This window comes from Limimaricola soesokkakensis (genome assembly GCF_900172345.1).
Classification (GTDB): domain Bacteria; phylum Pseudomonadota; class Alphaproteobacteria; order Rhodobacterales; family Rhodobacteraceae; genus Limimaricola; species Limimaricola soesokkakensis.
In genome coordinates this window covers 109,188-164,556 of the sequence record NZ_FWFY01000007.1, presented here as the reverse complement: position 1 = coordinate 164,556, position 55,369 = coordinate 109,188, and the positions used below count along the sequence as shown (strand labels likewise).

Here is a 55,369-nt window from a genome sequence, read left to right as displayed (position 1 = left end):
GCATCGGCGGCCACGCCCTTCACCTCGGCGCCGCGCGGCCGGATGGTCGAGAAGTCGTAGCCGATGCCGCCGCCCTGCTGCATGGTCAGCGCCGCTTCCTTGAGCATGTCGAAGATGCCCGACATCGAATCCGGCACGGTGCCCATGACGAAGCAGTTGAACAGCGTCACGGCGCGGGCGGTACCGGCGCCGGCGGTGATCCGGCCGGCGGGCAGGTAGCGAAAGTTCTCGAGCGCGCCGTAGAACTTCTCTTCCCAATGCGCCGGGTCCTTCTCGGGGGCCGCCAGCGCCCGGGCGATGCGGCGCCAGCTATCCTCGACGCTGTTATCGATCGGCGTGCCGTCGCTCTGCTTGAAGCGATATTTCATGTCCCAGATCTGTTCGGCGATCGGCGCGGAAAAACGGGTCATGAGGGCGGTCCTTCGGCTTTGAACTTATTGGAAATGCATGAGGGACTCAGGTCCCGACGGTCACCGTCGATATAGTGTATCATAGCACGTTCCAAGCTACAGATTGTGTTTGACACAGCCTTATCCACAAGAAATTGCGATTTTATCACAACACGAAATCGCGACTTGCGGCCCCCTTCCCCGGCTTCTAAGTCCTTCATCATGCTGCATCTCATCAAGCTCTCGGTCGGGACCGAAGACGTCTCGGACCTCGCGGCCTGGCAGGCCGACCGGCGCGGACAGGGCCCCGACGGGCTGCCACGCCACGTCACCCGCATGTGGCCCAAGCGTGCCGAGGAGGTGCTCGACGGCGGATCGATCTACTGGGTGATCAAGGGCGTGATCCTGTGCCGCCAGCGGGTGATCCGCTTCGACGAGGTGGATCGCGGCGACGGCATCCGCCGCTGCGCCATCGTCTGCGAGCCGGGGCTGGTGCGGGTCGCGGCGACGCCCAAGCGCGCTTTCCAAGGCTGGCGCTACCTTGCCGCCGGCGACGCGCCGCGCGATCTCGCGCCCGGGCGCGAGGCCGAGGAACCGTTGCCGCCCGCGCTACAGGCGGCGCTGGCCGAAATCGGCGTCCTTTAAAGGCCGAGCTTGTCCTCGAGCGCGTCGAGCGTAGCGCGATGCGCCTCAGACCATTCGGCCGTGCTCGAGCGGAACAGCGTCGCTTGGCTCGAATGTATCATCCCGTCGGACAGGATCTTGAGCCCGTTGGCGCGCAGCGTCTCGCCGGTCGAGGTGATATCCGAGATCGCCTCGGCGGTTTCGTTGCGGACCACGCCCTCGGTCGCACCCTGGCTGTCGACCAGCTGGTAGTCGGCGACGCCGTGCTCACGTAGGAATTCCCGGGTGAGCCGGTGATACTTGGTGGCGATGCGCAGCCGGAAGCCATGGTCACGCCGGAAGGCCGCGGCCACCGCGTCGAGATCGTCGAGCGTGTCGACATCGACCCAGCCCTGCGGCACGGCGATCACGAGATCGGCCCCGCCGAAGCCCATCTGCGCCAGTTCGCGCAGGCGCAGGTCCCAGCCCGCCACCTTCTCGCGCACCAGATCCGATCCGGTGACACCGAGATGCAGCCGGCCGGCGGCCAGCTCGCGCGGGATCTCGCCCGCCGACAGGAGCGCCAGCTCGACACCGTCGATGCCCTCGACCACGCCCGCGTATTCGCGGTCGTTGCCGCGCTTGCGCAGGGTCAGGCCGCGCGCGCCGAACCAGTCGAAGGTCTTTTCCATCAGCCGCCCCTTGGACGGCACGCCGAGACGGATCGTCATGCCCGGCCCTCCCTGATCTGCACCGCCAGCTCGGGCCGGATCACGCCGCCCACGGCGGGCACGGCACGGCCCCGCCCGAGATGCCGGGTCAGCGCGTCGTAGCGCCCGCCGGTGGCCACCGGCGGCAGGTCGGCGCGGGTGGGGGATTGGAAGCCGAAGACGAAGCCATCGTAATATTCGAGCGTGGTGCGGCCGAAGCTGCCCTCAAAGGGCAGTGCGTCCACGTCGATGCCGCGCGCCGACATGGCGTCGAGACGGCGGGTCAGCCCGGTCACCGCGTCGCCGATGGCCGGCATGTCCACGGCGATGTCGCGCAGCGCCGACAGCACGTTGGGCGCGGTCTCGCGGAGGTCGAGGATCATGTCGACCAGCGCCATCTCCTCCTCGGAGAGCGGCCGCGTGTCGGCCTCCGCGCGCAGCGTGGCGAGGCGCGCCTCGACCTCGCGCCGGCTGCGAAGACCGAGCGCCGGCCCGGCACCCTCGAAGGGGTCGGCGGCGGCCAACAGCGCCTTCTTGTGGGCAGGTAGCGGCGTGCGCGCGCCATAACGGTCGAGCAGCGCCCGGAACCGGCGCGGCCGCCAGACATGGCGCAGCAGCGCGCCCTTGCGGGCCTCGGATGTCTTCAGGCCGCGGACCGCCGCCATCAGGATGCCGATATCGCCGGTGGCGGGCCGAAGTTCGAGCCCCTCGAGCGCCCCCGAAATGGTCGCAAAAACCTCGGCATCGGCCTGCGCCGGCTCTCCGCCGAAGATCTCGAAGCCCACCTGCAGGAATTCGATCGGCCGCGCCGGATCGGTTTCCTGACGCCGGAACACCTCGCCCGCATAGCTGTAGCGGGCCGGATCGCCGCCCTCATCCATATGCGCGCGCACAACCGGGACGGTGAAGTCCGGGCGCAGCATCATTTCTCCGCGCAGCGGGTCGGCGGTGACGTAGGCGCGGGCGCGGATGTCCTCGCCATAGAGGTCGAGCAGCACGTCGGCGGGCTGCAGGATCGAGGTGTCGACCGGCTGCGCGCCCAAGCCCTCGAAGATGGCCGAGAGCCGCGCCGCCTCGGCGCGGGCCTCCGGCCCCATGGGTCCGGGCATCATGATGATTGGCTTTCGATCATCGCGCGAACCCGCTCGACCAGCTCGTCGCGCGGCACCTCGATCTGGGAGGGGCGGTCCTTCCACTCCTCGAGCGTGGCCTCCTTGGCAATCTGCGCGCCGAGGATCAGGTCCTTGACCTGCACCACGCCGCGCTCCTTCTCGTCAGCCCCCTCGATCACCGCGACCGGGCTGCCGCGCCGGTCGGCGTATTTCATCTGGTTGCCGAAGTTCTTCGGGTTGCCGAGATAGACCTCGGCGCGGATGCCGGCGGCGCGCAACTCGGAGGCCATCGCCTGGTAATCGGCCATGCGGTCGCGATCCATGACGGTGACAACGACCGGTCCCTGCGCCTCCGCCTCGCCGCGCCCCTTGGCAGCCAGCGCCGCGAGCAGCCGGTCGACGCCGATCGAGACGCCGGTGGCAGGCACGGCCTGCCCGGTGAAGCGCTTGACCAGATCGTCGTAGCGCCCGCCCCCCGCGACCGAGCCGAACTGGCGCGGCCGGCCCTTCTCGTCGAGGATCTCGAAGGTCAGCTCGGCCTCGAAGACCGGGCCGGTATAGTAGCCAAGGCCCCGCACGACCGAGGGGTCAACTATTACGCGGTCAGGTCCCATACCCTGAGCCGCCAGTAGCCCCGCCATTTCACGCAACTCAGCAACACCACTTTCGCCAGTATTCGAACCTTCAACAAGTTTCTCGAGATGCTCTAGTATCTCGTCGTTCCACCTACGAACATCATCTACGGAAACCGCAGGATCGTTGGCATCAGGCCCATCGATTGCAAAACTTGCAAACAATGCATCCCATTTCTCTTCGAAAGAAACGTCAGGCAATCCAACTTTGGCGGACAGCCGATCTACGACTTGCTGCTTGGCTTCGACGAAGCCCATCACGACCTCGGCTTGCTCGGCACCGAGCCCGGCACCCTTGGTAAAGTCGCCGGATTCGTCCTTGCGGCCCTCGCCCAAGAGCGCCCGCACGCCCTCCGTGCCCAGACGGTCGAGCTTGTCGATGGCGCGCAGCACGATGCCGCGCTCATGCCCGAACTTCTCGGGATCGGACGGATCCAGAACGCCCGCCACTTCCATCACGCCGTTGAGGACCTTGCGGTTGTTGACGCGCACGATGTAGTCGCCGCGCGAAATGCCGACGGCTTCCAGCGTGTCCGCGAGCATGGCGCAGATCTCGGCATCGGCGGCCACCGAAGGCGCGCCCACCGTATCGGCGTCGCACTGGTAGAATTGGCGGAACCGGCCCGGACCGGGCTTCTCGTTGCGCCAGACCGGACCCATCGCGTAGCGGCGATAGGGGGTCGGCAGGTCGTTGCGGTGCTGGGCATAGACCCGCGCCAGCGGCGCGGTCAGGTCGTAGCGCAGCGCCAGCCAGTCGCCGGGCTTGTCGCCTTCGGCGTCCTCCTGCCAAGCGAAGACGCCCTCGTTCGGGCGATCGACATCGGGGAGGAACTTGCCCAGCGCCTCGACCGTCTCGACGCCGCTCGTTTCCAGCGCCTCGAATCCGTAGCGATGATAGACCTCGGCGATCCGGCGCAGCATCGCGGCGCGCGCGGTGACCTCGGCGCCGAAATAGTCACGGAACCCCTTCGGCGTCTCGGCGCGGGGGCGGCGGATCTTGTCCTTGGCCATGGATCGGCATCCTTTCGGGAGCGGAGTCGCGCGCGGGCTTAGCGCGGGCCGCTCGCGGGGGCAACCTTCGGGCTTGAAACCCACGCGCCACTGATGTGTTTAGAGGGCATGACCGACCAGATCGACATCGAAGAGCGGCTGAGCCACCTGATCCGCACGGTCGAGGACCTGTCCGACGTGGTGGCGCGGCAGGAGCGCGACATCGACGCCCTTACCCGGCGCATGCGTATGCTGGGCGAGCGTCTGGCCGAAGCGGAGGCCGAGGCCGACAGCGGCGTCACCATCGGCAACGAGCGCCCGCCGCATTACTGAGGCTCAGCCCTCGACCCCCATCGCTAGTGCGCGTCCGTCATGCAGCAGCATGTCGGCATGGCGCCCGCTCGCGCCGAAGGCGGCATAGGCGGTGAGGAAGGTCGTGTTGCGTGCCAACCGGGCGGTTGCGCGGCCGCAGGGCTGTCCCCTCGGCACGCCGCAGATCTGTCGCTTCACCTCCTCATAGGCGGGCACGACCGGGCTGTGCGAGATCCCTGCGCCGTAAGAGGTGGCCTCGAGCGTTCCGACATTGCCGAACAGCGCCAGGGCCGCCGTGAATTGCCGTACGCAGCCATCGGCGAAGCCAGTCACGTATTGCGTGCGCTGCGCGGTCGATGTCGCGGCTGTGTCGTAGAGGGTGAAGCCCGCCTCGGTGGCCACCGGGGTGCCCAGCGCCGAAGCCGACAAGCCGCACACCTTTGCCATCTGCCCGAACGGCAGCGCCGTGCCGGGCGCAACCTCCCGGGTATCGGGTCCGGGGGTCGAGAGCGTGGCGCTGCCACCGCCGACCCCGGCCTCGCAGGCGGCGAGCAAGGTCAGGGCGCAGAACACGATGGCAGGGCGCATGGGTGATCTCCGGTTGGGCCTTGCCCGGTTCTAGCGCGCCGCTCCCCCGCGTCCATCGCGCGGGCGGGAGCCCGCTCAGACCTCCTCGACCTCGATCACCCCCGGCAGCGAGCGAAGCGCGCCCTTGATCTGTGGCGTCACCGGCCAGTCGGCGCCGCAGTCGATCTCGACTTCGCCGGGAAGCCCCTCGCCCATCAGGCAGATGCTGATCGGCCCGCGCGCGATGCGCTGGCCCTTCGGCACCTCGCGCCCGGCCCGTTCCAGCACATTGGCCAGCATGGTGATCGCGTCGGGCTGTTCGAGGAACACGCGCAGTCCCGAGCCACCCGCATCCGCGACCACCCCCTCGATCGGCGCGACCGAGCGGCCCAGAAGCTTGAGCTGGTCGCTCTCCATCGTCGCCTCGACCTGCACCACCACCTGTGAGCCGGTCTCCAGATGCTCGCGCGCCGCCTCCAGCGTGTCGGAGAACATCGTCACCTCGAACTGCCCCGTCGGGTCCGACAGCTGCACGAAGGCAAAGCGGTTGCCGCGCGCCGATTTGCGCTCCTGCCGCCCGGCCACGGTACCGGCCATCTTGCCGACGAAGGCGCCGCGCGCGCCTGCCTGCTCGAGCACCTCGTCCAGCGTCATCACCCCTTTGCGCTTCAATGGCGCGAGGTAGTCGTCGAGCGGGTGACCCGAGAGATAGAAGCCGACGGCCTTGAACTCCTCGGCCAGCCGCTCGGCAGGCAACCAGTCGGTGACCTGCGGCATCCGCGGCTCGGGCAGATCGTCGCCCGCCTCGCCGAAGAGGGAGACCTGCGCGCTGGCCTTCTGTTCATGGATCGCGGCCGAATAGGCGACCAGTGCGTCGAGCCCCGAGAACACCCGCCGCCGGTTGCGGTCGAGCGCGTCGAAGGCCCCGGCACGGGCCAGCATTTCCAATGGCCGTTTGCCCACTTTCTTGAGATCGACGCGGCGCGCGAGGTCGTAGAGCGTGGCAAATTGCTTTTCGCCCCGGCCCTCGACGATCAGCCGCATCGCCTCAACGCCCACGTTCTTGAGCGCGCCCAGCGCGTAGACCAGCTTGCCGTCCTTCACGTCGAAGGTAGCTTGGGAGCGGTTCACGCAAGGCGGGGTCCATTCGAGCGACAGGCCCTTGCGGACCTCCTGGAAGTAGATCGCGAGCTTGTCCGTGAGATGGATGTCGCAGTTCATGACACCGGCCATGAACTCCACCGGATGGTTCGCCTTGAGCCAGGCGGTCTGGTAGCTGACCACGGCGTAGGCTGCGGCGTGCGACTTGTTGAAGCCGTAATTGGCGAACTTCTCGAGAAGGTCGAAGACCTCCATCGCCTTCTTCTTGTCGACCCCGTTCTTCATCGCCCCTTCGACGAATTTAGGGCGCTCCTTGGCCATCTCCTCGGCGATCTTCTTGCCCATGGCGCGGCGCAAGAGGTCGGCGCCACCAAGGCTGTAGCCCGCCATGACCTGCGCGATCTGCATCACCTGTTCCTGGTAGACGATGATGCCCTGCGTCTCGGCAAGGATGTAGTCGATGCTGGGATGGATCGAGGTGATCTCGCGCTGGCCGTTCTTGACCTCGCAATAGACCGGGATGTTCTCCATCGGGCCGGGGCGATAGAGCGCCACCAGCGCAACGATGTCCTCGATGCAGGTGGGCTTCATGCGCTTGAGCGCATCCATCATGCCCGAGGATTCCACCTGGAACACCGCCACCGTCTTGGCGCGCGAATAGAGTTCATAGGTCTTTTCGTCGTCGAGTGGGATCAGGTTGATCTGGTTCTCCGCCCCCTCGGGCGGGGTGTAGAGTTCGGTCCCGTCGGCCGCCACATGCAATGGCCGGCCCGATTTCAGGATCAGATCCATCGCGTTCTGGATCACCGTCAGCGTCTTGAGGCCGAGGAAGTCGAACTTCACCAGACCCGCCTGCTCGACCCATTTCATGTTGAACTGGGTCGCGGGCATATCCGAGCGCGGATCGCGGTAGAGCGGCACCAGCGCGTCGAGCGGCCGGTCGCCGATCACCACGCCGGCGGCGTGGGTCGAGGCGTTGCGGTAGAGCCCTTCGACCTGCTGCGCATAGGTCAGCAGGCGGTTCACCACCTCCTCGTTCTTGGCCTCCTCGCGCAGACGCGGCTCGTCGGCCAAAGCCTTCTCGATCGAGACCGGCTTGACCCCCTCGACCGGGATCATCTTCGACAGCCGGTCGACTTGGCCGTAGGGCATCTGCAGCACTCGGCCCACGTCGCGCACGGCGGCCTTGGACAGAAGCGCGCCGAAGGTGATGATCTGCCCTACCTTCTCGCGGCCGTATTTCTCCTGCACGTAGCGGATCACCTCCTCCCGGCGATCCATGCAGAAGTCGATGTCGAAGTCGGGCATCGAGACCCGCTCGGGGTTGAGGAAGCGCTCGAACAGCAGCGAGTAGCGCAGCGGGTCGAGGTCGGTGATGGTCAGCGCGTAGGCCACGAGAGAGCCCGCACCCGAGCCCCGGCCCGGGCCCACGGGGATGTCGTGATCCTTGGCCCACTTGATGAAGTCGGCCACGATCAGGAAGTAGCCGGGAAATCCCATCCCCTCGATGATGCCCAGCTCGAATTCGAGCCGCTGCTCGTATTCCTCGACGCTCACCGCATGCGGGATCACTGCGAGGCGGGCCTTGAGCCCCTCCTGCGCCTGACGCCGCAGTTCCACCACCTCGTCATCGGCGAATTTCGGCAGGATCGGCGCGCGCTTGTAGGTCTTGAAGGCGCAGCGCTTCGCGATCTCGACCGTGTTCTCCAGCGCCTCGGGCAGATCGGCGAACAGCGTCGCCATCTCCTGAGGGCTTTTGAAATAGTGCTGCGCGGTAAGCCTGCGACGCGGCTCCTGCTGGTCGACATAGGCGCCCTGCGCGATGCAGATCAGCGCGTCATGCGCCTCGTAGATCTCCGGTTTCGGAAAATACACGTCGTTGGTCGCGACCAGCGGCAGATCCATCGCGTAAGCCATCTCGACATGGCCGCGCTCCGACAGCTTCTCGGCCTCGGGCAGCCCGTCCTCGCCCGGATGCCTTTGTAGCTCGACATAGAGCCTGTCTGGGAAGGCCGCCTTCAGCCGCCCCATCAGCGCCTCGGCCTTGGGCCTCTGGCCCTGCCGCAAGAGCCGACCGACCGGCCCGTCGGGGCCGCCCGACAGGCAGATCAGCCCGCCCGACAGCGCCTCGATCTCCTCGATCGATACCTGCGGAAGCTGCCCGTCGCTCTTGAGGTAGAGACAGGAGTTCAGCTTCATCAGGTTCATGTAGCCGGCCTCGCTCTGCGCCAGCAGAACGATCGGCGCGGGCAGCTCGGGACGCTTGCCCGGCTCGGGCGGCAGATAGCACAGGTCGACCTGGCAGCCGACGATCGGCTGCACCCCGGATTTTGCCGCCGTCTCGGAGAATTCGAGTGCCGCGAACATGTTATTGGTGTCGGTGATCGCCACGGCGGGCATCTCCGCCTTGGCGGCGAGCCCCGGCAGCTTCTTCACGGGGATCGCGCCTTCGAGCAGCGAATGCTCGGTGTGAACGCGCAGATGTATGAATCGGGGATTGGCCATGCCGCAGTTCTATCCCGACGGGGCGGGCGCGGGAAGCGCACGCCGCCCCTGCCCCCCGGTCAGTCCGAAAGTTGTGATGCGAGATCCACGAGCTTCCGAGAGCCGGTGAGATCGGCGGCCGCCTGCGTGGCCCGGATCGCCTTGCCATCGGCACTCTCCACCGCCATCAGCTCCAGAAATACGGCGCGGCGCGCGCCGTCCGGGGCGTCGACCCGCGCCATCACGAGGTCGCCGCCGGGGATCGCTACGAAATAACACACTGTGCCGACGGCTTCGCCAATGCTGCCGGTCCGCTCCAAGCCCAGATGATCAGTGATGAGCAGCCGTGGATATCGGCTCGTCAGCGGTAACTCCGATGGCATCGGGCGGCGATTACGTGACGAGGATGGCGACTTGGCTCGGGCGATCCATGGGCGGCCTCCTTTGGGACCCATCTTTCGGGCGAGCGCGCAACCCTCGACTCGCGTTCCGCAACGGCAGATACGAGACACTTGCCAAGCGCGGCCCGCATCGGGTTTCATGTTGTTCGACATGAGGGTGTCCCGGTCTACGCCGCATCGACCGGGTAGGATCACCCAAAGGCACATGGTAAGGCGGCGGATCTAGCGATGACCGAGATCGCGTTTCTTCTCAACGGAGAGACGGTACGCGCAGGCGGAGCGCCGACGCGCAGCCTGCTCGATTACCTTCGTGAACAACGGGGCCTGACCGGCACCAAGGAGGGATGCAACGAGGGCGATTGCGGCGCCTGCACGGTGATCGTCACCGACTCCGAAGGGGGGCTGCGCGCGCTCAACGCCTGCATCCTGTTCCTGCCGCAGCTTCAGGGCCGTGCCGTGCGCACGGTCGAGGGGCTGGCCGAGGGCGGTGCGCTGCATCCTGTCCAGCAGGCCATGGTCGAGCATCATGGCAGCCAGTGCGGCTTCTGCACGCCGGGCTTCGTGATGGCGATGGCGGCCGCCCATGCGCAGGGCCGCACCGATCACGACGACCAGCTTGCGGGCAATCTGTGCCGCTGCACCGGCTACGCGCCGATCATCCGCGCGGCCGAGGCCGCCGAAGGCACCGCCCTGCCCGCGTGGATCGCAAGCGACCGCGAGAAGCTCGCGACGCTCACCGCCGCGCAGGTCGCGGGCGACGCCGCCCGGAGCGCCGACGCTGCCAGCGGCCCGGCGGGCGGTTGTGTGCCCTACGAGCCCGAGGCGGGGCGAGGCAGCGATACGACGTTGACCGAAGCGCCCGGCTTCATCCCCGAGAGCGCCGACGAACTGGCCGCATGGTATCTCGACCACCCCGAGGCGACGCTGATCGCGGGCGCCACCGATGTCGGGCTTTGGGTCACCAAGGGGCTGCGCGCCCTGCCGGAGACGGCGTTCCTCAACCGTTGCGAGGATCTGAAGCGCATCGAGATCAAGGATGGCCGCATCCGCTTCGGTGCGGGTGTGACGATGACGCGAGTCATGGAAACGCTCGCCGCGCCCTACCCCTCCTATGCCGAGATGGTGCGCCGCTACGGCTCGGTGCAGGTGCGCAATGCCGCCACGATCGGCGGCAGCCTCGCCAATGGCTCGCCAATCGGCGACAACGCCCCTGCGCTGATCGCGCTGGGCGCCACGATCCACCTCCGCCGCGGCGACGACCGCCGCGAGCTGCCGCTCGAGGATTTCTTCATCGACTACGGCAAGCAGGACCGCCAGCCCGGCGAGTTCGTCGAGGCGGTGAGCCTGCCCGAAACGCGCAAAAGTTTCCGCGTCTACAAGATCTCCAAGCGCTTCGACCAGGACATCTCCGCCGTCTGCGCCGCTTTCGACGCGACCGTCGAGAACGGAGTGGTTACCGCGATCCGCACCGGCTTCGGTGGCATGGCCGCGACGCCCAAGCGCGCCCCGGCCTTCGAGGCCGCGCTCACCGGCAAGCCATGGAACATGGAGAGCGTCGAGGCGGCGCTACCCGCTCTCGCCGAGGACTTTACCCCGCTCACCGACATGCGCGCCTCGGCCCAATATCGGCTGGAGGCGGCGCAGGGCCTCGTGCGGCGCTACTTCGCCGAAGCGTCGGGCCAGCGAACCAACGTTCTGGAGGTGCGGGCATGAGCGTCGGCAAACCCCTCCCGCATGACAGCGCGGTGCTGCACGTCACCGGACAGGCGCGCTACATCGACGATATCCCCGCCCCCGCCCACGCGCTGCACCTCGCCTTCGGCCTGTCGCGCATCGCGCGCGGGCGGATCGTGTCGATGAATCTCGACAAGGTGCGCGCCGCCCCCGGTGTCGCCATGGTGCTGACGGCCGCGGATCTCGACCGGCCCGCCGATTGCTCGCCCAGCGCGCATGACGAGCCGCTCCTGTCGGACGGCACCGTGCATTACCTCGGCCAGCAGCTCTTCCTCGTCGCCGCCGACAGCCATCTCGCCGCGCGCAAGGCCGCTAGGCTGGCAGAGGTCGAATACGAGGAAGAGAAGCCGATCCTCACCGTGGAGCAGGCGCTCGCCGCCAATTCGCGCTTCGAGGACGGGCCGCGCATCTGGTCCAAGGGCGACGCCGAGGCCGCCATCGCGAACGCCCCCCGCAAGCTCAAGGGCCGGATCGAGATGGGCGGCCAGGAGCACTTCTATCTCGAAGGCATGGCCGCGATGGCCCAGCCGCAGGAGGACGGGGTCACGATCCACTCCTCGACCCAGCACCCGACCGAGATCCAGCATAAGGTAGCCGACGCGCTCGGCCTGCCGATGTCGGCGGTGAAGGTCGAGTGTCGCCGCATGGGCGGCGGCTTCGGCGGCAAGGAAAGCCAGGGCAACGCGCTCGCCGTGGCCTGCGCGATCATGGCCTCGAAAACGGGCCGCGCCTGCCGGATGCGCTACGACCGCGACGACGACATGACCATCACCGGCAAACGGCATGATTTCCGCGTCGATTACGAGGTGGGCTACGACGAGAGCGGCCGGGTTCTGGGCATCGACTTCACCCATTACACCCGCTGCGGCTGGTCGCTCGACCTGTCGCTGCCGGTGGCCGACCGGGCGATGCTGCATTCCGACAACGCATATCTGCTGGATGCGGTGCGGATCACCTCTCACCGGCTCAAGACCAACACCCAATCTGCCACCGCATTCCGCGGCTTTGGCGGACCGCAGGGCGTGCTCGGCATCGAGCGGGTGATGGACGAGGTGGCGCATGAGCTGGGCATCGACCCGGTCGAGGTACGGCAGCGCAACTACTACCGCGCGGCCTCCGAGCTGAACGAGGCGCCGCAGCACCACGACGACCCGGCCCCCGCCCTGCCCGCCGATGGCGACACCGACCTCGCCTCGCGCGGGGCCCAGGCGCAACTCCCGGCGGGCGACGCCCGGCCGGAAGAGGGCCGCAACACCACGCCCTACGGCATGGAGGTCACCGATTTCATCCTGCACGAGATGACCGAGCGGCTGCTGGCGACCTCGGATTACAAGGCCCGCCGCGAGGCCATCGCGCAGTGGAACGCCGAAAACCCGATCCTCAAGCGCGGCATCGCCTTTTCGCCGGTGAAGTTCGGCATCTCCTTCACGCTGACCCACCTGAACCAGGCTGGTGCGCTGGTGCATGTCTACCAGGATGGTTCGATTCACCTGAACCATGGCGGCACCGAGATGGGACAGGGCCTGTTCCGCAAGGTGGCGCAGGTCGCCGCTTCGCGCTTCGGCGTCTCGCCCGAGCGGGTGCGGATCACCGCGACCGATACCCACAAGGTGCCCAACACCTCGGCCACCGCCGCCTCTTCCGGATCGGATCTGAACGGCATGGCGGCGAAGGCCGCCTGCGACACGATCCGGACCCGGATCGCCGAGTTCCTCGCCGGGCTGCATCAATGCAGCGCCTCGGAGGTGCGCTTCGCCGACGACCAGGTCCATGTCGGCGGCGAAACACTGAGCTTCGAGCAGGCGGTGAAGCTCGCCTACGAGGCGCGGGTCAGCCTCTCGGCCACCGGCTTCTACAAGACGCCGGACCTGAAATGGGACCGGATCAAGGGCCAGGGCCGGCCCTTCTTCTACTTCGCCCACGGCGCTGCCGTGACCGAGGTGGCGATCGACACGCTCACCGGCGAGAACCGGATCCTGCGGACCGACATCCTGCACGATGCGGGCCATTCGCTGAACCCGGCGCTCGACAAGGGTCAGATCGAGGGCGGCTACGTGCAGGGCGCGGGCTGGCTCACCACCGAGGAGCTGATCTGGGACGACAAGGGCGCGCTCAGGACCCACGCCCCTTCGACCTATAAGATCCCCGCCTGTTCGGATCGGCCGGACCTGTTTCACGTGGATCTGTGGGACGCGCCGAACCCGGCGCAGACGATCTACCGCTCCAAGGCGGTGGGCGAGCCGCCCTTCATGCTCGGCATCTCGGCCTTTCTCGCGCTGAGCCACGCGGCCTCGGCCTGCGGGCCGAACTACCCGCGCCTCGACGCGCCCGCCACGGCCGAGCGCGTGCTCGCTGCCGTTCGGAGGGCAAAGGGGTGAGCTTCGACCGCGACAACCTCGCTGCCGCTGTTGCCGCGCATGGCCCGGTGATCAGGGTGCTGGTGGTCGCGACCGCCGGATCGGCCCCGCGCGATGCCGGCACCTCGATGCTGGTCTGGCAGGGTGGTCAGTCCGGCACCATCGGCGGCGGCGCGCTGGAGCACGAGGCGGTGGAAACGGCGCGTGACATGCTGGCCATGGGCCGGGCCACGGCCCAGCGCCGACTGCCTCTGGGCCCTGCGCTCCGCCAATGCTGCGGCGGCGCGGTCACGCTGGTCTGGGAGCGCTTTGCGGCAGGCGAACTGCCCGAGACCCTGCCCCGCGCCCGCCCGCTCGGGTCCGCCGGAGTGATGCCCACCGCCGTCGCGCGCAAGCTTGCTGCCATGCCCGCCGGCGCGACCCCGGCCATCGTCGAGAACTGGCTCGTCGAGGCGCCCCTGCCCGCGGCCCGAGCGCTCTGGGTCTGGGGGGCGGGCCATGTCGGCCGCGCCGTCGTCTCGGTGATGGCGCCGCTGCCGGGCCGGGCGATCACTTGGATCGACCTCGCGCCCGATTGCTTTCCCGAAGCCGTCCCCGAAGGCGTCACGGTGATCCCCGCCGCGACCCCGCCCGCGCTGATGCCGCGCGCGCCGCGCGACGCCGACCACCTGATCCTGACCCGCGACCACGACCTCGATCTCGCGCTCTGCCACGCCGCTCTCACCCATGGTTTCGCCAGCTGCGGGCTGATCGGCTCGGCCACGAAATGGGCCCGCTTCCGGTCGCGTCTTGCGGCGCTGGGTCATTCCAACGCCTTGATTTCCCGCATTGCCTGTCCAATCGGTGACACCTCCTTGGGCAGAGATCCCCAAGCCATTGCCGTCGGCGTGGCCGCCGCGCTACTGAGGTCCGGGAACAAGACGATGACGAGGGACCGGGCCGTATGACGACGCCGTTGCTGGAGCTGTCCGGCCTGACCAAGGCCTATCCCGGCGTCGTGGCCAATTCGGAGGTATCCTTCGAGATCGCCCGCGGCGAGGTCCATGCGCTTCTGGGCGAGAACGGCGCGGGCAAGTCGACGCTGGTCAAGACGATCTACGGCCTCGTGCAACCCGATGCCGGGACCATGCGCCTCGACGGCCAGCACTTCGCGCCGCCGGAACCCCGTGCTGCGCGCGCCGCCGGCGTCGCCATGGTATTCCAGCATTTCTCGCTCTTCGACGCGATGAGCGTGGCCGAGAACGTGGCGCTGGGCATGGAAACGCCGCCCGCGCTGAACCGTCTCGCGGCGCAGATCCGCGAAGTCTCGCAATCCTACGGCCTGCCGCTCGACCCCGACCGCATCGTCGGAGACCTCTCGGCCGGCGAACGCCAGCGGGTCGAGATCGTGCGCTGCCTGCTGCAGGAGCCGCGGCTCCTGATCATGGACGAGCCGACCTCGGTGCTGACCCCGCAGGAGGTGCAGATCCTGTTCGAGACGCTGCGCAAGCTGCGCGCGGAGGGCGTGTCGATCCTCTATATCAGCCACAAGCTGGAAGAGATCCGCACCATCTGCGACAGCGCGACGATCCTGCGCCACGGCAAGGTGGTCGGCAAATGCGACCCCAAGGCCACGGCGGCGCGCGACATGGCTGAGCAGATGGTCGGCGCGACGCTGGCCACGCCTTCGCGCGCGGGCGGCCGCACCGGCGAGGTGGTGCTGGAGCTGAGCGGCCTGTCGGCCCCCGCCCCGCGCGCCTTCGGCACCGCGCTCAAGAATATCGACCTGAGCCTGCGGGCAGGCGAGGTGCTGGGCATCGGCGGCGTCGCCGGCAACGGTCAGGACGAGCTGGCCATGGCGCTGTCGGGCGAGATGTCCGTGGCACCCGGCATGATCCGGCTGAAGGACCGCGAGATCGGTACCGTTGGCGTCAACGCCCGCCGCCGGATGGGCCTTCTCTGCGCCCCCGAGGAGCGCATGGGCCACGCTGCCGCGCCGGATATGAGCCTCACCGAGAACGCGCTGCTGACCGCCGGTCCGCGCGAGGATCTGGTGCGGCACGGCTTTTTGCGCTGGGGCAGGGCCCGCGGTTTCGCCGAGCGAGTGATCGAGCGTTTCGACGTCCGCACGCCGGGCCCCGGCACCGCGGCGCGGGCGCTGTCGGGCGGCAACCTGCAGAAATTCGTCATCGGTCGCGAGATCATGCAGCGCCCCGAAGTGCTGGTCGTGAACCAGCCCACCTGGGGCGTCGACGCCGCCGCCGCCGCAACGATCCGGCAGGCGCTCTTGGACCTCGCCGAGGCGGGTGCGGCGCTGATCGTCATCAGCCAGGACCTCGACGAGCTGATGGAGATCTCGGACCGTTTTGCGGCGCTGAACGGCGGCAGCCTGAGCCCACCGCGCCCGGCAGAGGGGCTGGGCATCGACGAGATCGGGATGATGCTGGGCGGCGCGCATGACATGACGCCAGCGCATGGGGAAGGCTGAGGGATCTTGAGTATTTCCGGAGTGAAGAAGCAGGGGCCCCGCGCCTCGGGAGCCACCGCGTGATCCGGCTCGACCGCCGACCCGAACCGTCCCGCGCCTGGACGATCGCCACGCCCTTCGTTGCCGTGGCGCTGACCATGGTGGCGGGCGGGCTGATGTTCGCGCTCCTGGGCAAGGACCCGGTCGAGGCGATCCGCACCATCTTCTGGGATCCGCTCTTCGGGGATTTCGCCTCCTATTCGCGGCCACAGCTCCTCGTGAAGGCGGGGCCGCTGATCCTCATCGCCATCGGTCTTTCCCTGGGCTTCCGGGCCGGGATCTGGAACATCGGCGCCGAGGGGCAGTACATCCTCGGGGCGATCTGCGCTGCTGCCACCGGCCTTGCCATCTATCCCGCCGAAACGTGGATCGTGTTTCCCGCGATGATCGTCGCGGGCGCGCTGGGCGGGCTGCTCTGGGCGATGATCCCGGCGCTGCTGAAGGTCCGCTTCGGCACCAACGAGGTACTGGTCTCCCTGATGCTGGTCTATGTCGCCGAAGCGCTGCTGGCCTCGATGTCGCTGGGGCTGCTGCGCAATCCCGAGGGCATGGGCTTTCCCGGGTCGCGCAACCTCGCGCAATACCCCTCCGCCGCCAATCTCGACCTGATCCCGGGCACGGGGCTGCATTGGGGCGTGGCGCTGGCCTTCGCCGCGGTGATCGTGGGCCAGGTGGTGATGACCCGCCACCAGCTCGGCTTCAGGGTCCGCCTCGCCGGGCAGAGCCCGCGCGCCGCCGTCTTCGGCGGCGTCAATCCGGGCTGGCTCGTCGTGGTCTGCATGGGCATCTCCGGCGGGCTTGCCGGGCTCGCGGGGATGTTCGAGGTGGCCGGACCCGCGGGTCGGCTCAGCATCGACTTCAACGTGGGCTACGGCTTCACCGCGATCATCGTGGCCTTCCTCGGGCGGCTGAACCCCATCGGCATCCTGCTGGCCGGGCTGCTGATGGCGCTCACCTATATCGGCGGCGAGCTGGCGCAGCTGCAGATGAACCTGCCGCTCGCCGCGATCCAGATGTTCCAGGGGATGCTGCTGTTCTTCCTGCTGGCGATCGACGTCCTGACGAATTTCAGCTTCCGGTTCGGCCGGAGGGCGGTGGCATGAGCAACATCGATCCAATCCTGCTGCTGTCGGCGATCATCGTCGTCTCGACACCGATCCTGCTGGCGGCGATCGGCGAGCTGGTCGTCGAGCGCGCGGGCGTGCTCAATCTCGGCGTCGAGGGCATGATGATCACCGGCGCGGTCTGCGGCTTCGTCGTGGCGACCGCGACCGGCTCGCCATGGCTGGGCTTCGCGGGCGCGGCGCTGGGCGGGGCGCTTCTGTCGATGGTGTTCGGGATCCTGACCCAGCTCTTCCTGTCCAATCAGGTGGCCACCGGGCTTGCGCTGACGCTGTTCGGCCTTGGCCTCTCGGCCCTTCTGGGTCAGGGCTATATCGGCGTGAAGGGCCCCGTGGTGCCCGACCTCTACTTGCCGGGGCTGCGCGACATCCCGTTTCTCGGGCCGGTGATGTTCCGCCATGACGCGATGGTCTACATCGCGCTGCTGATCGTCGCGCTGGTCTGGCTGTTCCTGAACCGGACCCGCGCCGGCCGGGTGCTGCGCGCCGTCGGCGAAAACCACGACGCCGCCCATGCGCTGGGCTACAAGGTCGTGCGTCTGCGGCTTGCCGCGATCGCCTTTGGCGGCGCCTGCGCCGGACTTGGCGGCGCCTATCTGAGCCTCGTGCGCGTGCCGCAATGGACCGAAGGCATGACCGCCGGGGCGGGCTGGATCGCGCTGGCGATCGTGGTCTTCGCCAGCTGGCGGCCCGGCCGCCTAGTGCTGGGCGCCTGGCTGTTCGGCGGCGCCACGGCGCTGCAACTGGCGCTGCAGGCCTCGGGCGGCGTGCAGATCCCGATCGAATACCTGCAGATGGCTCCCTACTTGGCGACCATCCTCGTTCTCGTCATCCTGCGGGCGGGGCGCGCCCCCGGCTCGCTCGGCCGCCCCTTCCACGCCTCGAGCTGAGGCGGAAGATCCACCAACAGGGAACAACGACATGACCTTCAAGACAGTGCTTCTCGGTGCCACCGCCGCCATGGGCCTCGCCACCGGGGCGATGGCGCAGGACGACAAGACCAAGGTGGGCTTCATCTATGTCGGGCCGGTGGGCGATCTCGGCTGGACCTACCAGCACGACCAGGGCCGCCTCGCCGTCGAGGAGGAATACGGCGACAAGGTCGAGACCGTTTATGTCGAGAGCGTCCCCGAAGGCCCCGACGCCGAGCGCGTGCTGACGCAGATGGCGCTGCAGGGCGCGGACCTGATCTTCACCACCTCCTTCGGCTTCATGGAAGCGACGATGAACGTCGCCCAGAAGTTTCCGGACGTGAAGTTCGAGCACGCCACCGGCTACCAGCGCGCTGACAACGTCTCGACCTACTCCGCCCGCTTCTACGAGGGCCGCGCGGTGCAGGGCCTGATCGCGGGCGAGATGACCGAGAGCAACATCATCGGCTATATCGGCTCCTACCCGATCCCCGAGGTGATCCGCGGCATCAACGCCGCCTACATCCAGGCCAAGAAGGTGAACCCCGAGGTCGAGTTCCGCGTGGTCTGGGCCTACACCTGGTTCGACCCGGCCAAGGAAGCCGAGGCGGCCAAGGCGCTGATCGACGCCGGCGCCGACGTGATCCTCCAGCACACCGATTCCACCGCGCCGCAGGCCGCGGCGCAGGAGGCGGGCGACGTCATCACCTTCGGCCAGGCCTCGGACATGCTCGACTACGCGCCGAAGCCGCGCGTCAGCTCGATCATCGACAACTGGAACCAGTACTACATTGACCGCGTCGGCGCGGTGATCGACGGCACCTGGGAGTCGAAGGACACCTGGGACGGCATCGATGCCGGCATGGTCGAGATCGGCGAGATCACCGACGCGGTGCCCGCCGAGGTGAAGGAAGCCGCGCTGGCGCTCAAGGACGCGATCGCCTCGGGCGAAGTGCACCCCTTCACCGGCCCGCTCAAGAAGCAGGACGGCTCGGACTGGCTCGCCGAGGGCGAAGTGGCCGATGACGCGACGCTCGCCGGCATGAACTTCTACGTCGAGGGGCTCACGGGCGATATCCCGCAGTAAGCGGCGCTCTCGACAGCCTATCGAAGGCCCGCCCTCATGGCGGGCCTTTTTTTGCCCGGCGGCGCGTCTTGGTGTGGCATCCTACCACCAGAGGAGGATTCGACATGCCGAAGATCAGACCCTGCCTGTGGTACGACGGACAAGCGGAGCAGGCCGCCGAATTCTACGTCTCGGTGTTCCCGAACTCGCGAGTCACCGCCCGCAACACCAGCGCCGTGGATTGGCCCGGCGGCAAGGCGGGCGACGTCGTCCTCGTCGAGTTCAGCCTCGACGGACAGGAGATGCAGGCGCTGAACGGCGGGCCCTACACCACATTCAACGAGTCCGTGTCGCTGTCGGTCCCCTGCTCCGACCAGGCCGAACTGGACCGGCTCTGGTCCGCCCTGCTCGCGGATGGCGGAGAGGAGATGCAGTGCGGCTGGCTGAAGGACCGCTTCGGCCTGCGCTGGCAACTGGTGCCCGAGCCCTTCGAGCAGATGATGCGCGACGCCGACGAGGAGCAGTCGAAACGGTTGATGGCGGCGATGATGGAGATGGTGAAGCTCGATCTCGCAGCGCTCCGCCGCGCCTGGGAGGGCGGCTGACGCCGCCCCTTCTCTACTCAGCCGTCGGCGCGGATCGTGGCGTTGGTCGGATCGTAGGGGCTGTCCTCGGTCACCTCGGCGTCCCAAAGTTCGCGGAACATCCGGACCTTGAGCTTCGTCCCCGGCGCGGCCAGATCGGGGCGCACGTAACCCATGCCGATGGACTTGCCGAAGGCCGCCGACCAGCCGCCGGAGGTCAAACGCCCGACCTTCTCGCCACCCGCATAGAGCGCCTCGCGGCCCCACGGATCGGCGTCCGCCGGTCCGTCGATCAGCAGCGTCACGCATTTCGAGCGGATGCCGATGCCCTCCATCGCCGCCTTGCCGTGGAATTCCTTGGAGAGATCGACGAAGCGGTCGAGACCGGCCTCGAGCGGCGTCGCGTCGCGGCCCAGCTCGGTGCCGAAGGCGCGGTAGGACTTCTCCTGCCGCAGCCAGTTCTGCGCCCGCGCGCCCACCAGCTTCATCCCCGAAGACGCGCCCGCCTCCATCAGCTTGTCCCACAGGTGGTTCTGCATCTCGATCGGGTGATGCAGCTCCCAGCCCAGCTCGCCGGTATATGCCACCCGCAGCGCCCGCACCGGCACCATGCCCAGCTCGATTTCGCGGCACGACAGCCACGGGAAGCGCTTGTTCGACAGCACTGTCGCCGCATCGGCGTCGCGCACCAGCCGGTTCAGCACCTCGCGCGAGCGCGGCCCCGCGATGGCGAAGACGCCCCATTGCGTGGTCACGTCCTGCACGTCGATCCGGCCGAACTCGGCCTCCTTGTCCTCGACGGCCTTCCTCAGGAAATCGCCGTCATAGGCGCTCCAGGCCCCCGCCGAGACGAGGTAGAACCGGTCCTCGGCCAGCCGCACGATGGTGTATTCGGTGCGCGTGGTGCCGGCATCCGTCAGCGCGTAGGTCAGGTTGATGCGCCCGACCTTCGGCAGCCTGTTGGTGGTGAACCAGTCGAGGAAGGCGGCCGCACCCGGCCCGGTGACCATGTGCTTGGCAAAAGCGGTGGCGTCGATCAGACCGACGCCCTCGCGGATCGCCTTGGCCTCGGCGGCGGCGTATTCCCACCAGCCGCCGCGCCGGAACGAGCGGGCGTCGTGATCGAAGCCCTCGGGCGCATCCACGGGGCCGTAATAATTCGGCCGTTCCCAGCCGTTCACCTGCCCGAACTGCGCGCCCTTCTCCTTCTGCCGGTCATAGGCGGGGGAGGTGCGCAGCGGGCGCGCCGCCGGGCGCTCCTCGTCGGGGTGGTGCAGGATGTAGACGTGCTCGTAGGCCTCCTCGTTCTTGGCCACGGCATAATCGGTGGTCATCCATGAGCCGAACCGCTTGGGGTCGAGGCTCGCCATATCGATCTCGGCCTCGCCCTCCACCATCAACTGCGCGAGGTAATGCCCCGCGCCACCGGCGGCAGTGATGCCGAAGGAGAAACCTTCGGCCAGCCACATGTTGCGCAGCCCCGGCGCCGGGCCGATCAGCGGGTTGCCGTCGGGCGTGTAGCAGATCGGGCCGTTGAAATCGTCCTTGAGCCCCACCGTCTCCGAGGACGGGATGCGGTGGATCATCGACATGTATTCCTCCTCGATCCGGTCGAGATCGAGCGGGAACAGGTCGGCGCGGAAGCTGTCGGGGACGCCATAGGGAAAACGCGCGGGCGCGCCGCGTTCGTAGGGGCCAAGAATCCAACCACCGCGCTCCTCGCGCACGTACCACTTGGCGTCAGCGTCGCGCAGCACCGGGTGCTGCGGGTTGTCCTTGCGCCATTCGACCAGGGCCGGGTCAGGCTCGGTGACGATGAACTGGTGCTCGACCGGGATCGCCGGGATCTTGATGCCCAGAAGCCGCGCGGTGCGCTGGGCGTGGTTGCCGGTGGCGGTGACGACATGCTCGGCGGTGATGACCTGTTGCTCGTCGGATGGGACGAGGTTGCCGCCCCTCTCGATCATCTTGGTCACCGTCACGCGCCATTCCGAGCCTGTCCACGCGTAGCCATCGACCTGCCACTTGCGCTCGATCGTCACGCCGCGCTGCCGCGCGCCCTTCGCCATCGCCATGGTGACATCGGCGGGATTTATGTAGCCGTCGGTCGGATGGAAGATCGCGCCTTCGAGGTCCTCGGTCCGGACCAGCGGCCAGCGCTCCTTGATCTGCGCGGGCGTCATCCATTCGAACGGCACGCCGACCGTCTCGGCGGTCGAGGCGTAAAGCATGTATTCGTCCATGCGCGCCTTCGACTGCGCCATGCGCAGGTTGCCCACCACGAAGAAGCCTGCGTCGAGGCCGGTCTCCGCCTCCAGCGTCTTGTAGAGCTTGATCGAGTGGTCGTGGATCCAGGTCGTGGCGTAGGACATGTTGAAATAGGGCAAGAGGCCGGCGGCGTGCCATGTCGAGCCCGAGGTCAGCTCGTCGCGCTCAAGAAGCATCACGTCATCCCACCCGGCTTTCGCGAGGTGATAGGCGATCGAGGTGCCGACGGCGCCACCGCCGACGACAAGGGCTTTCACATGGGTCTTCATCGCGCGCACTCCGGGGCTGGCCTTGCCCGCACCATCGCGCGAATCCGCGAAACGGCCCGAAGCCCGGCGACCTCTCGCGCGCCGAATGCGACAAGAGCGGCGCAGAGGCGCGGAAACTCTGGACAGGTGCGGCAAGCATGACGTCCAATGACGCCACCCTCTGCGCATAGTCCCGGGAGCAGCCATGAAGACGCTCGATGTCACCGAGGCGGCGCGGATCATCGACCGGATGGATAGGGGGCTGGACGGGCCCGACGTCGTCGAAACCATCGACCTGCGCGGCGTGCAGGCGGCAATGCTGAAACGCGGCATCCTCTACATTGCCGGAACCAACGAATTCTCGGACTGGTTCGAGTTCAATTTCGATTTCATCCACGACCGCGCGCCCGATGCGCATGGCTTTCGCATGGCGGCGGGCGACAGCGGTGCGATCTGGCATGCGGGATTCCTCGAACATGCGCAGATCGTCTATGCCTTTGCCAAGCCGCAGAAGCCCGCCTTCATCATCGGTCATTCGCTTGGCGGGGCCTCGGCGCAGATCGTCGGCGCCTCGCTCGGGGTGCCGAGCCTTTCCTTCGGCAGCCCGCGCACGCATCTCGGGCGCACGCATTTCGGCCGCGAGGGCTTCGTGCTCAACATCTGCCGCACCGACGACACGCTGTGCCACCTGCCGCCGCGCTTCTTCGGCTTTCGCCATATCGGCTCGGTGCACTGGCTGAGCCCGCCGGTGAGCGATGTCGAGGAGGGGCATTCGATCGCGAGCTATGCCGAGTTGCTCGAGCAGGGGCCCCTGCCCCCGACCTTCCCCAAGGCCTGGCCGCCCAGCGCCTGAGCGCCCTCGCCTGCCCGGTTGTGAAGCCCCCCGCGCCCCCGTAAAAGACGCGCAACGTCTGGGAGGACCTCATGCAGATCTGCCGAAGCATCGCCGCCATCCGCGACGCGGTCGCAGGGTTTCGCGCCGAAGGCCAGAGCATCGGCCTCGTCACCACCATGGGCGCCCTGCATGCCGGCCATATGAGCCTGATCGACGCGGCCAGACGCGATCATGGCCGGGTCGTCGCGACGATCTTCGTAAACCCGACCCAGTTCGGCGATCCGAAGGATCTTGAGACCTATCCACGCACCGAAGAGGCCGATCTGGCGATGCTGGAGGCGGCGGGCTGCGACGCGGTGCTGATCCCGCGCGCCGACGAGATCTATCCCGAAGGCGACGAGACCATCGTCGAAACGAGAGACCTCGCCGTGCGGCTGCATGGCGCGGTGCGACCCGGCCATTTCCGGGGCGTCGCCACCGTCGTCACCAAGCTGTTCAACATCACCCGCCCCGACGCCGCCTATTTCGGCGAAAAGGACTACCAGCAGCTGCAGGTGATCCGCCGCATGGCGCGCGATCTGCACATGAACATCGACATCGTCGGCGTACCGACCATGCGCGAGGCGGACGGGCTCGCCATGTCGTCGCGCAACGTCCGGCTGGGGCCCGAGGACCGGGCCGCGGCGGTGGTGCTGAACCGCGCGCTCGATCGGGCCGAGCGGATGGCCATCGAGCGCGCCAGTCCGGCGCAGATCGAGGCCGCGATCCGCGCCTGCCTCGCCGACGAGCCGCGCGCGACGCTGACCGGGCTCGACCTGGCACGGCCCGGCGACCTCGCACCGCTTTCGCAATCCGCCGACATACCCCTGTCGGAGCCCGTAGCCATCATGATCTCGGCGCAGTTCGGCGAGGTCCTCTTGATCGATCAGAGGGAGATCGCCCCATGAGCACCCAGACCGAAACGATCCGCCGCACGACGGTCCCGCAGATCGCCCGCCGCAAGGGCGGCGAGCCGATCGTCTCGCTCACCTCCTACCACGCGCACACTGCCGCGATCGTCGATCGCCACGCGGATTTCATCCTCGTGGGCGACAGCCTCGGCATGGTGATGCATGGCATGGAAAGCACGGTCGGCGTCTCGCTCGACCTGATGATCATGCATGGCCGCGCCGTGGTGCGCGGCACCAAGAAGGCGCTGGTCGTGGTCGACATGCCCTTCGGCAGCTACGAGGAAAGCCCCGCCATGGCCTTTCGCAATGCCGCACGGGTGATGAAGGAAACCCAGTGCGGCGCTGTGAAGCTGGAGGGCGGCGCCCGCATGGCCGAGACGATCCGCTTCCTCGTGGAGCGTGGCATCCCGGTGATGGCCCATATCGGCCTGACGCCGCAGTCGAGCCACGTCATGGGTGGCTTCAAGACCCAGGGCCGTGACGAAGAGACCTGGGAGGCGCATCTCGAGGATGCGCGCGCCGTGGCCGAGGCCGGCGCCTTTGCGGTGGTGCTCGAGGGCATGGTCGAGCCGCTGGCCGCCAAGATCACCAAGGCGGTGGAGATCCCGACCATCGGCATCGGCGCATCGGCCGAATGCGACGGCCAGATTCTGGTGCTCGAGGACATGCTGGGACTGAATCCGTGGACCCCGAAATTCGTGAAGGTCTATGGCCAGCTCGGCCCGATGATTGAAGATTCCGTAAAACGCTACGCCGAGGACGTGAAGTCACGCGCCTTTCCGACGGAGGACGAGGTATACCGCTGACACATGTTGTTGAAAGGATACCGATGTTCCATCGTCGTCACCTGATCGCCCTTGGCTTCGCCGGGCTTCTTGCGGCCTGCGGCACGCCCGATCCGAACCCGCTGTCGCGCACGGCGCGTAGCGAGTTGCAGCTTGCCGACATCATGGTCACGGCCGAGGGCGCGGGCTTCGAGAGCGGCGCGGCCCGTGACTACACGAGCCGTATCGCGCCCGATCTCGACGCGGCGCTGAGCCGGGAATTCGCCGACAGGTTGGGCCGGGGCGGCCAATGGCGGATGCTGGTCGAGGTATCCCGGGTCAATCTCGCCGGTGGTACCGCGACGGCGCGGGGACGCGACCAATCGCGGCTTTCGGGGGCGGTGCGCGTCATCGATCCAACGGGGGCGCTGCGCGGCAGCTACACGGTGCAGGTCCTTGCGGGCGAGGCCGCCGAAACCCGGACCGGCACGCTTGTCGGCGCGGTGACCAACTCGGCGGGCGGGTATTACCGCGATCTGCTGGCGGCCTTTGCACGCGACACGCGCGAACAGGTGCTGGGCGGCGATCTGCCGGGCCAGCGTCTCGTGCGGCGCATGTCGAACTGATCAGGTACCGTTTGAACTGATCAGGTACCGAGCGGCCCGCCCCTGCCGGGCCGCTCTCGCAAACGGGCCTGCAGCCTGTGAGCGGTCGCCGCATAGGCGGCCAGCACACCGAACAGGACCATCAGCGTGCGCGCGACGCTCAGATCCGCAGGCGTGTTCGACCCGAGGCAGACCAGCCCCGACAGGAACGCGAGCGCGAAAAATGCGATGGCCCAGTTGCGCATTGAAACTTGAATCCCGTTGGTTTCAGTCGCCCGTGCAACGCGCCTGACACGTTTTCGGTTCCGATGACATGGACGTTCTCAGGCGTCCTGCGGCCTCACGAGATCGGGAAGCGGCACCCCTTCGGCCAGCGCCGCGATATTGGCGATCACCCGATCGCCCATCGCCAGGCGCCCCTCCACCGTGGCCGAGCCCATATGCGGAAGCAGCACAACGTTCGGCAGTGCCCGCAGCCGCGGATTGATCTCGCGCCGCTTCTCGAACACGTCGAGTCCGGCGCCGCCGATTTCGCCCGCGCGCAGCGCCCGGGTCAGGGCATTCTCGTCGATCACCTCGCCGCGCGACGTGTTCACCACGACCGCGCCCGGCTTCATCAGCGCGATCCGGCGCGCATTGACCAGATGGTAGGTGGCCGGGGTATGCGGGCAGTTGATCGACAGCACGTCGGCCTGCGCGATCATCTGGTCGAGGCTGGACCACCAGCGCGCCCCAAGCGCCTCCTCGACTTCCATCGGCAGCCTGTTGCGGTTGTGATAGCCGATCGTCATGCCGAAGGCGGCAGCGCGGCGAGCGACCGCCTGACCGATCCGGCCCATGCCGAGAATCGCCAGGTTGCGACCGGCGATCCGGCCACCCAAGAGCAGGTCCGGCGACCAGCCGTCCCATTCGCCCGACTGCAGCAGCGCGAAGGCCTCCGGCAACCGGCGCGTCACCGCGAGGATCAGCACCATTGTCACGTCGGCGGTGTCCTCGGTTGCGACATCGGGGGTGTTGGTCACCGCGATACCATGCCGCGCCGCGGCGGCGACGTCGATATGATCGACGCCCGCGCCGAAATTGGCCAGAAGCCGCAGCCGCTCTCCCGCCGCCTCGAGACACGCGGCACTGATCCGGTCCGAAAGGGTGGTGACCAGCACTTCGGCCTCGCGCAGTGCCGCATCGAGCGCCTCGCCCCCGAGCGGTGCCTCCGCCGGTCCCGGCGTGAAATCGAACCGTGCCGCGAATTGTCGCTCCACCCCTTCGGGCAGGCGTCGCGTGGCGATCACACGAAGCCGCTTCTCCGACATGCGAACGTCCCTTGCGCTTTTCCCCGAACCGGCTTCATGACAGAGTGCCGGGACCGGGCGCGCGACGCAAGAACGCGCCTTCTGCGGGCCAGTGGCCTCGGCATCGGGACCAGACGGACAGGGCGCGGATGACGCATTTCGGACCAATCGTGACGCTGCTGTTGGCTCTGGCGGCACAGCCGGTGCTGGCGCAGGACGCGCCGGGCAGCCGCCCCAAGCCCCGGCCCGAGCGGTCGGAGACCGTGGCAGCGGCGCCGCAGCCGGCGCCCGACCCCGCCTCGCCCGCCGCCTCGCGCGAGATCGCGGTGCCGGAAGGGCCCGAGCGGGGTCCCGAAACCAACCTGCCGCTGCCGCGCTTCGTGTCGCTTTCGACCGATCGCGGCAACGTCCGGCGCGGCCCGTCGCTGTCGCACCGGATCGACTGGGTGTTCCTGCGCCGTGACATGCCGCTGCAGGTGACCGCCGAATACGGTCACTGGCGCCGCGTCACCGACCGCGAGGGGGTGGGCGGCTGGATGCACTACGCGATGCTGTCCGGCGTGCGCACGGTGATCGTCGATGCCGAACTGCTGCCCCTGCGCAGCCGGCCGCAGGAGAACGCCACAGTGGTGGCGCAACTCGAGGCCGGCGTGGTGGCACGGCTGGGCGAATGCGAACCGGACTGGTGCCGCCTCACCGCCGGCGGCTACAAGGGCTGGGCGCCCAAGACGCTGATCTGGGGCGTCGCCCCGGACGAGATCCGGGACTGATCGCATGGCAGCGCAGCGCGACGACGACCGGCTGAACCTCTCGGCCGGGATCGCCTCCGTTGCGGTGGCCCTGATCCTGATCGCGGCCAAGCTCTGGGCGCTGTTCCAGACCGGCGCCCTGTCGGTCGCCGCCACACTGGCCGATTCGGCGTTGGATCTGGCGATGTCGCTGGGCGCGCTGGCGGCGATAGCCTATGCGGCGCGGCCGGCCGATGACGACCACGCCTTCGGCCATGGCTCGGCCGAGGATCTCGCGGCGCTGGGGCAATGCCTGTTCATCCTCGCCTCGGCCGCGCTGATCGGAGGCGCCGGGGCGCAGCGCCTCGCCAACCCCGCCCCCGCGATGCCCACCGCGGAAGGGGCGGGCATCGCGGTGATGTCGCTGTCGATCGGGTTGACGCTGGCCCTCGTCGGCTGGCAGCGCCACGTGGCGCGCGCCACCGGCAACCGCGTGGTGGCGGCGGATTCGCTGCATTACCTCGGCGACCTCGTGCCCGCGCTCGGCGCGATCGGCGCGCTATGGGCCTCGCGTCGCTTCGGGCTGGGCTGGGTCGACCCGGTCGTCGCGATCGGCGCCGCGCTGCTGATGGCGCGCGGCGCGCTGATCATCGGGCGCGACGCCTGGGACGCGCTGATGGACCGGGCGGTGGATGCCGAAACCGTCGCCGGGATCGAGGCGATCGCCAACGATTTCCCGGGCGTGCACGGGCATCACGACCTGCGCACGCGTCGCTCCGGCGGCCGGGTCTTCGTGAACCTGCATATCGAGCTCGACGGCACGCAGAGCCTGCAGGAGGCGCATGCCATCGGCGCCGCGCTCAAGCACGAGATCCTCGCCCGATACCCGCGCGCCGACGTGATCATCCACAAGGACCCGGTCTGAGGTCAGTAGCTCGAGGGCGGGTCCGAGGCCGGAAAGCTTTCGTCCGCCGTCTCGTCCTGCAGGTCCCAGCGCCGCGGCGGATCGCGCATTTCCTCGCGCCCGGCCTGCCGCACCGGCCCGCCATCGTCATGGGCGAAGGCCGCGTAGCCCCCATGGCGGACCTGGCTGGCCTGTATCCGATCCATTCCGGCCTCGGCCGCCTCGCGGATCTCGCTGCGATAGCGCCGGACCAGCCAAACCGCGCCGCCCAGAAGGGCCAGCGCCGGCAAAAGCGCGGGCCCGCGTTTTCGGTGATGTCGCATGACGTGTCTCCGATCCCTGTCCTTGGGGAGGAAACGCCTGCCCGTTGGGCTCGTTCCGGGAACGTCCCACCTTCAGCCAACGTTGGCCTGACAGGATCAATCAAACCCGGAGGCCGCCCATGTCCGCCAATCCAGATACGCTCGAAGGCCGTCTCCTGGCCCAGCGCAAGGTGCTTGCCCGGCTGGTCGCCGCACTCGACGGGCCGGCGGGCGACGAGCTGCGCGACTACATCCGCGACCGCAGCCACATGATCGCCGACGAAGAGGACCCCGGCGCGGTGCCCGGCGAAGGCCTCTCAATCGAGGGCGCCCTCGCCGACGAGATGCACCACATCTTCGAAGCCGCCGAGGCGCATCGCAAGGCGGTCTGATCCGCATGGCGATGAAAAAGGGGCGCGGAAAACCGCGCCCCCCTCAATGTCTTTGGGGCACTACCGGGACACTCAGTCCCAAAAGCCTTCATCCACGCCTTCGAGCGCTTCCAGCTCCTCTTCGCTCAGGCGGGTCACGATCGCATAGGTCGCGTCGTCGACAGCGACGAGGCGGACATCGCCGGTGGCCAGCATCACGTGCTTGTCCGCGATGTCGAGAAAGCCGCCGACCTCGGCCACCACGCCGACCATCTGGCCGTCCCTCGACAGGACCACGTCCTCGATCTCGCCGATCTCGTTCCAGTCCGCGCCAAGTTCATCATAGGCGCTGACGCCGTCCCAGCCTTCGTCATCGGCCTCGTTAGTGGTGTAGATCGCCCCGCCGGTGATGTCGCGGGTCCGGATCAGATCCCCCTGCATGCCCGACAGGTCGGCGCTCGTCATCGCCGGGGTCTCGGTCATGACGTGGCTTTCGGCCAGCGCGCCGGTGGCGACGACGGAAAGGGCGAGGGCGCTTGCGGTGAAGAGTTTCATCTTGGGCGTTCCTTTGTTGGTCCGTGTTGCCGACTCAACGGGCCGGGCGGGGCGCAGTTCCCCGTCCCATCCCGCTCCGACCTTCCCCTCGCGTCAGTTCAGGCCGCCAGTCCCCGCCCCTTCAAGAGGGCCTCGACGCTCGGCGTCGCGCCCCGGAACCGCTCGTAGAGCACCCCGGCCTCCTCCGAGCCGCCGCGTGACAGCACATGCGCCTCGAGCCTGCGCGCGGTGTCGGGATCGAAGGGATCGCCGGTCTCGCGGAACGCCTCGAAGGCGTCCGCATCCATCATCTCGGACCACAGGTAGCTGTAATAGCCCGCCGCATAGCCGTCGCCCGAGAAGACATGCGCGAAATGCGGCGTGGCGTGGCGCATCGCGATGGCGCGGGGCATACGGATCTCTTCCAGCAGTTCCGCCTGTCGCTGCATCGGGTCGGCGGGGGCCGGGCCGCAATGAAACTCGAGATCGACGATGGCCGAGGCCGTCTGTTCGACCGTGGCGAAGCCTTGATCGAAATTCGCCGCTGCCAGCATCTTTTCCATCAGCGCCTCGGGCATCGGCGCGCCGGTTTCGGCATGGGTGGCGAATTCGCGCAGCACCTGCGGCACCTCGAGCCAGTGTTCGAAAAGCTGGCTCGGAAGTTCGACGAAATCGCGCGCCACCGAGGTGCCCGAGATGCTCTCCCATGTCACGTCGGACAGCATCTGGTGCAGCGCGTGACCGAACTCGTGGAAGAGGGTGCGCGCATCGTCGAAGGAGAGCAGCGCCGGTTCGCCCGCGTCGGGCTTCGCGAAGTTGCACACGTTGAGCACCAGCGGCCGCACCTCCTGCCCGCCCATGCGATGCTGCTGGCGCATCGTCGTGCACCACGCACCGGAGCGCTTGGACGGCCGGGCGAACCAGTCGCCGATGAAGACGGCAAGGTGCTTGCCGGCCCGGGTGATCTCGAAGGCGCGGGCATCGGGGTGGTAGAGCGGTGCCTCGATCTCGCGCACTTCGATCCCGAACAGGCGATGCGCCACAGAAAAGGCGGCCTCGATCATCCGGTCGAGCTGGAGATAGGGCTTGAGCGTGCCGTCATCGATCTCGTGCTCGGCCCGGCGGCGGGCCTCGGCATAGTAGCGCCAGTCCCAAGGCTCCAGTGGCCCCTCATGCCCGTCGGCACGCAGCATCTCCTCGTAGATCTCGGCATCGGCTTCGGCCGCGGCGCGCGCCGGATCCCAGACCGCGTGCAGAAGCTCGCGCACAGATTGCGGATCCCCCGCCATCTCGGTTTCGAGCTTCCACGCGGCGTAGTCATCGTGGCCCAGAAGCTTCGCACGTTCCTCACGCAGCCTCAGCGTTTCGGCGGCGATGGCGCGGTTGTCGGTTTCGCCGCCATTCATGCCCCGAGCGGTCCACGCCTCGAAAGCCTTCTTCCTCAGCGCCCGGTCCGGCGAATATTGCAGGAACGGCACCACCAGCGAACGCGAGAGGGTGATGACCGGCCCGTTCTCGCCACCTGCGGATTTCGCGGCCGACCGCAGACCGGCGGGCAGCGGCGCCAGCGCTTCGGGCGACAGCGGCATGGTCCAGCCCGCCTCGTCCGCAAGCAGGTTCTGCGAGAACTGCGTGCCCAGCACCGAGAGCCTTGCGCGGATCTCGGCCATGCGTTCCGCCTGTGCGCCTTCGAGCCGCGCCCCGGCCCGCACGAAGCGGCGATGCGTCAGCATCAGCACCCGCGCCGCTTCCGGGTCGAGGTCGAGCGTCTCGCGCGATTGCCAAAGCGTATCGATCCGCTCGAACAGCGCGCGGTTGCCGATCACCCAGGAGGTGTAGGCCGAGAGCATCGGCGCGAAGTCGCGCTGGAGCGACTGGCGCGCCGGCGTGCTGTCGGCGCTGGCCACGGCGTAAAAGGCGCCGAACACCCGGCCTATGCCCTCATCGGACATCTCCAAAGCGGCGATGGTGTTGTCGAAGCTGGGCGGCTCGGGGTTCGCGGCAATCGCCTCGACGGCGACACGCGCCTCGGCGATCACCGCCTCTGCCGCGGGCATCCAGTGATCGTCTTCGATGCGGTCATAGGGCGGCAGGCCGAAGGGCGTGTCCCAGGGCGCCAGTAGCGGATTGGTCATGCAGGTCTCCTTTGTCGGGAAACCTATGGGTGCGCGGCCCGCGCTTCCAGCCCCCGCCCGCCGCAGACCGGGCAGCCCGGGCGGGGCCGGATCACAATACTGCGGTTCTCGGCATAGAGCGTGTCGATGATCGCCAGCCGCCCCGCCAGCGTCTCGCCCGCCCCCGTCAGCCGCTTGATCGCCTCGGCCGCCATCGTCGCGCCGACGATGCCCGGCAGCGGCGACAGCACCCCCGCCTCGGCGCAGGAGGGGATGAGCGAGGCGTCGGGCCGCTCGGGAAAGACGCAGGCCCAACAGGGCGTGCCGCGCGCCGGCTCGTAAAGCGAGATCTGCCCTTCCCATTGGGTCAAGGCCGCCGCCACGAGCGGCTTTTCGGTCGCGACGGCGGCGGCGTTGACCGCCTCGCGGGTGGCGAAGTTGTCGGTGCCGTCGAGCACGAGGTCGTAATCCTCGAAGAGATCCTCCGCGATCTCGGGCGTCAGGCGGCGCTCATAGGGCCGGATCTCCACATGCGGGTTCTGCGCGCGCAGCTTGGCGGCGGCGGCGTGGACCTTGGGCATGCCGATTTGCGCCTCGTCGAACAGCACCTGCCGCCCAAGATTGCTCAGATCCACCGCGTCGTCGTCGATCACACCGATGGTGCCGACGCCCGAGGCCGCGAGATAGGTCAGCGCCGGACAGCCCAGGCCACCCGCGCCGACGACCAGCACTTTCGCGCGCCTGAGCGCACCCTGCCCCGGCCCGCCGATTTCTCGCAGGGTGATGTGGCGCGCGTAGCGGGTCAGTTCGGTTTCCGAGAACCCCTTGCGCGGGGCCGGAACGGCCGCAGGCGCCGCACGCGATTTCAACCGCCGCAGCCCCTTGGAATAAAGCCAGACCAGCGCGCCGCCTGCCAGAAGCAGCAGCCAGAACGCCGCCTCGCCACCCATTGCCTCGCGCAGCGGATGACCGTCGGGCAGCACCAGATGCGCGGCGATCACGCCGGTCATCAGGAGGCCTATCATGTAAAGCCGGGCGCGGCGCGGCGCGCCGGTGAGCGCGCCGATGCCCCACAGCGCGGCGATCATCACGCCCACCAGGATCATGCGATGCCCCCGGTCGAGCCGAAGCCGCCTTGCCCGCGCGCCGTGTCGTCGAGATCCGTGGCCAGATCGAAGTCCGCCATGACCACGGGCGCCAGCACCGCCTGGGCGATGCGCATGCCATGGGCGATGGTGAAGCTTTCCTGCCCGGCATTCATGACGATCACCCCCAAGGGCCCGCGATAATCGCTGTCGATGGTGCCGGGGCTGTTCGGCAGGGTGATGCCGTGCTTCAGCGCCAGCCCCGACCGGGGCCGCAGCTGCAACTCATAGCCTTCGGGCACCGCGACGCGCAGCCCCGTCGGCACCAGAGCGCGGGCGCCCGGGACGAGCAGGATCCCCGCCTCGCGGTCAAGAGGGTCGAGATTGGCCACCAGGTCCGCCCCCGCCGCCCCGGCCGTCTGGTAGGTCGGCAGCGGCAGCGACCGGTCCGCCGTGTCGGTCCAGCACAGCCTCACCCCGATGCGCGATCCCATGTTCATCTTTCCTCAAATACGCCCGCCGGAGGCGGTCCCGCCGGCCGGGCCCAGCGCCTCGGCCAGCTTCTGCGCGAGCCGCTCGGCCACCGCCCGCTTGGCCATGCGAGGCCATTCCTCGGCCCCTTCTTCGGTAATCAGCGTCACCGCGTTCTCGGTGCCACCCATGATCCCGGTGCCCGGCGAGACATCATTGGCGACGATCCAGTCGCACCCCTTGCGCGCCCGCTTGGCGGTGGCGTTGGCGATCACGTCGTCGGTCTCGGCGGCAAAGCCCACGACGAGTTCGGGCCGCCCCACCGCCATGCCCGCGACGCGCGCAAGGATGTCGGCATTCTCGGTCAGAGACAGGTCAGGCAGCGCCCCGGCGCGCTTCTTGATCTTTCGATCCGAGGCGGTCCCGACGCGCCAGTCGGCCACGGCAGCGGCAAAGATCGCCGCGTCGGCGGGCAGCGCCGCCTCGACGGCGGCGAGCATCTCGGCCGCGGTTTCCACCGCCACGATCTCCGCGCCCTCCGGCGGGGCTGCACTGGCTGGGCCGGTCACGAAGGTGACGCGCGCCCCCAGCCGCAGCAGCGCCGTCGCGATGGCCGTGCCCTGCGCGCCCGACGACCGGTTGGCGATATAGCGCACCGGGTCGATCGGCTCATGGGTGGGCCCCGAGGTGACAAGCACGTGACGCCCCGAAAGCGGACGATCGGCGGGAGCGAGAGCGGCCTCGATCGCAGCGAGGATCGCGGCAGGTTCGGACATTCGCCCCGGCCCGTATTCGCCGCAGGCCATCTCGCCTTCGTCGGGACCGACCACCATCACGCCGTCGCCCTTCAAGATCGCGAGGTTGCGCCGGGTCGCGGGATGCTCCCACATCCGCACGTTCATCGCAGGCGCGATCAGCACCGGCGTGTCGGTGGCCAAGAGCAGCGTCGAGGCGAGATCCGAAGCCCGGCCCTGCGCCATCTTGGCCATCATTTCGGCTGTGGCCGGAGCCACCACCAATAGATCGGCCACGCGCGACAGCTGGATATGCCCCATCTCCGCCTCGGCGGTGAGGTCGAACAGCGCCTCGTGAACCTTTCTGCCTGCAAGGGCCGAGACCGAGAGCGGCGTGACGAACTGGCCCGCGCTTTCGGTCATGACCGGCGTCACCTCATGACCCGCCTTCGACAGCTGCCGGATCAACTCAAGCGACTTGTAGGCTGCGATGCCGCCGCCGATGATCAGGAGGATGTGCGACATGGCTTCGCCCCGCAGTCAATGCGGGGCGACCCTAGGGCTTTGATGCGGCGGGGGCAATCGGCGGCTCAGGCGAAGAAGCCGCGGACCTCGCGCGACTGCGTCTCGAGGCTGCGGCGCATCTTGCCGAAGGCGGCCGCTTCGAGCTGGCGCACCCGTTCCTTCGACAGGCCCAGCTCGTCACCGAGGCTTTCGAGCGTGCGCGGCTCGTCGCGCAGCTTGCGCTCGCGCACGATGAACTGCTCGCGGGCATTGAGCGCCGAGAGCGCCGAAAGCAGCCATTGCCGCAGCATGTCGGTGTCGTGGTTGTTCTGGACCAGCTCCGCGGCCTGGATACCCTCGTCTTCGAGCGCCTCGATCCATTCGCGGCCCTCATCCTCGGTCGATTGTGTCGCGTTGAGCGAGAAATCGGACCCGGACAGACGGCCCTCCATCATCTCCACGTCGGCGAGCGGTACGCCCACCTCCTTGGCGATCATCTTGCGCAGCGTCGCGCCATCGAGTTCGCGCCCTTCGGCCGCGGCCTCGCGCTCGATCCGGGCCTGCACCCGGCGCATGTTGAAGAACAGCGATTTCTGGGACGAGGTCGAGCCGGTACGCACCATCGACCAGTTGCGCATCACGTAGTCCTGAATCGACGCCTTGATCCACCAGACCGCATAGGTCGAGAAGCGCACTCCGCGATCGGGGTCGAACTTGTCGGCCGCCTTCATGAGACCCAGCGAGGCCTCCTGAATGAGGTCGTTCATCGGCGCGCCGTAGCGGCGGAACTTCGAAGCCATGGAGATGGCGAGGCGCATATAGGCGGTGATGAGCCGGTGCAGCGATTTCTCGCAACGCTGGTCGCGCCAGGCATAGGCGAGTCGCAGCTCGGTCTCGGCGTCTAGGAGTTCTGCCCGCATCGCGTTGCGGGTCATCGACTGGTCCGCAAATCCGTCAAAAGCCATGTCATCGTCCCCGGGACATTAGAGGGTCGGTGCGCTTGCCATGGCCGGACGGCCTGCTAGTCACCTTGCTGACCGTTAACGCGGCACCCTTCGAGAAAGTTTCCGACATGACCTTGCAGAATTTGACGTTGGTTCTAGGCGGGGCCGCATCGGGCAAGTCGGACTTTGCCGAAAGCCTTGCGAAAAAGGCCGAGAAGCAGCTCGTCTATATCGCCACCGCGCAGGCCTTCGATCGCGAGATGCAGGAAAAGATCGACCGGCACCGCCAGTCGCGGGGCCCCGGTTGGCGCACGGTCGAGACACCGCTCGACCCGAGTTCGGCCTTTTCCAGCCTTGAGGCTGGCGAGATCGCGCTGCTCGACTGCGCGACGCTGTGGCTGTCGAACCTGCTTCTTGCAGAGGCCGATCTTGCCGCCGAGGAAGCACGGCTTTTCGCGGCCCTTGCCGACTGCCAGGCCCCGGTCATCGTGGTCTCAAACGAGGTCGGTGCCGGGATCGTGCCGGAAAACGCGCTCGCGCGGCGGTTCCGCGCCGCGCAGGGCGGCTTCAACCGGCGCCTCGCCGCGCGGGCCGATACGGTGATCGGGGTGATGGCGGGGCTGCCCTTCGCGCTCAAGGGCGAAATGCCATGAGCGCGCTGTGGTTGATCCGGCACGGGCCCACCCACGCAAAGGGCATGTGCGGCTGGTCCGACCTGCCCGCCGACCTGTCCGATTTGGCGGCGCTGGCGCGGCTCTCGGCCCGGCTGCCCGAGGCGCCGGTGGTTTCCTCGGATCTCAACCGGGCGGTGCGAACCGCCGATGCGCTTGCGCAGGACCGGCCACGCCTTGCGCATGAGCGGGCGCTGCGCGAGATGCATTTCGGCGACTGGGAGTTGCGGCGCCACGACGAGATCGAGGCCGAGACCCCGGCGCTGATCCGCGACTTCTGGGATCGACCCGGCGATGTCGCTCCGCCGGGCGGCGAAAGCTGGAACGCGTTGCGTACCCGTTGCGATGGCGCCATCGATCGGCTCTGGAACGGCGGCGACCTGATCGTGGTGGCGCATTTCGGGGTGATCCTGACCCAGCTGCAGCGCGCGCTCGGCTGCGAGGCGCTCGAGGTCTTCGGCCACCGGATCGAGCCGCTTTCGTTAACCCGGCTGAGCCGTGAGGATGGCGTCTGGCGGGTGATCGAGATCAACGCCTTCCCCTGAGCGCCCTTCCAAGCCTGCCGAAGCTGCTTCGGCCGCCCCCCGATCCTGACGACGACGGTTAACCTTTCCTGAACCATTCCCGCGCGAGCCTAGCGGGACGGAAAAGGGGGGCGGCGACATGGTGGCGCGGGCCTATACGGTGGCCTTCGAGGGGGTAGAGGCGCGGCTCGTCGAGGTGCAATGCGCCGTGACCGCAGGGCTGCCCGGCTTTACCATCGTCGGCCTGCCGAACAAGGCGGTGAGCGAGGCGCGCGAGCGGGTGCGCGCGGCGCTCTCGGCCCTTTCCATCGCCCTGCCCTCCAAGAAGGTCACGGTGAACCTCTCGCCAGCCGACCTGCCGAAGGAAGGCTCGCATTTCGACCTGCCGATCGCGCTGGCGTTGCTGGCGGCGATCGAGGTGCTTCCCGAGGATGAGGTGGCCGGCACCGTGGCCTTGGGCGAGCTGTCTCTCTCGGGCGATCTGGTGCCGGTGATCGGCGCTCTGCCCGCCGCGATGGCCGCAGCCGAAGAGGCGCGGCGCCTGCTCTGCCCGGCCGCCTGCGGCGCCGAGGCGGCCTGGGTCGAAGCGGTCGAAGTGATTGCGGCCCCTTCGCTGGCCCGCGCGATCCGGCATTTCACCGGCCAGCAACCGCTCGAACCCGCGCAGGCGGGGATCGCGCCCGCCTGCGTCTCGCCCCGCGACCTGCGTGACGTGAAGGGACAGGAGCGCGCCAAGCGGGCGCTGGAAATCGCCGCCGCCGGCAGGCATCATCTGCTGCTACTGGGCACGCCGGGATCGGGCAAATCGATGCTCGCCGCCCGCCTGCCGGGGCTGCTGCCGCCGCTGTCGCCGGTAGAGGCCTTGGAAACCTCGATGATCCATTCCGTTTCGGGGCTTCTGACCGAGGGGGGGATCAGCCGCGCCCGCCCCTTTCGCGAACCGCATCACACTGCCTCCATCGCCGCGATCGCTGGCGGCGGGCGCGACGCGAAGCCCGGCGAGATCAGCCTCGCGCATAACGGCGTGCTGTTCATGGACGAGTTGCCCGAGTTTCCGCGCACGGTGCTCGAAACGCTGCGCCAGCCGATCGAAACGGGCGAGGTGGTGGTGGCGCGCGCCAACGCGCATCTGCGCTATCCCTGCCGGTTCCTGCTGGTCGCCGCTGCCAACCCCTGCCGCTGCGGCTATCTCTCGGACCCGGACCGGGCCTGCGCCCGGGCCCCGGCCTGCGGCGAGGACTATCTCGGGCGGATCTCCGGGCCGCTCCTCGACCGGATCGACCTGCGGGTCGAGGTGCCGCCCGTCGCCTTTACTGATCTCGACCTGCCCGATCCCGCCGAGGGCTCGGCCGAGGTGGCACTCCGGGTGTCGGCGGCGCGAGAAATCCAGACGGCGCGCTTCGAGGGAATGGCGGCGCGGGTCAACGCCGATGCCGAAGGACAGCTTCTGGAGGAAATCGCCGCCCCCGACACCGAGGGCCGGGAATTGCTGCTACGGGTGGCCGAGCGCTTCGGCCTGTCGGCGCGCGGCTACCACCGGGTGCTGCGGGTGGCGCGGACCATCGCCGATCTGGACGGGTCTGAGACGGTCCGGCGGCCCCATGTGGCCGAGGCGGTCGGCTATCGGCTCGCGTCGAACCGCGCGCCCTGAGGCCAGGCGGCGAAACCTAGCGCTTCGCCTCGATCGCTTCCCAGATCTTCGCCGCGACGTTGATACCGTCGAAACGCTCCAGCTCCTGAATGCCGGTGGGCGAGGTCACGTTGATCTCGGTGAGCCAGTCGCCGATCACGTCGATACCTACGAGGATCTGGCCCTTCTCCCGCAGAAGCGGCCCGATCTTTTCGCAGATTTCGCGGTCGCGCGCGGTCAGCTCGACCTTTTCGGGCCGGCCGCCGACATGCATGTTCGAGCGGGTTTCGCCCTCGGCCGGCACGCGGTTGATCGCGCCCACCGGCTCGCCATCGACCAGCAGCACCCGCTTGTCGCCCTTGGTCACGTCGGGCAGGTATTTCTGCACGATCAGCGGCTCGCGATTGATGCCCGAGAACATCTCGTGCAGCGAGGCGAGGTTGCCGTCCCGGCTGTGCAGCTTGAACACCCCCGCGCCGCCATTGCCGTAGAGCGGCTTGAGGATGATGTCGCCGTGCCGGTCGCGGAACGACCGCAGCGTCGCCAGATCGCGGGCGATGGCGGTCGGCGGCGTCAGGTCGGGAAAGCTCAGGACCAGCAGCTTCTCGGGGTAGTTGCGCACCCAGAAGGGGTCGTTCACCACCAGCGTGCCGGGGTGAATCATGTCCAGAAGATGCGTGGTGGTGATGTAGCCCATGTCGAAGGGCGGGTCCTGGCGCAGCCAGACCACGTCCATCTCCGACAGATCGACCTCCCGCTCCTCGCCGAGGCTGTAATGGTTGCCCTTTTCGCGGCGCAGTTCCAGCGGCCAGCCCCGCGCCGTCACCCGCCCTTCCTGAAAGGCGAGGCGGTCGGGGGTGTAGTAGAACAGCTCGTGCCCGCGCGCTTGTGCCTCCTCGCCGATGCGAAAGGTGGTGTCGGCGTCTATGTTGACGCTGCCGATCGGGTCCATCTGGAGGGCGACCTTAAGGGGCTTGGGCATGGCGACGATCTTTCGCTGGGAATGCGGTTCCCGATCCATGCCCGAAGCGCGCCCGCTCCGCAATGCGCCGCACCTGCGCGCCCCTGCACGGGGCCGGTCCCGCTTCAGCCGCCGTCGAAAGCGTTCTCGATCACCCGTACCTCGCCCTGCCCGTCCACCAGCGCCAGATCAAAGCGCATTTCGGTGAGCGCCCCGTCAGGCATCTCGCCGCAATAGGCCTCGGCGGAACGGCAGATGCGGTCCATCTGGCGACGGCCCAGCTGCGCCGTAGCCGCTTCGAAACTGCGGCTTGCCTTGACCTCGACGAAGACAAGCCGCGCGCCCTCGCGGACGATCAGGTCGATCTCGCCGCCCGGGCCCCGCCAACGCCACGCCAGCACGGCGCGGCCGCTGCGAGCGTAATGCCGAGCGACGCTTTCCTCGGCAGCAAGCCCCGACAGCCGGGCGCGGCTGCCGCGTTCCACGCGATGCGGGTGGGCATGGGTCATCTGGGTCGTTCGGGTCGGCTCATCGCCCTCTGTTGAAGGCCGGGGTTACGGATGAGCGCGGGTGATCGGATCCGACCCGTCTGTTCGGGCCACAGAAGAAAATCGCTGGAATGGGACGCGATACTTCGTAGCCACCGCCACGGCATCGTCAGCGCATCTAAGCCCTGCGTCCGGGCTGGCGCGCGTACCGCCCTTCCGCTGTCAGCTCTCATCCTCTTCTGCATCCTCGGTCCCTTTCTCCAGCGCCAGCGCCGCCTGATAGACCTCGCGGCGCGGCAGCCCCAGCGCACCGGCCACCGCCGTCGCCGCGTCCTTCATGCGCATCGTGCGCATCGCATCGCGCAGCGCGGTTTCCAGATCGGCCCCGGTGACCTCTTCGGTCTCGGCCCGACCGACGAGCACGACGATCTCGCCCTTGAGCGTGCGGCCCTCGATCGCCGCGCAGACCTCGGCCGCTGTGCCGCGGATCACCTCTTCGAACCGCTTGGTCAGTTCGCGGCACAGCGCCACCGGCCGGTCCGCCCCCAGAATGTCGCGCAAACTTCCCAACAATTCGTGAACGCGTTTGGGGCTCTCATAGAGCACCAGCGTGAAGGGCAGCGACCTGAGCGCCGCGATCTCGGTCTCGCGCTGGGTCTTGGCGGGGGGCAGGAAGCCCGCGAAGGCGAAGCGGTCGGTGGGCAGCCCGGAGACCGCCAGCGCCGCCAGCACCGCCGATGCGCCGGGCGCCGCCAGAACCGTGTACCCCGCGGCGATCGCGGCTCGGCCCAGCGCATAGCCCGGATCCGCAACGAGCGGCGTTCCGGCTTCGGAGACATAGGCCACGGAGCCGCCACGCTCGAGCACGGCGAGAATGCGGTTGCGATCGCCGGCGCCGGAATGGTCGTGATAGGCCAGAAGCGGCCGGCTGTTCAGCGGAATGCCATGGATTTCCATGAGCTTGCGCAGCGTCCGCGTGTCTTCGGCGGCAAGCGCGTCGGCATTCGCCAGAAGGTCGAGCGCCCGCAGCGTGATGTCGCGCGCGGTGCCGATCGGCGTCGCCACGAAGTGCAGCCCCGGTGCCACCGGCCGTGTTTCGAAATTCGTCACTGGACCCCTGCCCGCCCCGGTTTATGATTGGTTGCGAACCTGCCCCGCGCCCGTGCCGGAGAAAGTGATGCCCATGTTCGCCCGTTTGACGCAGCCTCGCAAGGCCGCGGCCCGACTTCTCGCCCTGTTCTCACTCGTTTGGCTTGCCGCGTGCCAGCCGATCGTGGCCACCGGCCCGGTCTCGGATGCGCAGCGCGTGACGCCCGGCGCCCCCGTGAAGGTGGCGCTTCTCGTGCCCGCCGGCTCCTCCTCCGGGGCCGACCAACTGCTCGCCAGCAATCTCGAAAACGCCGCCCGCCTTGCCATCGCCGATCTCGGCAATGTCGAGATCGACATGAAGGTCTACCCGACCGCTGGCGATCCGGGCCGTGCCGCGCAGGCCGCGACCACGGCCGTGTCCGAGGGCGCGCAGATCATCCTCGGGCCGCTCTATGCCGAGGCCGCCAACGCCGCCGGCGTCGCGGTGGCGAACCAGGGCGTTAACGTGCTCGCCTTCTCGAACAACCCGACGATCGCCGGCGGCAACGTCTTCATCCTCGGGCCGACCTTCGCCAACACCGCCGATCGGCTGGTGCAATACGGCATGCGCAACGGCATCCAGCGTTACGTGGTGGCCTATGGCAACGACCTGCAGGGCACGATCGGCCGCGACGCGATCGTCAGCGCCGTCAACCGGTCGGGCGGCGCCGTCGCCGGAACCCAACCCTACGAGCTGAGCCAGGCCGGTGTGCAATCCGCCGCGCCGCGCGTGGCCGAGACGGTGCGCGGCTCCGGCGCCACCGGCGTCTTCACCACGGCGGGCGTCAATGCCGATCTGCCGATCCTCGCCACCGCGCTGAACGAGGCCGGAATCACGCCGCAGCAGGCGCGGATGCTGGGCCTGACCCGTTGGGACGCGGCGCCGCAGGCGCTGGCGCTCCCGGGTCTGCAGAACGGCCTCTTCGCCGTGCCCGACACCAACCGCACGCGCGCCTTCGAGCAGCGCTACTCGGCGACCTATGGCGCGCAGCCGCACCCGCTCGCCGGTCTCGCCTATGACGGCATCGCCGCCATCGGCGCACTGGCCGCGACCGGCCGCGCCGATGCCCTGACCCAGGGCGCTCTGGTCCAGAGCCAGGGCTTCAAGGGCACGTCGGGGATCTTCCGGCTGCTGTCCAACGGCACCAACCAGCGGGGACTGGCCGTGGCCACGATCCGCAACAACCAGGTGGTTATCCTTGACCCTGCTCCCACAAGCTTCCGCGGCGCCGGCTTCTAAGACGCCGTCCCTCGCGAAGCCCGACACGACCGACGCGCCGGAGGATCTGATCCTTCCGGCGCGCGACATATTCGACACCGAGGCCGTGACACGGCAACTCGAGACTGCCATGGCCGAGGCCGGGGACGCGATGGCCGCGCGCCGCGCCGCCGTCGCGGTGCTGGCAGAGGCCCGGCGCCAAGGCCGCGAGGCGCTCGCGGACGCCTTCGCCACGCGCCCCTTCGCAGCGCGCCCTGTGACACGGGCCCATGCCTGGCTTACCGACCGGATCGTCACCGCGAGCTTCGACGTGGCGCGTGCGCTGCATCCGCTGCACAATCCCACCGAGGGCGAGCGCCTGTCGCTTCTGGGCGTCGGCGGCTACGGCCGCGGCGAGATGGCGCCGCATTCCGACGTCGACCTGCTGTTCCTGACGCCGTGGAAGATCACGCCCTGGGCCGAGAGCGTCATCGAATCGATGCTCTACATGCTGTGGGACCTGAAGCTGAAGGTTGGCCATGCGAGCCGTACCGTGAAGGACTGCCTGCGGCTGGCGAAGGAGGATTTCACGATCCGTACCTCGCTGGTCGAATGCCGCCGCCTCGCCGGCGACACGGCGCTGGCGGCGAGTCTCAAGGAGCGGCTGTGGACCGAGCTGTTTCGCAATACCGCGCCCGAATTCATCGCCGCCAAGCTGGCGGAGCGCGACGCGCGCCATCTCAAGCAGGGCGGTCAGCGCTACGTGGTCGAGCCCAACGTCAAGGAGGGCAAGGGCGGACTACGCGACCTGCAGTCGCTCTACTGGATCGGCAAATACGTCTACGGCGTGCAGGACGCGGCCGAGCTGGTGGGCCGCGGCGTCTTCACCGACGAGGAATACGCCGAGTTCGTGCGGGCCGAGGATTTCCTCTGGGCGGTGCGCTGCCACCTGCACCTGATCACCAACCGGGCGATGGACCAGCTCACCTTCGACATGCAGGTCGAGGTGGCCGAGCGCATGGGCTATGTCGATGGCGGCGGACGGCGCGCGGTCGAGCATTTCATGCAGGATTACTTCCGCCACGCGACCCGGGTCGGAGAGCTGACGCGGATCTTCCTGACCGCGCAGGAGGCCACGCATCTGAAATCAGAGCCGATGCTGACCCGGCTGCTGGCGCGCCGCAAACGCGCCCGCCCGCCCTACCGCATCGTGCACAACCGGCTCGACGTGGCCGACGAGGCGGCGTTCCTCGCCGAACCGGTGAACCTGCTCAGGATCTTCGACGAAAGCCTGCGTACCGGCCATCTGCTGCACCCCGACGCGATGCGGCTGATCTCGGCCAACCTGCATCTCATCGACGCGAAGCTGCGCGAGGACCGGGAGGCCAACCGCATCTTCCTCGACCTGATGATCCGGCGCGGCAACCCCGAGCGGGCGCTGCGACGGATGAACGAGCTCGGCGTGCTGGCGGCGTTCCTGCCCGAATTCGCGCCGATCGTCGCGATGATGCAGTTCAACATGTATCACCACTACACGGTGGACGAGCACACCATCCAATGTATCTCGACACTGGCGCAGATCGAGCGCGAAGAGCTGGTCGAGGAACTGCCCGTGGCCTCGGGCATCCTCAAGGCCGGGGTGAATCGCCGTGTGCTCTACGTGGCGCTGCTGCTGCACGACATCGGCAAGGGCCGGGACGAGGACCATTCGGTTCTGGGCGCGCAGATCGCCCGCCGCGTGGCGCCACGGCTGGGCCTCAGTCGCAAGGAGTCCGAGACGGTGGAATGGCTGGTCCGCCACCACCTGCTGATGTCGGATATGGCGCAGAAGCGCGACATCGCCGAGCCGCGCACGGTGCGCGACTTCGCCCGTGCGGTGAAGACCAAGGAGCGGCTCGACCTGCTCTGCGTGCTTACCGTCTGCGATATCCGCGGCGTCGGCCCGGGCACTTGGAACAACTGGAAGGCCATGCTGCTGCGCGGCCTTTACACCGCGACCGAGGAGGCGCTGGCCACTGGGTTGGAGGATCTCAACCGCGGCGCCCGCGAGGCCGAGGCCAAGAAGGCGCTGCGCGAGGCGCTGTCGGACTGGCCGCAGGCCGAGCTTCGGGCCGAGACGACGCGGCATTACGGCCCCTACTGGCAGGGTCTGCCGCTCGACAGCCATGTCCGCTTTGCGCATCTGCTGCGCGGCCTCGGCGTCGACGAGATTCGTACCGACCTGATGCTCGATGCCGATCGCGACGCGACGCGGGTCAGCTTCGCCACCACCGACCACCCGGGGCTGTTCTCGCGGCTCACCGGGGCGCTGGCGCTGGTCGGCGCCAACATCGTCGACGCGCGCACCTATACCGCCAAGGACGGGCTGTGCACCGCCGTGTTCTGGATTCAGGACGCCGAGGGGCACCCCTACGAGGAGGCCCGGCTGCCGCGGCTCGAACAGATGATCGGCAAGACGCTCAGGGGCGAGGTGGTGGCGCGCGACGCGATCAAGGACCGCGACAAGATCCGCAAGCGCGAGCGCGCCTTCCGGGTGCCGACCTCGATCGCCTTCGACAACGAGGGCTCGGAGATCTTCACCATCATCGAGGTCGACACCCGCGACCGCCCCGGCCTGCTGTTCGACCTGACCCGGACGCTGGCCGCCGCAAACGTCTATATTTCCTCCGCCGTCATCGCGACCTATGGGGAGCAGGCGGTCGATACCTTCTACGTCAAGGACATGTTCGGATTGAAATACCATTCTGAGTCGAAGCAGCGCGCGCTCGAGCGCCGCCTGCGCGAGGCCATCGAAGCGGGCGCACGGAGGGCCGTGTCTTGAAGCCCATACGCCTCGTGCAGGGCTTTCTCACCGTCGGCATCTGGACCCTCCTCTCCCGTGTCTTCGGATTCGCCCGCGACATCATGATCGCGGGCTATCTCGGCGCTGGCCCGGTGGCCGAGGCCTTCCTCGTGGCCTTCTCCCTGCCCAACATGTTCCGCCGCTTCTTCGCCGAAGGCGCGTTCAACATGGCCTTCGTGCCGATGTTCTCGAAAAAGGTCGAAGCGGGCGAAGACGCCGAGCGTTTCGCGCAGGAGGCCTTCGCGGGCATGGCCTTCCTGCTCACGATCTTCACCGTGATCGGCATCCTCGCCATGCCGGGGCTGGTCTTCGCCATGGCCTCGGGCTTTGCCGAAGACGAGCGGTTCGAACTCGCGGTCGAATACGGCCGGATCGCTTTCCCCTACATCCTGTTCATCTCTCTCGCGGCGCTGGTCTCCGGCGTGTTGAACGCCACAGGGCGCTTCATGGCCGCGGCCGCGGCGCCAGTGCTCCTGAACGTCATCTTCATCGTGGCGGTGCTGATCGGCGCGGCGATGGGGCGCGACCCCTCGGAAAGCCTCGGGCTGGGCATCGACCGGGCGCTGGGCCTCAGGGTCGGCGACACGCTCGCCGCCTCGGTGCCTCTGGCCGGCCTCGTGCAGCTCGGCCTCGTCTGGATCGCCGCCAAGCGCGCGGGCTTCCACCTGCGGCTCGCGCGGCCGCGGATGACGCCGGAGCTGAAGAAGCTCGCCGCGATCGCCGCGCCTGCGGCGCTTGCGGGCGGCGTGGTGCAGATCAACCTGCTGGTCGGCCGGCAGGTGGCAAGCTTCTTCGAAGGGGCGGTGGCCTGGCTCAACTATGCCGATCGGCTCTACCAGCTGCCCCTGGGCGTGGTCGGCATCGCCGTAGGCGTGGTGCTGCTGCCGGATCTGTCGCGGCGGTTGCGGGCGGGCGACGAGGCGGGCGGACGCGACGCATTCAACCGCGCCGCCGAAATGAGCCTTGCCCTGACCATCCCCGCCGCAGTGGCGCTCGTGGTGATCCCGGTGCCGCTGGTCTCGGTGCTGTTCGAGCGTGGCGCCTTCACCACCGACGACACCATGGCGACGGCGCTGGCGGTGGCGGTCTACGGTCTCGGCCTGCCCGCCTTCGTGCTGCAAAAGGCGCTGCAACCGCTGTTCTTCGCGCGCGAGGACACGCGATCCCCGTTCCGCTACGCGCTTGCTGCGATGCTGGTGAACGTGGTGGTGGCGGTGGGTCTCGCCCCGGTGATCGGTTTCATCGCCGCGGCGCTGGGCACGACGCTCGCTGGCTGGGCGATGGTCTGGCTGTTGTGGCGCGGCTCGCGCTCGATGGGTCACGCCGCCGAGTGGGACGACCGGTTCCGCCACCGGCTGTGGCGAATCTGCGGCGCCTCGGCGCTGATGGGGGCGCTGCTGCTCGGCACCGCGGCCCTGCTCGGCCCGTTCCTCGCCACCGCTTCGGTGCGCTACCTCGCGCTGGCCCTGCTCGTGGCGCTCGGCATGGCCGGCTATTTCGGCTTCGGCCAGCTCCTGGGCGCGTTCCGTCTCGCCGAATTCCGTCGCGCGGTGCGGCGCTAGCGCGCCCGCATCCGCGCGAGAAAGGCGCGGGTGCCACCCGGCGCGAGCAGCGGCGACAGCGCCAGCCCGGTCACGAAGCCGGCGGCGTCGGCCACCCAAGAGGGGTCGGCGCCGAACATCAGACCGAACACGAGCTGCAGCGCCAGCAGCACGCCGATCAACCGGAAGGCGGCAAGCCGGTTCGAGCCTGTGCGTCCGAGCTGCAACCACATCAGGTAGGTGAAGCCGCCGATCAGCCCGTAGACTGCCGGAAAGGCGCCGATCAGCGGGTAGTTGGTGCTGATGAACAGCCCGAAGGCCAGCCCGCCCGCCAGTGTCGTGGCGACCAGCATCACGCCCAAGGCGAGCGGATGCAGCACCTCGCCCACGAACTTGCCCAGCGCCAGCAGCAGCGCCACCGCGAAGAGCGCATGGGTCATGCTCATATGCACGAAGGGGTAGCTCAGTAGCCGCGAGGCGAGGCCCCAGTCCCAGCCCGTCAGCAGTCGGTCGAGCACCGCAGGGGCAAAGCCCCATCCCTCGATCGCGCCGATGCGCCAGCCCACCGCCTGCGGCCCGCCGATAAGCCCGGTGGCCCCGAGCGACAGCGCCGCCTCGATCGCCGCCATCGCCAGCGCCAGCACAACGATCAGCGGCGGCAGCGTGCCGAAGGGGCCCTCCATGGGCGCGTGGTTCGGATCGGGCCGTTCGTAATAGCCTTGCGGTCGCATCCTTGGGGTCCCTTCGGTTGACCTCGACAGGGGGCATGGCTAATCGGAATGCCACCCGGTTTCCAGCAGGACACGCGCCATGACCGACACTACGTTCGCCCCCCGCGTCTTTTCCGGCATCAAGCCCTCGGGGGGTCTGACGCTCGGCAACTATCTGGGGGCCATCAAGCGCTTCGTCGAGATGCAGGGCGGCGAATTCGAGACGATCTACTGCGTCGTCGACCTGCACGCGATCACCGTCTGGCAGGATCCGGAGGAGCTGCGCCGTGCCACCCGCGAGGTGGCGGCGAGCTACCTCGCCTCGGGCATCGATCCGGAAAAGTCGATCCTGTTCAACCAGTCCCGCGTCTCGGCCCATGCCGAGCTGGGCTGGCTGTTCAACTGCGTGGCGCGCGTCGGCTGGATGAACCGGATGACCCAGTTCAAGGAAAAGGCGGGCAAGAACGCCGAGAAGCAGAGCTTGGGCCTCTACGCCTACCCGTCGCTGATGGCCGCCGATATTCTCGCCTATCACGCCACCCACGTGCCGGTGGGCGAGGACCAGAAGCAGCATGTGGAGCTGACCCGCGACATCGCGGCCAAGTTCAACCACGACTACAAGACTGATTTCTTCCCGCTCACCAACCCGGTGATCGAGGGGCCAGCGATGCGGGTGATGAACCTGCGCGACGGCACCCAGAAGATGTCGAAATCGGGCGAGAGCGACATGGAACGCATCAACATGACGGATGATGCCGACGCCATCGCCAAGAAGTTCAAGAAGGCCCGCACCGACCCCGCCCCCCTGCCCGAGAGCGTCGAGGGCCTCGCGGACCGTCCCGAGGCGAAGAACCTCGTCAACATCTATGCCGGGCTGTCGGGCATGACGGCCGAGCAGGTGATCGCCGAGCATGGCGGCGCGGGCTGGGGTCAGTTCAAGCCGGCGCTCGCGGATCTGGCGGTCGAGAAGCTGGCGCCGATCTCGTCCGAGATGGCGCGCCTGATGGACGACCCGACCGAGATCGACCGGATCATGGAGCGCGGCGCCGAGCGCGCCCGCGCCATCGCCGATCCGATCGTGGCCAAGACCTCCGAGATCATGGGGCTCATCCGCTGAGCCCCCGGGGCGGGGCGCCATGCGCCCTGTCCCTTCAAGACGAGCAGGATCCCCGCACTAGCCTGCCTGGAGTCGTATTCCTTCAGTGGATACGGCAAGAAGAAAAGTGCGCTGCATGGCCACTTTGTTCCAGAAATACGCAGTCCGAAGGGTCGCAGTTTGCGCACCGATCAGGCTGCTCGCACCTAGGTCCCGGACCACGGCAGGAAGGGGCGCGTCGTCCCCTTCCGCCGGAACGGCTCAGATCAGCCGCACCTGCGTGCCCACCTCGGCCAGCGCGAAGAGCTTGGCGATGTGCTCGTTGTAGAGCCCGATGCAGCCGTCCGAGGACGGGCGCCCGATCTTGCGCGTGTCATGGGTGCCGTGGATGCGGTAGTACTGCCATGACAGGTATAGCGCATGGGTGCCGAGCGGGTTGCCGGGACCGGCGGGGACCACGGCCGGAAGCGACGGGTCGCGCTCTCGCATCGACGGTGTCGGGGTCCATGTCGGCCCGTCGACCTTGCGCACCACCTCGGTGTAGCCGAGCTTGGTCAGCTCCGGGCTGACCGGCACCGACGAGGGGTAGAGGCGGTAGGTTTCGCCGTCGCCGCCCCAGAAATGCACCGCCCGGGCGCTCGTGTCGGCGACGATGACACCCACGCCCAGCGCGTCGAAATGGTCGCGCCAGTCGATCTTCTGCAGCGCAGAGACGTTGCGCTGCACCGCGCTCTGGGCGGCGATGGCCGGTGCGGCGAGCGTGACGAGGCCGGCGGCGCCGCTGGCGATGAAACCGCGTCGGGTCTGGGTCATGGGAACTCCTTGCCTGTTTGCGCCTCCTTTCCCCCTTCCCGCGCGGGAGGATCAACTCACGTCGGCGCGAGCGGGGGCATCGCGCTTTCGCGCTGTTGCACCGATGCCGTGCGAAACTGGCGACTGCCGCGCCTTCGGCGGAGCCCCTATCTGATCGGTAGAGCCCGTCAGGACCGGAGAGCTGAAATGACCACCACCATCGCCCCCGCCGCGACCCGCATCGGTCACGTGCATCTGCGCGTCGCCGATCTCGACCGTGCCATTGCCTTCTATGGCGAGGTGTTGGGTTTCGAGCTGATGCAGCGATACGGCTCCGGCGCCGCCTTTCTCTCGGCCGGGGGCTATCACCACCATATCGGCCTCAACACCTGGGAGAGCCTCGGCGCCGAGCCGCCGCCGCCGGGCCATACCGGCCTTTACCACACCGCGATCCTATACCCGGACCGCAAGTCATTGGCGCAGGCGCTGCAGCGGGTCATCGCGGCCGGGGTCGAGATCGAGGGCGCCGCGGATCACGGGGTGAGCGAGGCGATCTATTTCCGCGATCCGGACGGCAACGGGGTCGAGATCTACCGCGACCGCGCCGAGGCCGACTGGCCGCGCGATGCCAAGGGCGGGCTTTCGATGCGCAATGCCCGGCTCGATCTCGAGGCGCTGCTGGCCGAGGCTTGAGCGCAACGCCCGGGCATTGCGGATCGGCGGATCGCCGCCGCCTCTCGACCGATTTGCGCCGCTGGCCTAGCCTGCGCTCCAAAGCGGAGGACAGGCATGGCGACGGGCACCGATATCCGGACCTATTTCGAAGGGCGTTGGCACAAGGGCGACATCGCCGTGATCCGTGCCTCGGATCACGGCGCGTGGCTCGGCACGACCGTGTTCGACGGCGCACGCTACGCGCATGGCCTCGCACCCGATCTCGACCGCCACTGCGCCCGGGCCAACGCCTCGGCCGAGGCGCTGATGATCACCCCCACCGTCTCGACGCAGGAGATGGTCGGCATCGTCCGCGAGGGGCTGGCGGCCTGCCCGAAGGATGCCGCGATCTACATCCGACCGATGTACTGGGCCCTAGATGGCGGCCATCTGGGCATCCTGCCCAAAGAGGGCACGACCGGGTTCGCCGTGGCGCTGGAGACGATCCCGATGGCGCCGCCCGACGCTTCGACCACGCTCACCACCACCCGCTTCCGCCGCCCCGTGATGGAGGATGCGGTGGTCAACGCCAAGGCGGGCTGCCTCTACCCCAACAACGCCCGGATGATCGCCGAGGCGCGCGCGAAGGGCTTCGGCAACGCGCTGGTAGCCGACGCTCTGGGCAATGTTGCCGAGAGTGCCAGTTCCAACGTCTTCATCGTGCGCGACGGCGAGGTGTTCACGCCGATCCCCAACGGTACCTTCCTCGCGGGCATCACCCGGGCGCGTCACATCGCCAATCTGCGCGCCGATGGCGTGAAGGTGCACGAGGTCACCATGTCCTTCGAGGACGTGCACGCCGCCGACGAGGTGTTCCTGTCGGGCAACATGCACAAGGTCACGCCGGTCACCGCCTTCGACGACACGGCCTATCCGATCGGCCCGGTGACGAAGCGGGTGCGCGAGATGTACTGGGACTGGGCGGCGACGGCGGGCTGAGATGCGGCTCTGGCGTGCCCTCGATCGGCTGCTGGCGTTCCTGCCCGTCGCGCTGAGCACGGTGGCGCTGGCGCTCTTGATGTCGCAGAACCCCTTCGCCGCGCCCTATCTGGAGCGCAGCACCGAGGCGGTGGCGCTGGAGTTGCGCGCCGCCTTGGCGCGTGAAGTGACGCCGGAATGGTACATGGCCGAGATGGACCGGGCGCTTCTGGCCGAGGATCTCGACGCGATGCGCATGGTTTCGGCGGTGGGCGGGCGCCATGGCATCGCGCCTTCGCCGGCGCTTCTGGGCCGGATGCAGGCGCTGGAGGCGCGAGAGACCGGGGCGCTGGCGGCGGCACGCGACTGCGCGGTCTGCGCCGCCGACATCACCGCCTGCCCGCGCGTGGCGCTTCTGGCGATGTGCGGCGTCACCGTCGAGATGACGCCGCTGGGCGATCTGAACGCGCTGAGGCGGGCGGCGCAGGCCGGCATCGCCGGCGAGGAGATCGACCGTATCGAGGTGGCGCTCGCGGGCGTCGGGCTCGGAGCCACCGGCCTGGTGCTGGCCTCGGGCGGCACCAGCGCCACGGTGAAGGTCGGCGCGACCTCGCTGCGGTTGGCGCGGCGGCTCGGCACCGTCAGCACGAGCTTCGCCGACGATCTGCGGCGGCTGTCCGATGTCGACTTCCGCCCGGATCGGCTCGACGATCTCGCCCTCGGCAAGGTGGGGCTCGACGAGGTGGCCGATCCGGTGAAGCTCGCCCGGGTGGGCGAGCTGGCCTCGGATCTGGGCCGCGTCGCCGCGAATAGCTCGCTCACCGACGCGGTGCTAATGCTGCGCCATGTCGATAATGCCGCCGATGCGCGGCGACTGGCCCGGCTCTCGGACGCCGCCGGTCCGGATACCCGCGCCACGCTCGACATTCTCGGCAAGGGCCGCGCCTTCCGCGCGCTTGTGCGGCTGTCGGACCTCGCGATCGGCGCGGCGGCGCTCTTGTGGCTGCTGGCGGGCCAGGTGCTGATCTTCCTCGGTGAGCGGGTCGGCCGGATGCTGCTGTCGCTGATCCGCGCGCCGGTGCAAGCGCAGCTCCGGCAGGCGGCACGCGAAGCCCCCGCCCCGCGCGCCGAGCCGCCGCTGACCCGGCCACAGCCGCAGCTGCGTCCCGACCCGCCGCTGCGCCGCCCGGCCATACACCGCCCGGTTGCCCCGCGTCCGGTGCTGGGTCACACTCCGGCGGAATAGCTCCGACAGGACGACCCATGCGCAAGTTCCTCGTGATCCTCGACGATACCCGCGAATGCCTCAACGCGATGCGTTTCGCGGCGATGCGCGCCGGCAAGACCGGCGGCGGTGTCACCATCCTGTCGGTGATCCCCCCGGACGAGTTCAACCACTGGGTGGGGGTGGGCGAGATCATGCGGGCCGAGGCGCGCGAGCGCATCGAGGTGCATTTCGAGGTCTTCGCCAAATGGATGCGCGACCGCCAGAACGTGCATCCCGACCTGGTGATCCGCGAGGGCGAAGCGGTGCCCGAGATCCTCGCTCAGATCCGCGAGGATCCGGAGATCGGCGTGCTGGTGCTCGGCGCGGGCGACGACCGCAAGGGGCCGGGGCCATTGGTGAGCCAACTCACCCGCGAGGCCGGCAGCCTGCCGGTGCCCATCACCATCGTGCCGGGCGACATCTCCAAGGAGCGGCTCGAAGCGATCACCTGAACCGCTTCCGTCCGGCGATTTAGAACCGTTCCAAATCTTGACTTCGGGTCCGGCGAGGCGCATATCGGGGACCTGAAACGAAAGGTGGTCCGATGTTCATCCAGACCGAATCCACGCCGAACCCCGCGACGCTGAAGTTCCTGCCGGGGCAGACCGTGCTCGAGATGGGCACGGCCGATTTCCCCTCCGAGGAAGCCGCTCAGTCGAGCCCGCTGGCCAAGCGCATCTTCGCGACCGGCGGCGTGGCCGGCGTGTTCCTCGGCTCTGACTTCGTCACCGTGACCAAGACCGAAGCCGTCGAGTGGGATCACATCAAGCCCGCCGTGCTCGGCGCGGTGATGGAGCATTTCCAGTCCGGCGCTCCGGCGATCGATGACGGCACCTCGAACAGCGCCTCGGGCGGCCATGCCGAACATACCGGCGAGGACGGCGCCATCGTCGAGCAGATCAAGGAATTGCTCGACACCCGCGTACGGCCCGCCGTGGCGCAGGATGGCGGCGACATCACTTTCCACGGCTTCGACCGTGGCGTGGTCTATCTGCACATGCAGGGCGCCTGCGCCGGCTGCCCGTCCTCGACGCTGACGCTCAAGATGGGCATCGAGAACCTGCTGCGCCACTACATCCCCGAAGTGGTCGAGGTCCGGCCCGTCGCAGCCTGATGCGCCCGCTATTGGCATTCGACAGCTCGGCCGCGCATTGCGCGGCCGCTCTGCATCTGGGTGATCGCATGGTCGCCCGTGTCGAACCGATGGCCAAGGGCCAGGCCGAGCGGCTGATGCCGTTTCTCGAGGAATTGCTGCAGCACGAGGGGCTGGCCTGGGGCGATCTCGCGGCGATCGGCGTCGGCACCGGGCCCGGCAATTTCACCGGACTGAGGATCGGCGTCTCGGCGGCGCGCGGCCTGTCTCTGGGCTTGGGCATCCCGGCCATCGGGGTCTCGGGCTTCGAGGCGGCGGCTCTGGATCATCCGCGCCCTCTCACCGTCGCCCTGCCCGCCCCCCGCGATCATCTCTGGCTGCAACGGCTGACCGATGCCGGTGCCGAGGCCCCGCGCCTTGCCCCCGTCGCCGAGGCCGGTGAGGTGCTGCACGCCCCCGAACCCGAGGCCCTCGTGCGCGCCATCGCGCGGATCGCCCGCGAGCGTGCCGGGACGCCGCAGCCCCGCCCCGCACCGCTCTACGTCCGCCCCGCCGACGCGGCACCGCCGCGCGACCCGGCCCCCGTCCTGATCGAATGAGCGCGCCGCGGGCGCTCGCCGCGACCTATGCGGCGGCCTTCCCGGACGAGCGCGGCTGGAGCGCGGAGGAGTTCGCCGCGCTGCTCGCTGCGCCCGGCGCGATCCTCGCGGGCGACGCCTCGGGTTTCGTGCTGGGCCGCGTGACCCTGGACGAGGCCGAGATCATCACCCTGGCCACCCACCCCGACCATCGCAGGCAGGGCCGCGCCCGCGCCGCGCTGGAGGCGTTTCATGACGCGGCGCGTGCTGCCGGAGCGGTGACAATCTTTCTCGAGGTGGCGGAGGACAACGCCCCGGCGCGGGCGCTCTACGAGCGGATGGGATACGCGCGGGCCGGTCGGCGGCCGGGCTATTATCCACGGGCCGGGCAATCGCCCGCGGCAGCGCTGATCCTGACCCGCCCATTGCGATAACATACCCTTGCGTCAGTCGCCTCAGAGGTGGGCCGTAACGCTGCGAAGTCCCGGTGACTTGGCGCAAATCATGGAAAAATCAGTTGACCCGAAAGCGCCGCGCATTGCCTTATCCTGCCATGAGCCGGCGCATGACCGGCAGACGCGCGGCGCCGGGACGGCACCGCGCCGTGACCTGACAGGGAGCTTTAGATGACTCATCTCGCGAAATTCCTCGGCGCGACCGCCGCGCTGGCGATCTCGGCCGGCGCCGCGCTGGCCGACCCGGCGCTGATCTACGATCTGGGCGGCAAGTTCGACAAATCCTTCAACGAAAGCGCCCATAACGGCGCCACTCGTTGGGCCGAGGAAACCGGCAACTCCTATGCCGAGGTCGAGCTGCAGTCCGACGCCCAGCGCGAGCAGGCGCTGCGCCGCTTCGCCGAAGCCGGCAACAACCCGATCGTCACGGTGGGCTTCTCCTTCATGACCCCGCTCGAGGAGATCGCCGGCGACTACCCGGACACCAAGTTCGTGATCATCGACGGCGTGGTCGATCAGCCCAACGTCCGCTCGGTCGTCTTCAACGAGCATGAGGGCTCCTACCTCGTCGGCCAGATGGCGGCGATGGCCTCCGAGAGCGGTACCATCGGCTTCATCGGCGGCATGGACATCCCGCTGATCCGCAAGTTCGCCTGCGGCTACGCTCAAGGCGCGCAGTCGGTGAACCCCGACATCACCGTGCTGTCGAACATGACCGGCACCACCCCCGCCGCATGGAACGATCCCGTCAAGGGCTCCGAGCTGACCCAGGCGCAGATCTCCCAAGGCGCCGACGTGATCTATGCCGCCGCCGGCGGCACCGGCATCGGCGTGCTGCAGACCGCCGCCGATCAGGACATCCTGTCGATCGGCGTCGACAGCAACCAGAACTACCTGCAGCCGGGCAAGGTGCTGACCTCGATGGTCAAGCGCGTCGACAACGCCGTCTACGACGCCTTCGAGGCGGGCACCGAGATCGAGACCGGCATCAACGTCATGGGCGTGAACAACGAGGGCGTCGGCATCGCCGTGGACGAGCACAACGAGGCGCTCGTCACCGAGGAGATGACCGCGGCCGTCGAGGACGCCAAGACCAAGATCGCCTCGGGCGAGATCGCGGTGCACGACTACATGAGCGACGAGAGCTGCCCCTCGCTCGATTTCTGATCGCCCTTCAGGGCATGACACGAGGGGCCGCGCCGCAAAGCGCGGCCCCGTTTCGCACCCGAGGACCGGACATCACATGACCGACCACACCCCCGCGATCGAGCTCAAGGGCATCTCCAAGGCCTTTGGCCCCGTGCAGGCCAACAAGGACATCTCGATCCGGGTGATGCCGGGCACGATCCATGGCATCATCGGCGAGAACGGCGCCGGCAAATCGACGCTGATGTCGATCCTCTACGGCTTCTACAAGGCCGATGCGGGCGAGATCTTTATCAATGGCCGCCCGACCCAGATCCCCGACAGCCAGGCCGCGATCCGCGCCGGCATCGGCATGGTGTTTCAGCACTTCAAGCTGGTGCAGAACTT

The 55,369-nt window shown here is 68.4% G+C and carries 55 protein-coding genes (2 of these 55 only partly in view); 33 read left to right on the top strand and 22 right to left on the bottom strand.

The window, feature by feature from the left end; genetic code table 11:
• Nucleotides 1-410, bottom strand: the 5' portion of a protein-coding gene (locus tag LOS8367_RS12615; RefSeq protein ID WP_085896881.1) for an adenosylcobalamin-dependent ribonucleoside-diphosphate reductase. Its footprint begins 1,867 nt before the window's first position; only the first 410 of its 2,277 coding nucleotides appear in the window; it begins with the start codon at nt 408-410; its stop codon lies off the left edge, out of view.
• Between the two features lie 201 nt (nt 411-611).
• Here LOS8367_RS12615 and LOS8367_RS12610 point away from each other — a divergent pair, with 201 nt between their 5' ends.
• On the top strand, nt 612-1,034 hold the full coding sequence (locus LOS8367_RS12610) for a DUF1489 family protein (RefSeq protein WP_085896880.1): 423 nt from the start codon (nt 612-614) through the stop codon (nt 1,032-1,034).
• Here LOS8367_RS12610 and hisG read toward each other — a convergent pair.
• Genes hisG through hisS form a run of 3 tightly spaced genes read right to left on the bottom strand, consistent with a single transcriptional unit; the run spans nt 1,031 to nt 4,457 of the window.
• On the bottom strand, nt 1,031-1,723 hold the full coding sequence (gene hisG, locus LOS8367_RS12605) for an ATP phosphoribosyltransferase (protein WP_085896879.1): 693 nt from the start codon (nt 1,721-1,723) through the stop codon (nt 1,031-1,033). The genes LOS8367_RS12610 and hisG overlap by 4 nt on opposite strands.
• Nucleotides 1,720-2,814: an ATP phosphoribosyltransferase regulatory subunit gene (locus LOS8367_RS12600; RefSeq protein ID WP_370737703.1), complete on the bottom strand. Its 1,095-nt coding sequence runs from the start codon at nt 2,812-2,814 to the stop codon at nt 1,720-1,722. Before LOS8367_RS12600 ends, hisG begins: the two co-directional genes overlap by 4 nt.
• Nucleotides 2,811-4,457 carry a histidine--tRNA ligase gene (gene hisS, locus LOS8367_RS12595; RefSeq protein WP_085896877.1) on the bottom strand — a complete coding sequence of 549 codons (1,647 nt, stop codon included), beginning with the start codon at nt 4,455-4,457 and terminating at the stop codon, nt 2,811-2,813. The genes LOS8367_RS12600 and hisS overlap by 4 nt, the downstream gene beginning before the upstream one ends.
• A 108-nt stretch (nt 4,458-4,565) precedes the next feature.
• Between hisS and LOS8367_RS12590 the strand changes: the two genes are divergently transcribed.
• Nucleotides 4,566-4,769 (top strand): SlyX family protein, encoded by a 204-nt coding sequence (locus LOS8367_RS12590; protein WP_085896876.1) that lies wholly within the window; start codon nt 4,566-4,568, stop codon nt 4,767-4,769.
• Nucleotides 4,770-4,772: 3 nt separating this feature from the next.
• Here the strand turns inward: LOS8367_RS12590 and LOS8367_RS12585 are convergent, their stop codons facing one another.
• The 3 genes from LOS8367_RS12585 to LOS8367_RS12575 all read right to left on the bottom strand — a co-directional run bounded on the left by LOS8367_RS12585 (nt 4,773) and on the right by LOS8367_RS12575 (nt 9,220).
• Entirely contained in the window at nt 4,773-5,336 is a 564-nt protein-coding gene (locus LOS8367_RS12585) for a hypothetical protein (protein ID WP_085896875.1), read from the bottom strand.
• A gap of 75 nt (nt 5,337-5,411) precedes the next feature.
• A complete protein-coding gene (gene dnaE, locus LOS8367_RS12580; RefSeq protein ID WP_085896874.1) occupies nt 5,412-8,921 on the bottom strand; it encodes a DNA polymerase III subunit alpha in 3,510 nt (1,169 codons plus the stop codon).
• 59 nt (nt 8,922-8,980) lie between these two features.
• Complete coding sequence (locus tag LOS8367_RS12575) at nt 8,981-9,220, bottom strand: hypothetical protein (protein ID WP_085896873.1); 240 nt, start codon at nt 9,218-9,220, stop codon at nt 8,981-8,983.
• A gap of 309 nt (nt 9,221-9,529) precedes the next feature.
• Between LOS8367_RS12575 and xdhA the strand changes: the two genes are divergently transcribed.
• The 8 genes from xdhA (at nt 9,530) to LOS8367_RS12535 (ending at nt 19,601) form a co-directional block, all read left to right on the top strand.
• The gene (xdhA, locus tag LOS8367_RS12570) at nt 9,530-11,014 is read left to right on the top strand and encodes a xanthine dehydrogenase small subunit (protein WP_085896872.1); all 1,485 of its coding nucleotides are present in this window, start codon (nt 9,530-9,532) and stop codon (nt 11,012-11,014) included.
• Nucleotides 11,011-13,413, top strand: a complete 2,403-nt coding sequence (xdhB, locus tag LOS8367_RS12565) for a xanthine dehydrogenase molybdopterin binding subunit (RefSeq protein WP_085896871.1) — start codon at nt 11,011-11,013, stop codon at nt 13,411-13,413. Before xdhA ends, xdhB begins: the two co-directional genes overlap by 4 nt.
• Nucleotides 13,410-14,339, top strand: a complete 930-nt coding sequence (xdhC, locus tag LOS8367_RS12560) for a xanthine dehydrogenase accessory protein XdhC (protein ID WP_085896870.1) — start codon at nt 13,410-13,412, stop codon at nt 14,337-14,339. The genes xdhB and xdhC overlap by 4 nt, the downstream gene beginning before the upstream one ends.
• On the top strand, nt 14,336-15,859 hold the full coding sequence (locus tag LOS8367_RS12555; RefSeq protein ID WP_085896869.1) for an ABC transporter ATP-binding protein: 1,524 nt from the start codon (nt 14,336-14,338) through the stop codon (nt 15,857-15,859). Before xdhC ends, LOS8367_RS12555 begins: the two co-directional genes overlap by 4 nt.
• A 59-nt stretch (nt 15,860-15,918) precedes the next feature.
• Nucleotides 15,919-17,001 (top strand): ABC transporter permease, encoded by a 1,083-nt coding sequence (locus LOS8367_RS12550; protein ID WP_085896868.1) that lies wholly within the window; start codon nt 15,919-15,921, stop codon nt 16,999-17,001.
• Nucleotides 16,998-17,909 carry an ABC transporter permease gene (locus LOS8367_RS12545; protein ID WP_085896867.1) on the top strand — a complete coding sequence of 304 codons (912 nt, stop codon included), beginning with the start codon at nt 16,998-17,000 and terminating at the stop codon, nt 17,907-17,909. Before LOS8367_RS12550 ends, LOS8367_RS12545 begins: the two co-directional genes overlap by 4 nt.
• A 31-nt stretch (nt 17,910-17,940) precedes the next feature.
• Complete coding sequence (locus LOS8367_RS12540) at nt 17,941-19,017, top strand: BMP family ABC transporter substrate-binding protein (RefSeq protein WP_085896866.1); 1,077 nt, start codon at nt 17,941-17,943, stop codon at nt 19,015-19,017.
• A gap of 104 nt (nt 19,018-19,121) precedes the next feature.
• On the top strand, nt 19,122-19,601 hold the full coding sequence (locus tag LOS8367_RS12535) for a VOC family protein (protein WP_085896865.1): 480 nt from the start codon (nt 19,122-19,124) through the stop codon (nt 19,599-19,601).
• A gap of 17 nt (nt 19,602-19,618) precedes the next feature.
• Here LOS8367_RS12535 and LOS8367_RS12530 read toward each other — a convergent pair whose 3' ends face one another.
• Nucleotides 19,619-22,117, bottom strand: coding sequence for a GcvT family protein (locus LOS8367_RS12530; RefSeq protein WP_085896864.1), 2,499 nt, complete (start codon nt 22,115-22,117; stop codon nt 19,619-19,621).
• A gap of 184 nt (nt 22,118-22,301) precedes the next feature.
• Here LOS8367_RS12530 and LOS8367_RS12525 point away from each other — a divergent pair, with 184 nt between their 5' ends.
• The 4 genes from LOS8367_RS12525 to LOS8367_RS12510 all read left to right on the top strand — a co-directional run bounded on the left by LOS8367_RS12525 (nt 22,302) and on the right by LOS8367_RS12510 (nt 25,271).
• Nucleotides 22,302-22,949: an alpha/beta hydrolase family protein gene (locus tag LOS8367_RS12525; protein WP_085896863.1), complete on the top strand. Its 648-nt coding sequence runs from the start codon at nt 22,302-22,304 to the stop codon at nt 22,947-22,949.
• 71 nt (nt 22,950-23,020) lie between these two features.
• Entirely contained in the window at nt 23,021-23,878 is an 858-nt protein-coding gene (gene panC, locus LOS8367_RS12520) for a pantoate--beta-alanine ligase (RefSeq protein WP_085896862.1), read from the top strand.
• Complete coding sequence (panB, locus tag LOS8367_RS12515) at nt 23,875-24,687, top strand: 3-methyl-2-oxobutanoate hydroxymethyltransferase (RefSeq protein ID WP_085896861.1); 813 nt, start codon at nt 23,875-23,877, stop codon at nt 24,685-24,687. The genes panC and panB overlap by 4 nt, the downstream gene beginning before the upstream one ends.
• 23 nt (nt 24,688-24,710) lie before the next feature.
• Complete coding sequence (locus LOS8367_RS12510; RefSeq protein WP_085896860.1) at nt 24,711-25,271, top strand: hypothetical protein; 561 nt, start codon at nt 24,711-24,713, stop codon at nt 25,269-25,271.
• Nucleotides 25,272-25,291: 20 nt separating this feature from the next.
• On the opposite strand, the gene LOS8367_RS12505 is transcribed toward LOS8367_RS12510, so the two are convergent.
• Together LOS8367_RS12505 and LOS8367_RS12500 are read right to left on the bottom strand one after the other, a co-directional pair.
• Nucleotides 25,292-25,495 (bottom strand): hypothetical protein, encoded by a 204-nt coding sequence (locus tag LOS8367_RS12505; protein ID WP_085896859.1) that lies wholly within the window; start codon nt 25,493-25,495, stop codon nt 25,292-25,294.
• Nucleotides 25,496-25,573: 78 nt separating this feature from the next.
• Nucleotides 25,574-26,560, bottom strand: a complete 987-nt coding sequence (locus LOS8367_RS12500; RefSeq protein WP_085896858.1) for a 2-hydroxyacid dehydrogenase — start codon at nt 26,558-26,560, stop codon at nt 25,574-25,576.
• 128 nt (nt 26,561-26,688) lie between these two features.
• On the opposite strand from LOS8367_RS12500, the gene LOS8367_RS12495 reads away from it, so the two are divergent.
• The gene (locus LOS8367_RS12495) at nt 26,689-27,309 is read left to right on the top strand and encodes an SH3 domain-containing protein (protein ID WP_242665579.1); all 621 of its coding nucleotides are present in this window, start codon (nt 26,689-26,691) and stop codon (nt 27,307-27,309) included.
• 4 nt (nt 27,310-27,313) lie between these two features.
• Nucleotides 27,314-28,192 carry a cation diffusion facilitator family transporter gene (locus LOS8367_RS12490; RefSeq protein WP_085896857.1) on the top strand — a complete coding sequence of 293 codons (879 nt, stop codon included), beginning with the start codon at nt 27,314-27,316 and terminating at the stop codon, nt 28,190-28,192.
• 2 nt (nt 28,193-28,194) lie between these two features.
• Here LOS8367_RS12490 and LOS8367_RS12485 read toward each other — a convergent pair whose 3' ends face one another.
• Complete coding sequence (locus tag LOS8367_RS12485) at nt 28,195-28,494, bottom strand: hypothetical protein (RefSeq protein WP_085896856.1); 300 nt, start codon at nt 28,492-28,494, stop codon at nt 28,195-28,197.
• 119 nt (nt 28,495-28,613) lie between these two features.
• On the opposite strand from LOS8367_RS12485, the gene LOS8367_RS12480 reads away from it, so the two are divergent.
• Nucleotides 28,614-28,865: a hypothetical protein gene (locus tag LOS8367_RS12480; protein ID WP_085896855.1), complete on the top strand. Its 252-nt coding sequence runs from the start codon at nt 28,614-28,616 to the stop codon at nt 28,863-28,865.
• A gap of 72 nt (nt 28,866-28,937) precedes the next feature.
• Here the strand turns inward: LOS8367_RS12480 and LOS8367_RS12475 are convergent, their stop codons facing one another.
• From LOS8367_RS12475 to LOS8367_RS12450, 6 genes are all read right to left on the bottom strand, one after another.
• Nucleotides 28,938-29,399: a PRC-barrel domain-containing protein gene (locus LOS8367_RS12475; RefSeq protein ID WP_085896854.1), complete on the bottom strand. Its 462-nt coding sequence runs from the start codon at nt 29,397-29,399 to the stop codon at nt 28,938-28,940.
• A 98-nt stretch (nt 29,400-29,497) separates the two neighbouring features.
• Nucleotides 29,498-31,513, bottom strand: a complete 2,016-nt coding sequence (locus LOS8367_RS12470; protein ID WP_085896853.1) for a M3 family metallopeptidase — start codon at nt 31,511-31,513, stop codon at nt 29,498-29,500.
• Nucleotides 31,514-31,536: 23 nt separating this feature from the next.
• Nucleotides 31,537-32,598, bottom strand: coding sequence for a HesA/MoeB/ThiF family protein (locus tag LOS8367_RS12465; protein WP_085896852.1), 1,062 nt, complete (start codon nt 32,596-32,598; stop codon nt 31,537-31,539).
• A complete protein-coding gene (gene dut, locus LOS8367_RS12460) occupies nt 32,595-33,077 on the bottom strand; it encodes a dUTP diphosphatase (RefSeq protein WP_085896851.1) in 483 nt (160 codons plus the stop codon). The genes LOS8367_RS12465 and dut overlap by 4 nt, the downstream gene beginning before the upstream one ends.
• A gap of 6 nt (nt 33,078-33,083) precedes the next feature.
• Nucleotides 33,084-34,307, bottom strand: coding sequence for a bifunctional phosphopantothenoylcysteine decarboxylase/phosphopantothenate--cysteine ligase CoaBC (coaBC, locus tag LOS8367_RS12455; RefSeq protein ID WP_085896850.1), 1,224 nt, complete (start codon nt 34,305-34,307; stop codon nt 33,084-33,086).
• 65 nt (nt 34,308-34,372) lie between these two features.
• Nucleotides 34,373-35,251, bottom strand: a complete 879-nt coding sequence (locus LOS8367_RS12450; RefSeq protein ID WP_085896849.1) for an RNA polymerase factor sigma-32 — start codon at nt 35,249-35,251, stop codon at nt 34,373-34,375.
• Nucleotides 35,252-35,358: 107 nt separating this feature from the next.
• On the opposite strand from LOS8367_RS12450, the gene cobU reads away from it, so the two are divergent.
• The 3 genes from cobU (at nt 35,359) to LOS8367_RS12435 (ending at nt 38,076) form a co-directional block, all read left to right on the top strand.
• Entirely contained in the window at nt 35,359-35,883 is a 525-nt protein-coding gene (gene cobU, locus LOS8367_RS12445) for a bifunctional adenosylcobinamide kinase/adenosylcobinamide-phosphate guanylyltransferase (protein WP_085896848.1), read from the top strand.
• Entirely contained in the window at nt 35,880-36,446 is a 567-nt protein-coding gene (locus LOS8367_RS12440) for a histidine phosphatase family protein (protein WP_085896847.1), read from the top strand. Before cobU ends, LOS8367_RS12440 begins: the two co-directional genes overlap by 4 nt.
• Nucleotides 36,447-36,564: 118 nt before the next feature.
• The gene (locus LOS8367_RS12435) at nt 36,565-38,076 is read left to right on the top strand and encodes a YifB family Mg chelatase-like AAA ATPase (RefSeq protein ID WP_085896846.1); all 1,512 of its coding nucleotides are present in this window, start codon (nt 36,565-36,567) and stop codon (nt 38,074-38,076) included.
• 16 nt (nt 38,077-38,092) lie between these two features.
• Here LOS8367_RS12435 and gshB read toward each other — a convergent pair whose 3' ends face one another.
• From gshB to rsmI, 3 genes are all read right to left on the bottom strand, one after another.
• Nucleotides 38,093-39,037: a glutathione synthase gene (gene gshB / locus LOS8367_RS12430; protein ID WP_085896845.1), complete on the bottom strand. Its 945-nt coding sequence runs from the start codon at nt 39,035-39,037 to the stop codon at nt 38,093-38,095.
• 104 nt (nt 39,038-39,141) lie between these two features.
• Nucleotides 39,142-39,525: a YraN family protein gene (locus LOS8367_RS12425; RefSeq protein ID WP_085896844.1), complete on the bottom strand. Its 384-nt coding sequence runs from the start codon at nt 39,523-39,525 to the stop codon at nt 39,142-39,144.
• A gap of 201 nt (nt 39,526-39,726) precedes the next feature.
• Entirely contained in the window at nt 39,727-40,614 is an 888-nt protein-coding gene (gene rsmI / locus LOS8367_RS12420) for a 16S rRNA (cytidine(1402)-2'-O)-methyltransferase (RefSeq protein WP_085896843.1), read from the bottom strand.
• A 73-nt stretch (nt 40,615-40,687) separates the two neighbouring features.
• Between rsmI and LOS8367_RS12415 the strand changes: the two genes are divergently transcribed.
• The 3 genes from LOS8367_RS12415 to murJ are packed head-to-tail and all read left to right on the top strand — an operon-like array spanning nt 40,688 to nt 46,234.
• Entirely contained in the window at nt 40,688-41,872 is a 1,185-nt protein-coding gene (locus LOS8367_RS12415; RefSeq protein ID WP_165761464.1) for a penicillin-binding protein activator, read from the top strand.
• Complete coding sequence (locus LOS8367_RS12410) at nt 41,832-44,651, top strand: [protein-PII] uridylyltransferase (RefSeq protein ID WP_085896841.1); 2,820 nt, start codon at nt 41,832-41,834, stop codon at nt 44,649-44,651. Before LOS8367_RS12415 ends, LOS8367_RS12410 begins: the two co-directional genes overlap by 41 nt.
• Entirely contained in the window at nt 44,648-46,234 is a 1,587-nt protein-coding gene (gene murJ, locus LOS8367_RS12405; RefSeq protein ID WP_085896840.1) for a murein biosynthesis integral membrane protein MurJ, read from the top strand. The genes LOS8367_RS12410 and murJ overlap by 4 nt, the downstream gene beginning before the upstream one ends.
• On the opposite strand, the gene LOS8367_RS12400 is transcribed toward murJ, so the two are convergent.
• A complete protein-coding gene (locus LOS8367_RS12400) occupies nt 46,231-46,944 on the bottom strand; it encodes a rhomboid family intramembrane serine protease (protein WP_085896839.1) in 714 nt (237 codons plus the stop codon). The two genes, murJ and LOS8367_RS12400, sit on opposite strands and share 4 nt — an antisense overlap.
• A gap of 79 nt (nt 46,945-47,023) precedes the next feature.
• Here LOS8367_RS12400 and trpS point away from each other — a divergent pair, with 79 nt between their 5' ends.
• Nucleotides 47,024-48,040: a tryptophan--tRNA ligase gene (gene trpS / locus LOS8367_RS12395; RefSeq protein ID WP_085896838.1), complete on the top strand. Its 1,017-nt coding sequence runs from the start codon at nt 47,024-47,026 to the stop codon at nt 48,038-48,040.
• 240 nt (nt 48,041-48,280) lie between these two features.
• Here trpS and LOS8367_RS12390 read toward each other — a convergent pair whose 3' ends face one another.
• A complete protein-coding gene (locus tag LOS8367_RS12390; protein ID WP_085896837.1) occupies nt 48,281-48,832 on the bottom strand; it encodes a L,D-transpeptidase in 552 nt (183 codons plus the stop codon).
• A 186-nt stretch (nt 48,833-49,018) separates the two neighbouring features.
• Between LOS8367_RS12390 and LOS8367_RS12385 the strand changes: the two genes are divergently transcribed.
• The 9 genes from LOS8367_RS12385 to LOS8367_RS12345 all read left to right on the top strand — a co-directional run.
• Nucleotides 49,019-49,504, top strand: a complete 486-nt coding sequence (locus LOS8367_RS12385; protein ID WP_085896836.1) for a VOC family protein — start codon at nt 49,019-49,021, stop codon at nt 49,502-49,504.
• A gap of 96 nt (nt 49,505-49,600) precedes the next feature.
• Nucleotides 49,601-50,464, top strand: a complete 864-nt coding sequence (locus LOS8367_RS12380; RefSeq protein WP_085896835.1) for a branched-chain amino acid aminotransferase — start codon at nt 49,601-49,603, stop codon at nt 50,462-50,464.
• A 1-nt stretch (nt 50,465) separates the two neighbouring features.
• Complete coding sequence (locus tag LOS8367_RS12375) at nt 50,466-51,689, top strand: hypothetical protein (protein WP_085896834.1); 1,224 nt, start codon at nt 50,466-50,468, stop codon at nt 51,687-51,689.
• A 17-nt stretch (nt 51,690-51,706) separates the two neighbouring features.
• Entirely contained in the window at nt 51,707-52,162 is a 456-nt protein-coding gene (locus tag LOS8367_RS12370) for a universal stress protein (protein ID WP_021693706.1), read from the top strand.
• A 92-nt stretch (nt 52,163-52,254) separates the two neighbouring features.
• Complete coding sequence (locus tag LOS8367_RS12365; RefSeq protein WP_085896833.1) at nt 52,255-52,824, top strand: NifU family protein; 570 nt, start codon at nt 52,255-52,257, stop codon at nt 52,822-52,824.
• A complete protein-coding gene (gene tsaB / locus LOS8367_RS12360; RefSeq protein WP_085896832.1) occupies nt 52,824-53,402 on the top strand; it encodes a tRNA (adenosine(37)-N6)-threonylcarbamoyltransferase complex dimerization subunit type 1 TsaB in 579 nt (192 codons plus the stop codon). Before LOS8367_RS12365 ends, tsaB begins: the two co-directional genes overlap by 1 nt.
• Entirely contained in the window at nt 53,399-53,815 is a 417-nt protein-coding gene (locus LOS8367_RS12355) for a GNAT family N-acetyltransferase (protein WP_085896831.1), read from the top strand. Before tsaB ends, LOS8367_RS12355 begins: the two co-directional genes overlap by 4 nt.
• Nucleotides 53,816-54,007: 192 nt before the next feature.
• Entirely contained in the window at nt 54,008-55,003 is a 996-nt protein-coding gene (locus tag LOS8367_RS12350) for a BMP family lipoprotein (RefSeq protein ID WP_085896830.1), read from the top strand.
• A 76-nt stretch (nt 55,004-55,079) separates the two neighbouring features.
• Nucleotides 55,080-55,369: the 5' end (the start) of an ABC transporter ATP-binding protein gene (locus LOS8367_RS12345; RefSeq protein ID WP_085896829.1), read on the top strand. 1,312 nt of this gene lie beyond the right edge of the window; only the first 290 of its 1,602 coding nucleotides appear in the window; the start codon lies at nt 55,080-55,082; its stop codon lies beyond the right edge, outside the window.

Bases quoted from the DNA above. Each gene is read 5' to 3' on its own strand.
- LOS8367_RS12610 (WP_085896880.1), top strand. From the start codon at position 612: ATGCTGCATCTCATCAAGCTCTCGGTCGGGACCGAAGACGTCTCGGAC.
- hisG (WP_085896879.1), bottom strand. From the start codon at position 1,723: ATGACGATCCGTCTCGGCGTGCCGTCCAAGGGGCGGCTGATGGAAAAG.
- LOS8367_RS12600 (WP_370737703.1), bottom strand. From the start codon at position 2,814: ATGATGCCCGGACCCATGGGGCCGGAGGCCCGCGCCGAGGCGGCGCGG.
- hisS (WP_085896877.1), bottom strand. From the start codon at position 4,457: ATGGCCAAGGACAAGATCCGCCGCCCCCGCGCCGAGACGCCGAAGGGG.
- LOS8367_RS12590 (WP_085896876.1), top strand. From the start codon at position 4,566: ATGACCGACCAGATCGACATCGAAGAGCGGCTGAGCCACCTGATCCGC.
- LOS8367_RS12585 (WP_085896875.1), bottom strand. From the start codon at position 5,336: ATGCGCCCTGCCATCGTGTTCTGCGCCCTGACCTTGCTCGCCGCCTGC.
- dnaE (WP_085896874.1), bottom strand. From the start codon at position 8,921: ATGGCCAATCCCCGATTCATACATCTGCGCGTTCACACCGAGCATTCG.
- xdhA (WP_085896872.1), top strand. From the start codon at position 9,530: ATGACCGAGATCGCGTTTCTTCTCAACGGAGAGACGGTACGCGCAGGC.
- xdhB (WP_085896871.1), top strand. From the start codon at position 11,011: ATGAGCGTCGGCAAACCCCTCCCGCATGACAGCGCGGTGCTGCACGTC.
- LOS8367_RS12555 (WP_085896869.1), top strand. From the start codon at position 14,336: ATGACGACGCCGTTGCTGGAGCTGTCCGGCCTGACCAAGGCCTATCCC.
- LOS8367_RS12545 (WP_085896867.1), top strand. From the start codon at position 16,998: ATGAGCAACATCGATCCAATCCTGCTGCTGTCGGCGATCATCGTCGTC.
- LOS8367_RS12540 (WP_085896866.1), top strand. From the start codon at position 17,941: ATGACCTTCAAGACAGTGCTTCTCGGTGCCACCGCCGCCATGGGCCTC.
- LOS8367_RS12535 (WP_085896865.1), top strand. From the start codon at position 19,122: ATGCCGAAGATCAGACCCTGCCTGTGGTACGACGGACAAGCGGAGCAG.
- LOS8367_RS12530 (WP_085896864.1), bottom strand. From the start codon at position 22,117: ATGAAGACCCATGTGAAAGCCCTTGTCGTCGGCGGTGGCGCCGTCGGC.
- LOS8367_RS12525 (WP_085896863.1), top strand. From the start codon at position 22,302: ATGAAGACGCTCGATGTCACCGAGGCGGCGCGGATCATCGACCGGATG.
- panC (WP_085896862.1), top strand. From the start codon at position 23,021: ATGCAGATCTGCCGAAGCATCGCCGCCATCCGCGACGCGGTCGCAGGG.
- panB (WP_085896861.1), top strand. From the start codon at position 23,875: ATGAGCACCCAGACCGAAACGATCCGCCGCACGACGGTCCCGCAGATC.
- LOS8367_RS12510 (WP_085896860.1), top strand. From the start codon at position 24,711: ATGTTCCATCGTCGTCACCTGATCGCCCTTGGCTTCGCCGGGCTTCTT.
- LOS8367_RS12505 (WP_085896859.1), bottom strand. From the start codon at position 25,495: ATGCGCAACTGGGCCATCGCATTTTTCGCGCTCGCGTTCCTGTCGGGG.
- LOS8367_RS12500 (WP_085896858.1), bottom strand. From the start codon at position 26,560: ATGTCGGAGAAGCGGCTTCGTGTGATCGCCACGCGACGCCTGCCCGAA.
- LOS8367_RS12495 (WP_242665579.1), top strand. From the start codon at position 26,689: ATGACGCATTTCGGACCAATCGTGACGCTGCTGTTGGCTCTGGCGGCA.
- LOS8367_RS12490 (WP_085896857.1), top strand. From the start codon at position 27,314: ATGGCAGCGCAGCGCGACGACGACCGGCTGAACCTCTCGGCCGGGATC.
- LOS8367_RS12485 (WP_085896856.1), bottom strand. From the start codon at position 28,494: ATGCGACATCACCGAAAACGCGGGCCCGCGCTTTTGCCGGCGCTGGCC.
- LOS8367_RS12480 (WP_085896855.1), top strand. From the start codon at position 28,614: ATGTCCGCCAATCCAGATACGCTCGAAGGCCGTCTCCTGGCCCAGCGC.
- LOS8367_RS12475 (WP_085896854.1), bottom strand. From the start codon at position 29,399: ATGAAACTCTTCACCGCAAGCGCCCTCGCCCTTTCCGTCGTCGCCACC.
- LOS8367_RS12470 (WP_085896853.1), bottom strand. From the start codon at position 31,513: ATGACCAATCCGCTACTGGCGCCCTGGGACACGCCCTTCGGCCTGCCG.
- LOS8367_RS12465 (WP_085896852.1), bottom strand. From the start codon at position 32,598: ATGATCCTGGTGGGCGTGATGATCGCCGCGCTGTGGGGCATCGGCGCG.
- dut (WP_085896851.1), bottom strand. From the start codon at position 33,077: ATGAACATGGGATCGCGCATCGGGGTGAGGCTGTGCTGGACCGACACG.
- coaBC (WP_085896850.1), bottom strand. From the start codon at position 34,307: ATGTCGCACATCCTCCTGATCATCGGCGGCGGCATCGCAGCCTACAAG.
- LOS8367_RS12450 (WP_085896849.1), bottom strand. From the start codon at position 35,251: ATGGCTTTTGACGGATTTGCGGACCAGTCGATGACCCGCAACGCGATG.
- cobU (WP_085896848.1), top strand. From the start codon at position 35,359: ATGACCTTGCAGAATTTGACGTTGGTTCTAGGCGGGGCCGCATCGGGC.
- LOS8367_RS12440 (WP_085896847.1), top strand. From the start codon at position 35,880: ATGAGCGCGCTGTGGTTGATCCGGCACGGGCCCACCCACGCAAAGGGC.
- LOS8367_RS12435 (WP_085896846.1), top strand. From the start codon at position 36,565: ATGGTGGCGCGGGCCTATACGGTGGCCTTCGAGGGGGTAGAGGCGCGG.
- gshB (WP_085896845.1), bottom strand. From the start codon at position 39,037: ATGCCCAAGCCCCTTAAGGTCGCCCTCCAGATGGACCCGATCGGCAGC.
- LOS8367_RS12425 (WP_085896844.1), bottom strand. From the start codon at position 39,525: ATGACCCATGCCCACCCGCATCGCGTGGAACGCGGCAGCCGCGCCCGG.
- LOS8367_RS12415 (WP_165761464.1), top strand. From the start codon at position 40,688: ATGTTCGCCCGTTTGACGCAGCCTCGCAAGGCCGCGGCCCGACTTCTC.
- LOS8367_RS12400 (WP_085896839.1), bottom strand. From the start codon at position 46,944: ATGCGACCGCAAGGCTATTACGAACGGCCCGATCCGAACCACGCGCCC.
- trpS (WP_085896838.1), top strand. From the start codon at position 47,024: ATGACCGACACTACGTTCGCCCCCCGCGTCTTTTCCGGCATCAAGCCC.
- LOS8367_RS12390 (WP_085896837.1), bottom strand. From the start codon at position 48,832: ATGACCCAGACCCGACGCGGTTTCATCGCCAGCGGCGCCGCCGGCCTC.
- LOS8367_RS12385 (WP_085896836.1), top strand. From the start codon at position 49,019: ATGACCACCACCATCGCCCCCGCCGCGACCCGCATCGGTCACGTGCAT.
- LOS8367_RS12380 (WP_085896835.1), top strand. From the start codon at position 49,601: ATGGCGACGGGCACCGATATCCGGACCTATTTCGAAGGGCGTTGGCAC.
- LOS8367_RS12375 (WP_085896834.1), top strand. From the start codon at position 50,466: ATGCGGCTCTGGCGTGCCCTCGATCGGCTGCTGGCGTTCCTGCCCGTC.
- LOS8367_RS12370 (WP_021693706.1), top strand. From the start codon at position 51,707: ATGCGCAAGTTCCTCGTGATCCTCGACGATACCCGCGAATGCCTCAAC.
- LOS8367_RS12365 (WP_085896833.1), top strand. From the start codon at position 52,255: ATGTTCATCCAGACCGAATCCACGCCGAACCCCGCGACGCTGAAGTTC.
- tsaB (WP_085896832.1), top strand. From the start codon at position 52,824: ATGCGCCCGCTATTGGCATTCGACAGCTCGGCCGCGCATTGCGCGGCC.
- LOS8367_RS12355 (WP_085896831.1), top strand. From the start codon at position 53,399: ATGAGCGCGCCGCGGGCGCTCGCCGCGACCTATGCGGCGGCCTTCCCG.
- LOS8367_RS12350 (WP_085896830.1), top strand. From the start codon at position 54,008: ATGACTCATCTCGCGAAATTCCTCGGCGCGACCGCCGCGCTGGCGATC.